The sequence below is a fragment of the Streptomyces sp. NRRL F-6492 genome, from assembly GCF_001280125.1.
Taxonomy (GTDB): domain Bacteria; phylum Actinomycetota; class Actinomycetes; order Streptomycetales; family Streptomycetaceae; genus Streptomyces.
In genome coordinates, this window is record NZ_LGEG01000284.1 from 1 (window position 1) to 41,579 (window position 41,579).

Consider the following 41,579-nt stretch of genomic DNA (forward strand, 5'->3'; position numbering starts at 1 on the left):
ATTTAGGTTTTGTTTTACTTTTACAACCGCGGGGGGGCCGACCCCCCACCCCCCCCCGCCCCCCCCCCCAAAAGGAACCGCCATGACCGCGTCCACCACCCTGCGCGAAGTGATCGGCCTCCCCCAGGAGCCGCCGCGCCTGAGCGAGTCGGTCCTGATCATGATCGACTTCCAGAACACCTACCGGACCGGCGTCATGCGGCTCGACGGGGCCGAGGAGGCCGTGGCCGCCGGCGCCCGGCTGCTCGCGGCCGCCCGCGCCGCCGGCACGCCGGTCGTCCACGTCGTCAACGACGGCGGCGAGGGCACCCCGTACGACATCCGGGCCGAGATCGGCTCGCCCAGCGACGAGGTCGCCCCGATCGAGGGCGAGAGGGTGGTCGTCAAGCGGTTCCCCGACGCTTTCCACGCCACGGAGCTCGAAGAGGTCCTGAAGGACCTCGGCGCCACCGGCGACCTGGTCCTCACCGGTTTCATGACTCACCTGTGCGTCCTGTTCACCGCCCAGGGCGCCTTCAACCGGGGCTACCGCCCGACCGTCGTCGCCGAGGCCACCGCCACCCGGCCCCTGGCGGCGCCGGACGGCACCGTCCTGTCGTCGGACGCGCTGGCGGCCGCGAGCCTGACGACGGTCTCCGACCTGTTCGGCACGGTGGTCCGCACGGTCGGCGAACTCGTGGACCCCGTGCCGGTCGCCTGATCCGCCCGGAACGTACGGCACCGGGAGTTCACCCGGGGTGCGCCCGGACATCCCCCGCCGATCGGCCGCGGGTCGCCCGCCTCGGCGGTAATGGCGTCCGGCCCGTGCGTGACGACCCCACCTCCGGGCGTTCCGCGCCGTACGACCCCTGGAGGACGTGTGCCCCCCGCCGCCGCGACCGTGCCCGACGAGGCCGAGGGCGAGGAAGAGGCGGACCCCGGGCCCCGGGCCGGGGCCCCGGCCGGGGGAGCGCGGGCCGCGGGCGCCGCCGCCCTGCTCACCGCCGTGCTGTTCTGCCTCGCCACCGCGCTCTCCCGCAGCCACCCCTTCGGCCCGGTCACCAGGAACGTCGTCGACCTGGGCCAGCAGTACCTGCCGTACCACGCCTACTGGCGCTCCCTCCTCCTCGGCGAGACGCACGGCGACGCCTTCCTCAACTGGAACTCCGGCTTCGGCTCCGGCTTCCTCGGCGACATCGGCACCTACCTGAGCAGCCCCGCCGGCCTGCTCGTCGTGTTCTTCCCGGCGGACCGGATCGAGCTCGCGCTGTACGTCGTCACCGCCGTCAAGATCACCGCCGCCGGGGCCGCCATGGCGCTGCTGCTCCTCCGGCTGCGCCCCGGGCCCCGGCCGGTCGCCGCCGTGCTCGGCACCGCGTACGCCCTCTCGGGCTGGACCCTCAACTTCGGCTCCACCGTCCCGATGTGGCTCGACGGCCTCGTCGCCCTCCCGCTGCTCTGCCTGGTCGGCGAATGGGCCCGCACCGGCCGCCGCCCCGTCCTCGGGCCGCTCGTCGTCGCCCTCGCCTGGACCGCCAACTTCTACACCGCGTACATGGCGACCCTCGGCGCGGCCGTCGTCCTCGCCGTCCGGCTGCTCACCGCCGAGGAGACCGCCACCGCCCGGCGGCGCCTCGCCGGGGCGCTGCGCGCCGCCCGGGGCGTCCTCATCGGCGTCGGACTCGCCGCACCGCTCGTCGCGGTCGTCTTCCTCGGCACGAAGACCGCCGACCCCACCCCGGAGGTCACCTTCGCGCCCGTGGCCTGGACGGAGGTCCTCGCCCGGTTCCTGCCCGCCACCGCGAGCACGTCCAGCCCCGCCCTCTTCGTCGGCACGCCCGCCCTCGCCCTCGCCCTGACGCTGCCCTTCAACCGGGCCGTCGCCCCGCGCGTCCGGGCCGCCCTGACGGCCGCCGTCGTCCTGGTGACGCTCTCCCTCCAGTGGGAGCCCACCCATCTGCTCTGGCACGCGGGGGCCTCGCCCAACGGCGTTCCGTACCGTCAGGCCTTCGTCCTGTGCGGCCTGCTGCTGATCGCGGCCTGGTTCTCGGTCGCCGGGGGAGTGCCCCGGCCGGCCGCGCTCCTCGGGGGCGGCGCCCTGCTCGGCGCCCTCGCGTGGACGGCCCGGGGGAGCGCCGACGTCGACCGGTGGACCTTCCCCGCCTTCGGCGCGGCCGCGCTCCTGGCACTCGTCGCCGCCCTCCTCGCCCTGACGGCCTCCCGGGCCGGTCGGGCCCTGCCCGTCCTCGCGGCCTCCGGGTCCGGCCGGGTCCTGTCCGCCCTCGCCGTGGTCCTGCTCGTCGCCGCCCAGGGGGGCGAGGCGGTCGTCACCGGGAAGCGGATCGAGGAGCGGCAGCGGAGCGAGGTCGCCTGGTCGCCCCGGACCGGCCCCTGGCACGAGGCCGTGGCCCGCGAGGCGGCCCGGGCGGACGCCTGGCCCCGCCACCGCACGGACCCCGGAGAGGTCCCCGGCGGCAACGACGCCCTGCTCGTCGGCGGACAGGGCGCCGAGTACTACAGCAGCCTCACCTCCGAGGCGACCTCCCGGACCCTCGTCTCCCTGGGCTTCGGCTCCTACGCCAAGGGCCGGCACCCGGTCACCCTCGACAACCCCGTGACCGACGCCCTGTTCTCCGTCGGCACCCGGATCCGCTCGCGACCGACGGAGCCGGTACGGCGGGACGCGCCGCCCCGCGCCGCGGTCACCGTCACCACCACCCCCGTACCGCCCCTGGTCACCGTCCGCCCGTCGCCGCGACCGGCCGGTCCCGCCGGGGACTCCGCCTTCGCCCGGCAGGAACGCCTCCTCGGCGCCTCCGTGTACGAGCGGCCCGCCCCCCGCCGCACCGGACGCGTCCTCACCGCCCGCTGCCCGGCCGGCTCCCAGGTCTGGTTCTGGGCGCCGGAGTACCGGGGCACGGCGGCCCTCGCGGGCGAGGAGCCCGTGCGCTTCGACGGCAGGCCACCGGCCGTCACCGCCCCCATGGGCGCCCTCGGCACCGCGCCGGACTCCGGCGAGGTGCGCGTCGACCTCGGCCCCGAGGGCGAGGTGCGCCTGCCCCGGGAACCGGTCGGCTGCCTGGCCCGCGCCCGCCTCGACGCCGCCGTGGACCGGCTCACCGCCACCGGCGCCACCCGGGTCAGCACCACCGGACACACCGTCACCGCCGAACTCCCGCCGGGCAGTACGGGCGTCGCCGTCCTCGCAGCGCCCCGGATCTCCGGCTGGAGGTGCGCCGCCGGGGACGCGGAACTCCGCCCCGCGCGCGCGTACGAGGGCCTGGTCGCCGTCCCCCTCGACGGGCGGGCGGACACCGTCCGCTGCTCCTTCCGGCCGCCGGGCCTCCGGCTCGGCGGCGCCGTCGGCGCGGCCGCGCTCCTCGCGCTCGTCGCGACGGGCGCCCTGCACCGCGGACGGACGCGCGGGTGACCGGCCGTCACCGGCTTTCCGGGGAGGACGGCGAAAGTTCACCCCGCGTGCACGCGGGGCTCGTTCGGCCGGAGCGGCGGGCCGTTACCGTACCCGCCGTAAACGGGGTTTGACAGTCCGATTCAGTGTGGGGAACCCGAGTGCCGAAACTGTCCGTCGTCGTACCGTTCCACAACGTCGGGGCCTACGCCCCCGACACCCTGCGCAGCCTCGCGAACAACGCCGATCCCGCATTCGAGTTCCTGCTGGTCGACGACTGCTCGACGGACGACACCCCGGAGATCCTCGACCGCTGGCGCGACCGCCTGCCGAACGCCACCGTCATCCGGCACGAGACGAACCGGGGCGTCGCCCAGGCGCGCAACACCGGGATCGACGCGGCACGCGGCGACTACCTCACCTTCCTCGACGGGGACGACTGGTACGCGCCCGGCCACCTGAGCGCCGCCGTCGCCGGGATCTCCGGCCTGGACTGCGACTTCGCCCGCACCGACCACGTCCTGTCGGAGGGCCGCAGGCGCCAGATCCGCTACGCCCCCGCCCAGCGGCGCGACACCGTGATGGACCCCAGGGACGGCATCTCGCCGGCCGCCATGGTGACGATGGTGGACTACCCCTTCGTCCCCTTCGGCATCTACAGCAGCCGCCTCTTCGCGCACGGCGCCTCCCGCTTCGAGACGACCCTGAGGACCGCCGAGGACCGCCTCTGGATCTGGCGGCTCCACCTCAAGGCCCGCACCTTCGCGGCGCTCTCCCTGCACGGGGTCTTCTACCGGCGGGGCGTCACCACCTCGCTCACCCAGATCACCGACCACCGGCAGCTGGACTTCATCCCCTCGTACGACCTCCTGCTCGCCGAGGTCTCCGAGGACGCCGAGGCGGACCGCTTCCTCCCGAAGGCGGTCCGCACGTACTGCGCGATGATCGCCTTCCACATGGGCAAGGCCGAGAAGTACGAACCCGCCGTCGCCGAGCGGCTGCGCGCCGACGTCGGCGACGCGCTGCGCCGCATGCCGCAGCGGGTCCTCGACGAGACCCTCGCCACCATGGACACCCGCCGCGGCACCCTCCTCCGGGGCCTGCGCGAGGCCGGAAGGACCGCCTGAACCATGACCCCCGAGACAGCCCCCCGCACGGCCCCCGCCTCCGTCCCGGTTCCCGACGCCCGTCCCGTCCAGATCTTCCAGGTGTCCACCCTCTACGGCGCCGCCACCCTGGCCGCCGCCCTCGACGCCGGGCGGTTCGGCCCCCGCGAGGACGCCCGCCGGCTCCTCCTCGTCTCGCACAACGCCGAGATCCCGGAGACCGCGCTGCGCCTGGAGACCATGACCGGCTACGGGCGGATCGCCGCCCGCTTCGACGGCACCCTCGACTGGAACGAGACGATCCACCCGTACCACCCCGCCGCCTGGGCCCCCCGCCCCGAGGAGGCCCCGCTCTGGCAGCGCGTGCTGCGCACCGCCTGGGACCTCGGCGACGCCCCGGTGGAACTGGTCGTCGAGTCCATCCAGGTCAACCCCGCGAAGGCGCTCGCCGGCACCTTCCCCGAGAGCTCCCTGCACGTCTACGCCGACGGCCTGATGAGCTACGGCCCCACCCGCAACGACCTCGCGCAGTCGATCGCCTGCCGCGTCCGCCGGGTCCTCCACCTCGACCTGGTGCCGGGCCTGCGGCCCCTCCTCCTCGCCGAGTACGGCGTCGAGCCCGAGCTCGTCCCCGACGACGCCTTCCGCGCCGTCCTCGCCGAGATCGCCGAGGAGGCCGCCGACGACCCGGCGATCGCGCGGGCGGCCGCCGCCGGACCCACGGCCCTCCTGCTCGGCCAGTACCTCGCCGCCCTCGGCCTCCTCACCGCCGAGGAGGAAGAGGAGCTGCACGTGCGGATGCTGCGCGGGGCGGTCGCCGCCGGGCACCGCTCCGTCGTCTTCAAGCCCCACCCGACCGCGCCCGTCCGCTACTCCCGGGCCCTCGACGAGGAGGCGGAACGCACCGGCGTGCGCCTGACGGTCCTCGACGGGCCGCTGCTCGCCGAGACCTTCTACGAGCGGTGCCGGCCCCGGCTCGTCGTCGGCTGCTTCTCCACGGCGATGCTCACCGCCGCCGTCTACTACGGCGTGCCCGTCGCGCGCGTGGGCACGGCAGAGGTGCTCGAACGGCTCACCCCCTTCGAGAACAGCAACCGCGTCCCGCTCACCGTCGTCGACCACCTCGTCGCGGACCTGGAGCGGGGCGAGGAGCCCGCCGTCCCCGGACCGGCCCCCGCCTCCCTCACGCCCCTGGTCCGGGCCGTCGGCTACTGCATGCGGCACGCCAGCCACCCGGAGCTCCGGGAGGAGGCGGCCCGCTTCCTGGCCGCCCACCACGACGCCCCCGGCACCGCCCACCACTTCGACGCCGAACGGTTGACCCTGCTCGGCCTGCCGGGCGGAGCGACGGCGCCCGCCCCGGGCGGCGGCGCGTCCCGGCTGCGCCGCGGCCTCGCGCGCAGCCGCCGGGGCTGAGCCGGGACGCACCGCCCGTGACCGCCGCCCCGGTCAGCGCCCGGCCGACCTGACCAGGGTGAAGACCGCGCCCTCCGGGTCCGCCACCACGGCGAGCCGCCCCGCCGTGCCGTCGCGCGGCGGGGACAGGACCCGTCCGCCGAGCTCCACGACGAGCAGGGCGGCCGCGTCCACGTCGGCCACCTCGAAGTACGTCATCCAGTGCGGGCCCCGGTCCCGCGGCAGCGCGTCGCCGACACCGTGCAGGGAGGCCACCGGGGTCCCGTCCACGAAGAGCGTCGCGTAGTCGTCCTCGGGCGAGTCCGCCGGACCCAGCTCGAAGCCGAAGACCGTCCGGTAGAACTTGCCGATCGACGTCTCGTACGTGAGCAGCTCGTTCCACACCGGGGTCCCCGGCGGTCCCGCCGTCGCCGTGCCGTGGTGCGCCTTCGCCTGCCAGACGCCGAAGACCGCGCCCGTCGGGTCGGAGCAGATCGCCAGGCGGCCCGCCTCGCCCGCGTCCAGCGGGCCCACCGCCACGGTCCCGCCGCAGCCCCGGATGGACTCGGCGGTCTCGCCGGCGTCCTCGGTGGCCAGGTAGGGGGTCCAGGCGATGCGCAGGTGCCGGTCGGTCGGCAGTCGGCCGATGCCCGCCACCTCCCTGCCGCCGAGCAGGGCGCGGACGTACGGGCCGAGCTGCTCGGGACCGGGTACGAACTCCCAGTCGAAGAGCGCGTTGTAGAACTCCTGCGTGGCGTCAAGCCCGTGCACCATCAGGCTCACCCAACAGGGTGTGCCGGGTGGGCGCCGAGTCGCCTCGGTCATCGTCACCCTCTCCTCGGACCATCGTCGTGGCCGTGCCCCCGTCCGATGGTGAAACCGGTGGTGGCGCGGTGCGCACGGGCCGTGTCGGGTGCCGGTGCGCTCCCGTGGGAAAGACGCCGGGTCCGTCCCGCGCGGCCGTGCGGCTGCGCGAGTATGGCATCCATGAAGCCCATCATCTCCGCAAGCGAACTGCCGAGCGAGTCGGCCGGGGTCCGGCCGCCGGCCCTCCTGGACGTCCGCTGGGCGCTCGGCGGCCCGCCCGGACGGCCCGCCTACGAGGCCGGCCACCTGCCCGGCGCGGTCTACGTCGACCTGGACACGGAACTCGCGGGACCGCCCGGCGGCGGCGGCCGCCACCCGCTGCCCGACCCGGAGGCCTTCGGCGCCGCGATGCGCCGCGCGGGCGTCTCGGCGGACCGGCCGGTCGTGGTCTACGACGGCGGCTCCGGCTGGGGCGCCGCCCGCGCCTGGTGGCTGCTGCGCTGGGCGGGCCACCCGGACGTGCGGGTCCTGGACGGGGGCCTCGCGGCCTGGACGGGCGAGCTGACGGAGAAGGTCCCCGTGCCCGAGCCGGGCGACTTCCGGCCGCGGCCGGGCGCCCTCGGCCTGCTCGACGCGGACGGGGCGGCGGCGCTGGCCCGCTCGGGGCTGCTCCTGGACGCGCGGGCGGCCGAGCGCTACCGCGGGGACGTGGAGCCGATCGACCGCGTCGGCGGCCACATCCCGGGCGCGGTCTCGGCCCCGACGACCGAGAACGTCGACGCCGGGGGCCTCTTCCTGGCCGCCGACGCCCTGCGGGACCGGTTCGCCGCCCTGGGCGCGGCCGAGGGGACCCCGGTCGCGGTCTACTGCGGCTCCGGCGTCTCCGGCGCCCACGAGGTCCTCGCCCTGGAGATCGCCGGCATCCCGGCGTCCCTCTACGCCGGCTCCTGGTCGGAGTGGTCCGCCGACCCGTCCCGCCCGGTGGCCACGGGCCCCGACCCGCTATAGCGCGTACGGGCGGGCAACGGACATGACGGGGCCCGCGCCGTGACCACGGCGCGGGCCCCTCTCCGTACACCTCGTGACACCTCGTGCGCCTCCGTGACGGAGGTCAGTCCTGCTTCTTCCTCCGCGTGCCGAAGACGATCTCGTCCCAGCTGGGCACCGCCGCACGCCGCCCCGGGCGGACGCCGTCCGCCTCGGCCTGGCGGTCCGTGGTGCCGGTGAGGCGGTCGCGGTGGCCCGAGACCGCGCGGGGCATGAGCACGTCGGCGTACGCGGCGCCCGCGCCCGCCGAGGCGGCCGGCGCCGGGGGCTCCTCGGCCTCCGGCTCCTCCGAGGGCTCGGAGTCCGGCTGCTCGGGCACGACCATGTCGCCGCGGAAGCTCGGCACCGCCTCCAGGAGGCTGGTCAGGGAGTCCCGCTCGTCCTCCGGCTCGGGCGGCGGCGCGGGGGCCCGCTCCAGCTGGCGGTCCAGGGCGCGGTCGAGCGGCCGGTCCCGGGGCAGCCGGGCGATGCGCGGCACGAACGGGAAGCTGGGCTCCGGCGCGGCGGCGATCGTGTCGTCCGTCTCGCCGATCAGGGCCCGCGCCTCGTCGTCCACGGCCTGGACGAGCCGCCGGGGCGGGTCGTACGTCCAGCTGGCCGTGTGGACCTCGCCCGCGACGCGGTAGACGAGCAGCACCTCCCAGGTGCCGTCGTCCCGCCGCCAGGAGTCCCACTGCACGGTGTCCTTCTCGGCGCCGCGCAGCAGCAGCCGCTCCTGCACCGCCTCGCCGAGCTGGGGGCCGCTGTTCTCCCCGGGCCTGCGGACCGGGGTCTTGCGGGCCCGCTCCGCCATGAAGGCGCGCTCCGCGAGCACGGGGCCCTCGAAGCGGCGCACGCGGTCGACGGGGATGCCGGCGAGCTGGGCGACCTCCTCCGCGGAGGCACCGGCTCGTATCCGCGCCTGGATGTCGCGGGGGCGGAGGTGGCTCTCCACCTCGATCTCGATCTGGCCGAGGCGCGCGCGGTCGTTGCGCACGGCGGCGCGGAGCCGCTCGTCGATCGGAAGCGTGTACTCCGTGCTGTCAGCAGCCTTCAGCACCAGTCGTGTGCCGTCGTTGGAGACGGCCACGACACGCAGTTCGGGCATGGGGACCTCCCGGGTGGTGCCTGCCGACGTCACGTGCGTCGCTGCTTCCGCTAGTCGAGTGTGGCCTGCCCGGGTGCAGCCTGCCACTACCTTGCCGAGTTGCCCGGCGTGTCGGGCATGGACCCTGGGGCGCCGTTATGGCACGGTTACCTCTTCACTACCCGGAGTGACTGGTGGTCACTCCTCGTGATCGGTCTCCGTGCGATGCCGCGGCGCCGCCGGTTCGAGCGCCGTCTCCGGCTCCCTTCCCGTGATCCCGGGCACCCGTGAGGGCGTCCGGACCCAGGGTTCGTCAATGTACTCCATTCGGGCCACCTGGGTGGACAGGCGCGCCGCCCAACTTCTCGGGCGGCACGGGAGTTGGGTCTCCGGGGCCTCCTCCCCGCGTGTCCCTCTTCACAGAAAGAGCGGAAACGGAACTATTCCCTTCCCCCATTTGTCCCTTCTGGGTGCAAGGCACTCGGATGAGTCAGCAGGGGTTGGAGATGCGCCACAGGCCGGAAACCGACACCGACGAGCCGAAGGAGGCGAAGACGGAGGAGCGCGAGAAGGACGAGGAGAGCGGCAGGAGAAGGATCGACCTGAGCGTCGCCCAGGTCTCGGGCAGCGCCCTGGCCGCGGTCATCGCCGCCAAGCTCGCCTCGACCCTGGGCGTGTACGGCACGATCATCGGCGCCGGCGTGATCAGTGTCATCGCCACCTGCGGCGGCCCCCTCTTCCAGTACGTCTTCCGGCGCACCGGCGAGCAGGTCCGCGACGCGACCGCCGCCGCCCGGCCCCGGGGCCGCCAGGTCCCGCTCGCGGCCGGTGCCGCGCCCGGCGCGGGGCCCGCGCGGGACGACGCCACCCTGCTGCTCGCCGCGGTCCCGCCGCCCCTCCCGGAACGGGAGGAGTTCGGCGAGGCGACCACCCACGGCACCCGGGTGCGGGGCTGGAAGCGCCCGGCGATCGCCGCCGCCCTGGTCTTCGGCGTCACCATGGGCGGCATCACCACCTACGAGCTGGTCGCCGGGGAGGACTTCAGCGGCCGGCAGGGGACCACCACCTTCGGCTCGGCCGTCCGCGGCGGCGGGCACGGCGGACAGGACGCGCCGGACCCGGGCGGGGAGACCACCCCGACGCCCTCCGGCTCGTCCGACGGCACCGGACGGCCCGGGGACGGCACCACCTCCGGGCCCGGACCCGCCCCGAGCTCCGGCGACCGGGACTCCGGGCGGCCGGACACCGGACAGGACGGAAGCGGGACCCCGTCGGCCGAGCCGACGCCCTCCGCGCCCACCGACGGCGGGACGACGCCCCCGCCGGAGCCGACCGGCCCCACCACGGGACCGACCGCCCCGACCCTGGAGCCGTCCACCGGCACGGGACCGACCGGGGTCCCGACCGCCCCGTCGTTCCCGGCGCCGACCGGACCCGACACCGGAACCGGCGCGGAACCCGGAGCCGAATAGACGGAGACGGCCGCCACGCACGCGTGGCGGCCGTCTCCGTCCTTCCCGACCGGGCCCTCAGTCGCCGAGGATCCGCCGCAGGTGGTCGTTGGCGAAGAGCCGGTCCGGGTCGAGCCGGTCGCGCAGCGCCGTGAACTCGGCGAAGCGCGGATAGACCTCCGAGAAGTAGGCGGCGTCGCGGGTGTGCAGCTTGCCCCAGTGGGGACGGCCCCCGTGCGCCGTCATGATGCGCTCCACCGCCGTGAAGTACGCCCGGTGGGGCGTTCCCCTGTAGAGGTGCACGGCGATGTAGGCGGTCTCCCGCCCCGAGGCCGTGGACAGCGCGATGTCGTCCGCCGGGGCCGTGCGCACCTCCACCGGGAAGCTCACCTTGAGCGGCGAGCGCTCGACCATCGCCTTGACCTCGCGCAGCGCGGCGACCGCCGCCTCGCGCGGCAGCGCGTACTCCATCTCCACGAAGCGCACCCGGCGCGGCGAGGTGAAGACCTTGTACGGGATGTCGGTGTACGTACGGGCCGACAGGGCCCGGCTGGAGACCCTGGCGAGCGCGGGGACGACCGGCGGCACCGCCCTGCCGAGCGAGCAGGCGAGCTGGAAGACCCCGTTGGAGAGGAGCTCGTCCTCCACCCAGCCGCTGATCCGCCCGGGGGGAGCGGCGGGGCCCGCGCTGCGGTTGTTGCGCTTGGTGTTGCAGTTGTCCGTGTGGGGGAACCAGTAGAACTCGAAGTGCTCGTTCTCCGCGTGCAGCGCGTCGAACTCCGAGGTGACCCGGTCGAAGGTCATCGGCTCCTCGCGCGCGGTGAGCAGGAAGACCGGCTCCACCGCGAAGGTGATCGCGGTGACCACGCCGAGGGCGCCGAGCCCGATCCGGGCGGCCGCGAAGACCTCCGGACTCTCCTTCTCCGAACAGGTCAGCAGCTGTCCGTCGGCCGTCACCAGTTCGAGGGCGCGGATCTGCGCGGCCACCGACGCCGAGTCGCGGCCCGTGCCGTGCGTACCGGTGGAGACGGCCCCGGCGACGGTCTGCTCCATGATGTCGCCCATGTTCGTGAGCGACAGGCCCTCCCGGGCCAGCGCCACGTTGAGCCGCTTCAGCGAGGTGCCCGACTCGACCGTCACGGTCATCGCCTCGCGGTCGATCCGCCGGATCCCGGTCAGCAGACCCGGCCGGATCAGCACCCCGTCGGTGGCCGCGATCGGGGTGAAGGAGTGGCCGGTGCCGACCGTCTTCACCCGCAGCCCGTCCTCGGCCGCCCGGCGCACCGCCTCGGCGAGCTCCTCGGCCGAGGCCGGGCTCACCTCACGGGCCGGGCGGGAGGTGACGTTCCCCGCCCAGTTGCGCCACGGACCGCTCGCCGTCCCGCCGCTCCCCGACCCCGCTGTCGTCGTCCCGCTCACGCTGCCCCTCCCGGTTCGGCGCCGGCCTGCGCAGCCGGCGGTGTCCGAGAAGACCCACCGCGACCGCGACCGCGCCCGAGACGACGGGCACCACGTACCCCGCTTCCGCTCCCGACGCGTCGACCACCCAGCCCGCGGCGGAGGAGCCGAGCGCCACGCCGATCGCGAGACCCGTACCCGTCCAGGTCATGCCCTCGGTCAGCTTGGTGCGCGGTACGTGCGCTTCGACGAGGGCCATCGTGGTCACCATCGTAGGTGCGATGGACAGGCCCGCGACGAAGAGCGCCACGGCCAGCAACGGCAGGTTCCCGGCCAGTAGGAGGGGGATCATACTCACGGCCATCGCGCAGACGCCCAGCAGCCACCTGCGGGACGGCTCGCCCTTGAGGTGGAGCAGGCCGAAGACGGCCCCGGCCAGACAGGAGCCCAGCGCGTAGACGGCCAGGACGAGGCTGGCGGCGGCCTTGTGGCCCCGCTCCTCGGCGAAGGCCACGGTCACCACGTCCACCGAGCCGAAGACGGCGCCGGTGGCGACGAAGGCGAGCACCAGGACCCGCAGGCCGGGGGAGCGGAGCAGGGAGGTCTCCCGCTCGCCGCCCTGCCGCGGGTGCGGCCGGGGCTCCGTGGAGCGCTGCGCGGTCAGCCAGAAGACGCCGATCGCGAGGAACACCCCGGCGAGCAGCGGACCGGCCTCGGGGAACCAGGTCGTCGACAGGCCGATGGAGATGATCGGGCCGAAGATGAAGCACACCTCGTCGACGATCGACTCCCAGGAGTACGCCGTGTGCAGGCTCCGTCCCTCGCCCCGGTAGATCTCCGCCCAGCGGGCCCGGATCATCGCCCCGACGCTCGGCACGCAGCCGATCACGGCGGTGAACGCGAAGAGCGTCCAGTCCGGGGCCTCCCGCTGCACGCAGAGCAGCAGCCCGGCGCCCGCGGCGAGCGACACCAGCGTCACCGGCCGGAGCACCCGGCGCTGCCCGTGCCGGTCGACCAGGCGCGAGACCAGGGGGCCGAGGACGGCGGCGGACATCGCGAGCGTCGCCGAGAGCGCGCCGGCGAGGCCGTACCTGCCGGTGACCTGCGAGATCATGGTGACGATGCCGATGCCCATCATGGACAGGGGCATCCGGCCGAAGAAGCCGGCGACGGAGAACGACGCGGCTCCGGGTGCCGCGAAGATCGCGCGGTAGGGACTGGGCAAGAGGGTCTCCGGAATCTCCGTGCTTCGGAGCGTGCTCCGCGCGACGACTCGGCACGTGCTCCTGCGCGATCGCCGGGCGCGTGTAGTTAACAGCTAAAGCCTACGGCGTTGAACTGAATGGGTCATCCCCCTTTTCGGACGACCGGGGCGAACACCCGCCCGACACCCCTTCCGGCGGACCGCGCCCCGCCACCCCCCTTTCCGACGGGCCGCGCCCCCGTCGCCACGGCCGGGTGGGAGGATCGGTGCCATGTCCGATCAGCACGATCCCGCCCCGTACGACGCCCTGCTGCTGCTCTCCTTCGGCGGTCCCGAGGGCCCGGACGACGTGGTCCCGTTCCTGGAGAACGTGACGCGCGGCCGCGGCATCCCGAAGGAACGGCTCAAGGAGGTGGGGCAGCACTACTTCCTCTTCGGCGGCGTCTCCCCGATCAACGACCAGAACCGCGCGCTCCTCGACGCGCTGCGGACGGACTTCGCGGAGGCCGGACTCGGCCTCCCGGTCTACTGGGGGAACCGGAACTGGGCGCCGTACCTCACCGACGCCCTCCGGGAGATGGTCACCGACGGCCGGCGCCACATCGCCGTCCTCGCCACCAGCGCGTACGCCTCCTACTCCGGCTGCCGCCAGTACCGCGAGAACCTCGCCGACGCGCTCGCGACCCTGGAGGCGGAGGGCCTCCCGCTGCCCCGCGTCGACAAGCTCCGGCACTACTTCAACCACCCCGGCTTCGTCGAGCCCATGGTCGAGGGCGTCCTCGCCTCCCTCGCCGAACTCGACCCCGCCGTGCGGGACGGCGCCCACCTCGCCTTCACCACCCACTCCATCCCCGACTCCTCCGCCGACACCTCGGGACCGGCCCGCGAGCACGGCGAGGGCGGGGCCTACGTGCGCCAGCACCTCGACGTGGCACGGACGATCGCCGACGCCGTCCGCGAGCGGACCGGCACCGACCACCCCTGGAAGCTCGTCTACCAGTCCCGCAGCGGCGCCCCGCACATCCCGTGGCTGGAGCCCGACATCTGCGACCACCTGGAGGAGCTGCACGGCGCCGGCGCGCCCGCGGCCGTCATGGTCCCGATCGGCTTCGTCTCCGACCACATGGAGGTCCTGTACGACCTCGACACCGAGGCCACGGCCAAGGCGGCCGAACTCGGCCTGCCCGTCCGGCGCTCGGCCACCGTCGGCTCCGACCCGCGCTTCGCCGCCGCAGTCCGCGACCTCGTCCTGGAGCGGGCCGCCGGGGAGCGCGGGATCCGGGTGGAGCGGTGCGCCCTGGGCGCGCTCGGGCCCTCCCACGACCTGTGCCCGATCGGCTGCTGCCCGGCCAGGACGGAGCGGCCCGCGGCGGCCGGCGCCGACAGCCCGTACGCGTGAGGCCCCCCGGCGCGCGGCGGAGCCGCACGCGCAGGTGAAGCCCGTGACCCGCCCGTACGCCCGTACACCCGTGCACCCGTACGCGCAAGGAGATCCCATGACCGAGGTTCCCGACCCCCTGCTCACCGAGCTGCACGAGATCGCCCTGGAGGCGGCGCGGCGGGCCGGAGCGCTGCTGCGCGACGGCCGGCCCGACGACCTGACCGTGGCGAAGACCAAGACGAGCCCCATCGACGTGGTCACCGAGATGGACATCGCCGCCGAGAAGCTCATCACCGGCTTCCTCGCCGAGCACCGCCCGCGGGACGGCCTCCTCGGCGAGGAGGGCGCCGCCAGCCCCGGCACGAGCGGCGTGCGCTGGGTCATCGACCCGCTCGACGGCACCGTGAACTACCTGTACGGCCTGCCCACCTGGGGCGTCTCGATCGCCGCCGAACGGGACGGCGAGACCGTCGTCGGCGTGGTCGAGGCGCCGCTGCGCGGCGAGACGTACCACGCGGTCCTCGGCCGCGGCGCGCACGCGGGGGACCGGCGGCTCGCCGTCCGCCCCTCGCCCCCGCTCGACCAGGCCCTGCTCGGCACCGGCTTCGCCTACGTCCAGACCCGCCGCGCCCACCAGGCCGACGTCGCCCGGCGGGTGATCCCGCGGGTCCGCGACATCCGGCGCGCCGGCTCGGCCGCCATCGACCTCTGCGACGTCGCCGCGGGCCGCCTCGACGCCTACTACGAGCGCGGCCTCAACCCCTGGGACCTCGCGGCGGGCGCGCTGATCGCCCGCGAGGCGGGCGCCCTGACCGGCGGCCGCCCCGGGGAGCCGGAGTCCGGAGAGCTGACCGTGGCGGCCTCCCCGGGCCTCTTCACGCCCCTCCAGGAGCTCCTGGAGGAGCTGGGGGCCTGGCACGACTGACCCGGTCCCGGCGGGCCGTGAGCGGACGGACGAGGGCCCCGGTGCCGGGACGGCGCCGGGGCCCCGCGCGGGTGTGCCGCTCCACCGGCGGGAGCGGCGGGGCGGGTCAGACGCCCGGCACGGCCACCTCCACGCCGTGCTCGGCGGCCAGGCGGTGCAGGTCCTCCAGCTCGGCCTGCTCCACCTCCGCCAGGTAGTCGTCTCCCGTCTCACGCGCCCGCGTGAGGTCCGTCTGCGTGGTCCTGATGCGGTGCAGCAGGCCGGCCGTGAAAGCGTCCATCGTGCGCCCCCTCGTCGTGGGTCCGGTGGCACGGGGGTGTGCCGAGGGTGGGTCGGATCACGCGCTGCGGTCTCTGGGGGACAGAGAGCGTCGGGTGGCGCGCCACATACAGGGCGTGATCGCGGGGTGTGCAGTCGTCCTCCCCAACCCCTTTCGCGGAGAAACCTCAACTGGCCCGCGAATCAGGTGAATTCTCGGTGCCCCCTCCGGAGGCCCCGCCCGGCCCCGGCCCCGCACCGCCGCCTTACAGCCGGTTTACGCGCGTACGGGGCAGGATGGACACCCACAGTCAGCTCAGGTACCGGCCGCTCCCGCCCCGGGTCGCGGTCAGAGGGAAGGATGTACGACGTGCGCGTACTCGTCGTCGAGGACGAGCAGCTGCTCGCCGATGCGGTGGCCACCGGACTGCGCCGGGAGGCCATGGCCGTCGACGTCGTGTACGACGGCGCGGCCGCCCTGGAGCGCGTGGGGGTCAACGACTACGACGTCGTCGTCCTCGACCGCGACCTCCCCCTCGTGCACGGCGACGACGTCTGCCGCAGGATCGTCGAGCTGGGCATGCCCACGCGCGTCCTGATGCTCACCGCCTCCGGCGACGTCAGCGACCGCGTGGAGGGCCTCGAACTGGGCGCGGACGACTACCTCCCCAAGCCCTTCGCCTTCACCGAGCTCACCGCGCGCGTGCGGGCCCTCGGCCGCCGCACGACCGTGCCCCTCCCGCCCGTCCTGGAGCGCGCCGGCATCAGGCTCGACCCGAACCGCCGCGAGGTCTTCCGGGACGGCCGCGAGGTCCAGCTCGCGCCGAAGGAGTTCGCCGTCCTGGAGGTCCTCATGCGCAGCGAGGGCGCCGTCGTCTCGGCCGAGCAGCTCCTGGAGAAGGCCTGGGACGAGAACACCGACCCGTTCACCAACGTGGTGCGCGTCACCGTCATGACCCTGCGCCGCAAGCTGGGGGAGCCCCCCGTCATCGTCACCGTGCCCGGCTCCGGCTACCGGATCTGAGTCGATGGCCACGACCCCCGTGCCCCACCCCCAGGCACCCCCCAAGCCGACCTGGGACCCCCGGGACCCCGTCCGCCCGCTCCTGCGCCCGACCATCCGCATACGGCTCACCCTGCTGTACGGCGGGATGTTCCTGATCGCGGGCATCCTGCTGCTCTCGATCATCTACCTCTTCACCGCGCAGGCCCTCAGCGACAGCGCGGCCCAGCTGCCCTTCAAGATCGTCAAGGGCGAGGTCCAGCCCACCACCTCGTGGTGCGACCTGCCCAACACGGGCACCGTCGAGCAGTTCAACGACGCGGTGTCCGTCTGCCTCCGGCACCAGAGCGACCTGGCCCTGGACGACCTGCTGCGCCGCTCGCTCTTCGCCCTGCTGGGCCTGAGCATCATCGCCTTCGCCTTCGGCTACGCCATGGCGGGACGGGTGCTCTCCCCGCTCGGCCGGATCACCCGCACCGCCCGCCAGGTGGCCGGTTCGGACCTGTCCCGGCGGATCGAGCTGGACGGCCCGGACGACGAGCTCAAGGAGCTCGCCGACACCTTCGACGAGATGCTGGAGCGCCTGGAGCGGGCCTTCACCGCCCAGCAGCGGTTCGTCGCGAACGCCTCGCACGAGCTGCGGACCCCGCTCGCGATCAACCGCACCCTCCTGGAGGTGCACCTCTCGGACCCCGGCGCGCCCGTGGAGCTCCAGCAGCTCGGCAAGACCCTGCTCGCCACCAACGAGCGCAGCGAGCAGCTCGTCGAGGGCCTGCTGCTGCTCGCCCGGAGCGACAACCAGATCATCGAGCGCAAACCCGTCGACCTCGCCGAGGTCGCCGAGCGGGGCGTCGACCAGGTGCACGCCGAGGCCGAGGCCAGGGGCGTCGAGATCCGCGGCGAGCGCGCGCCCGCCGTCGTCCAGGGCAACGGCGTCCTGCTCGAACGGATCGCGCTGAACCTGCTCCAGAACGCCGTGCGGTACAACGTGCCGGAGGGCGGCTGGGTGGAGGTCACCACCGAGGTCGAGAACGGCCAGGCGGTGCTGCTCGTCTCGAACACGGGACCCGTGGTCCCCGCGTACGAGATCGACAACCTCTTCGAGCCGTTCCGGCGGCTCCGGCAGGAGCGGACCGGCAGCGACAAGGGGGTCGGTCTCGGCCTGTCGATCGCCCGGTCCGTGGCCCGCGCCCACGGCGGCCGTATCATCGCGGAGCCCCGCGAGGGCGGTGGTCTCGTGATGCGCGTCACTCTGCCGATCTGACACACTGCACGAGCCGACCGGTTCCGTTCGCTTTGCGCGGAATTCCGTGGCCCCACTCCTGAGACGCTCATGTGTGATCGATCACAGGAGGGGGTGTGCGGGCATCCACTCTCCGTGACCGGGAAATCCCTCCGAAAACCAGGAAAAGTCCGGGTTTTCGGGACCCCGGATGACGGGAAGTACACGGGGTGGCGCCTGTGAAGGATGCCCGCGGGACCGTGTACGGTCCGGTTCGCCACCCGAAGCCGATCACTCGTGAGAGGGCGCGACGGGTGTCGATTGAGTAACAGACCTTGATGTGAGGCAAAATCTCCGCCTCAGGTCGGGCACAAGTCCGACCTCTCACGCGTTACGTGCGCTGGAGACACCGCAACCACCCAGAGGGGGAGAGCGACATGGCAACGGATTACGACACCCCACGCAAGACCGACGACGACGTCGACTCGGACAGCCTTGAAGAACTGAAGGCCCGCCGGAACGACAAGTCGACCTCGACCGTCGACGTCGACGAGTTCGAGGCCGCCGAAGGCCTGGAGCTTCCCGGCGCCGACCTCTCGAACGAGGAGCTGGCCGTCCGGGTCCTGCCCAAGCAGGCCGACGAGTTCACCTGCATGAGCTGCTTCCTCGTGCACCACCGGAGCCAGCTGGCCCGGGAGAAGAACGGTCAGCCCATCTGCCGCGACTGCGACTGAGAACGCTCGACCGTGGCAGGCGACACACCGTCCCGGAAGCGGCGTCTGCGGCTCCCCGGGAGCTCGCGGACGGACAAGGGCGTACCAGGCCCGGCAGAGGGCGCCCAGGAGGCCCCCGACGCCGAGCCCACCGCCTCCCTGCCCTCCCTCGGCACACGTGACGACGAGCGGGGCCTACCGGCCTCGCTCGAAGCGGCCGCCGGACCGGAGGCACCCCTCCCCGCGGAGCGGGGCACGGGGCAGGACGACGGGTCGCCCGTCGAAGCACGACGGGCCGGGCGCCTCGACGCCGTCAAACGGCTCGCCGAGCCCGCACGGGGCCGGCTCGACAGGATGAGGATCGACTCCGACCGGATCGACGCCGTCCGGCGCGGCGTCGCCCAGGGCGTCAAACGCGGCGGAGACGGCGCCAGGGCCGGCATCGGCTACCTCGCCGACCGGCTGATCGACCTCGCCCCGCGGATCCCCGTCCGCGACCTGGCGACCCTGCGCAGACAGTTCCCCGGGCTCGGCCCCGAGGAGATCGCCGACAAACTCGTCGCCGGCGCGGCGAACGCGTCCTCGACCGTGGGCGCGGGCATCGGCGCCGCCGCCATGCTCCCCATGCCCCCGGCCATGCCGGCCGAGCTGGCGGCCGAGATCACCGGCGTCGCCGCCGTGGAACTCAAGCTCATCGCCGAACTGCACGAGGTGTACGGGCTGCGTCCCCCCGGCCGGCTCACCCAGCGCTCGGCGGCCTACCTGACCTCCTGGGCCGAGGAGCGGGGCGTCGACCCCACCAAGCCCACCACCGTCAACGCGGCGCTCGGCGGACAGCTCAAGCGCGAACTGCGCCAGCAGATCATGAAGCGCATGGTGCGCAACCTGCCGAACCTCATGCCGTTCATGGTCGGAGCCGCCGTCGGCGCGGTCATGAACCGCCGCGACACCAAGAAGCTCGCCTCGCGCATCCGCGAGGACCTGCGCGGCCGCCAGGTCCCCTGGGACGCCCTCCCGGAGCTGCCCCCGCTGGAGCGGCCCGAGAACCCGCCGGAACTGGGCTTCTAGCCGCGCCCGCCGGACCGGGGCCGTCGCGGCCCCGGTCGCCCGCCGTCAGTCCCCGGCGCCGTTCCGCACGGCGTCGAGGGCCGCCTCCAGCGCCTCCGGCTCGCGGCTGGACAGGTACACGTACGGCGTCGGGTCCGCCGGGTCCGTCACCACGATCCGCACCGCCCGCGGCACGTAGCTGCGCATCAGCATGAAGGCGCGCGGATCCGCCTTGTACGTGCGCCAGGCGCGCGCCTCCTCCGCGTCGAGCACCTCGACCGCCCCCAGGGCGGAGACCGGGATCCGCGCGTCGCCCGCCACCAGCGAACCGGCCACCACCCGGATCCGGGCGGAGCCGTACGAGGAGACCGCGGCGCCGGCGAGCACCGCCGCCACGATCAGGCCGCCCAGCATCGGGACCGTCCCGAACGGGAACATGATCAGACCGCCGGACAGGCCGAGCAGACCCGCGATCGCCCACCAGGAGCCGGGCGCCGTCAGCCGCTCGTCGAAGCGCGCCGCCGCCGGGGACGCGGAGGACTCGGGGGAAGGGGCCGGGGACGGTACGGAAGGCTGCATGCGTCCAAGCTTGGCACGGCGCGACCCGCGTCCGTCCGCGCGGGTAAGGTCTGCGCCTGTGACTGCAACATCTGCCGCCCTCACCCCGCCCGCCGACGCCATAGCGCCGGTGCGCCACCCCGACGCACCGGCCCCCGGCGAGCTGCTCGGCTCGCACTACGGGCACTGTTTCGGGTGCGGCGGCGGGCAGCCCCACGGCCTCCACCTGGAGGCGCGGGCGGGCGAGGGCGTGACCGTCACCGCCGAGTTCACGGTGACCTCCGACCACCAGGGCGCCCCCGGCCTCGCGCACGGCGGCGTCCTCGCCACCGCGCTCGACGAGACCCTCGGCTCCCTCAACTGGCTGCTGCGGGTCATCGCCGTGACCGGACGCCTGGAGACCGACTTCCTCCGGCCCGTGCCGGTCGGCACCGTCCTCCACCTGGAGGCCGCCGTCACCGCCGTGCACGGCCGCAAGCTCTACTCGACCGCCGTCGGCCGGATCGGCGGGCCCGAGGGCCCCGTCGCCGTCCGCGCCGACGCCCTCTTCATCGAGGTCAAGGTCGACCACTTCATCGACAACGGGCGCCCGGAGGAGATCCGGGCGGCCATGTCCGACCCCGACCAGGTCAGGCGCGCCCGCGCCTTCGAGGTGAACCCCTGATGCGCAACCCCGTCGACGTACTGATCCGGCGCGTGGACCCCGAGGTCCCCATCCCGGCCTACGGACACCCCGGCGACGCCGGCGCCGACCTCGTGACCACGGAGGCCGCCGTACTGGCCCCCGGCGAGCGCGCCGTCCTGCCCACCGGCGTCTCCCTGGCCCTGCCCGACGGGTACGCCGCCTTCGTGCATCCGCGCTCCGGCCTCGCGGCCCGCTGCGGAGTGGCGCTCGTGAATGCCCCGGGGACGGTGGATGCCGGGTACCGTGGAGAGATCAAGGTGATCGTGGTCAATCTCGACCCGCGCGAGAGCGTGCGGTTCGAGCGATTCGACCGGATTGCCCAACTCGTCGTCCAGCAGGTCGAGAAGGTCCGCTTCCACGAGGTGGCGGAACTTCCCGGTTCGGCGCGGGCCGAGGGGGGCTTCGGGTCCACCGGCGGTCACGCCGCCGTGGACGGCACAACGGGTGGGAATCGATACGCTTCGGCCGTATCCGACCGGGAAGGACAGTGACGTGTTCGGACGTCGCAAGAAGAGTGGTGCCGCCGAGGACGCGGCGGGCGAGGCCGAGCAGGTCGTCGACGCGGTGGAGGACGAGGACGCGGCCCAGCCGCGTCGGGTGAACCTTCCGCCCGCGCCCCGGCCCGACGGGCCCTGGGACATCTCCGAGGTCACCAAGCCCGACGAGGGCCGCGTGGACCTCGGCGGGGTCTTCGTGCCCGGCGTCGAGGGAATGGAGCTGCGGGTCGAGGTGGCGGGCGACGCGATCGTCGCGGCCACCGTCGTGCTGCGCGACAGCGCCGTACAGCTCCAGGCCTTCGCCGCCCCCAAGAACGAGGGCATCTGGGGCGAGGTCCGTGACGAGATCGCCACGGGCATCGTCGAGCAGGGCGGTGTCATCGACGAGGTCGAGGGGCCGCTGGGCTGGGAGCTGCGCGCGCAGGTCCCCGTGCAGCTGCCGGACGGCAACCGCGGCGTGCAGCTCGTGCGCTTCGTGGGCGTCGACGGGCCCCGCTGGTTCCTGCGCGGAGTGATCTCCGGCCAGGGCGCGGTCCAGCCCGAGGCGGCCGGGCTCCTGGAGCAGATCGTCCGCGACACCGTGGTCGTCCGCGGTGACGGCCCGATGGCCCCGCGCGACCCGATCGTCCTCAAGCTGCCCAACGACGCGCAGATGGTGCCGGACGGCGTGCAGCAGGAGGAGCAGGAGAACTCCCGCTTCTCCGGCGGCATGGGCCAGCTCCAGCGCGGTCCCGAGATCTCCGAGATCCGCTGACCGACGGGCTCCGGAAGCCCGTGCACGAGGCCGGTGGGCCGTTTCCCGTACCTCTCGTACGGGAAACGGCCCACCGGCCTTTCCCGTCTTCTCCCTCGGCGGTCCTCGCAGCGGCCCTCCCGGTTTTCCACGGGCGGGGGCGCCCCGGCGTTCTCCACAGGCGGGAGCCCCGGCCCTGGTCCCCGGGACCCGCGGCGGACCATACTGGCGAGCGCACACGTTCGAAGAGGGGGAGCACAGGGTGAGCGAGAGCAGCACGGGGTCCGCCACGGCCGTCGTCGAGGACCCGGCGGGCGGACCCATGGTCCGCGTCGAGGACCTGCGCCGCTCGTACGGCACGGGCGGGGCCGCGGTCCACGCCCTGCGCGGCGTCTCCTTCGACATCCCGCGCGGCGAGCTCGTCGCCCTCAAGGGCCGCTCCGGCTCCGGCAAGACGACGCTGCTCAACCTCGTGGGCGGCCTCGACACCGCCGACGGCGGCCGGATCGTCATCGACGGCACCGACCTCTCCACGCTCGGCGAGAACGGGCTCCTGGAGCTGCGCCGCGACCGGATCGGCTTCATCTTCCAGTCCTTCGGCCTCCTCCCCATCCTCTCCGCCGCGGAGAACGTGGGCGTGCCCCTGCGCCTGCGCAGGGCGGACCCGAAGGAGCGCGAGGAGCGGGTGGCCCTGCTGCTCGGCCTGGTGGGCCTCGCCGACCACGCGGCCCAGCGGCCCGGCGAGCTCTCCGGCGGCCAGCAGCAGCGCGTCGCCATCGCCCGCGCCCTCGCCAACAAGCCGGCCCTGCTCATAGCCGACGAGCCGACCGGCCAGCTGGACGCGGAGACCGGGCTCGCCGTCATGCAGCTGCTGCGCGCCGTGGTCCGCGGCGAGGGCTGCACGGCCCTGGTCGCCACCCACGACCCCCAGCTCCTGGGCCTGGCGGACCGGGTCCTGGAGCTGCGCGACGGCGAGATCCTGGAGGCCTGAGGAAGCCCGGACCGGGCCGGCATCAGGATCACGTCAATACCGCCCGCGACCGTTCCGCGCGTGCGGGACACCCGATCGGCTGGACGTATGGTCGATCCATGGGACGCGGCAAGCTACGCATCTACCTCGGCGCTGCGCCGGGCGTCGGCAAGACCCACGCGATGCTCTCCGAGGGCCACCGCCGGGTGGAGCGCGGCACGGACTGCGTGGTGGCCTTCGTGGAGCACCACGGCCGGCCGCGCACGGAGACGGTGCTGCACGGCCTGGAGCAGGTCCCGCGCCGCACCCTGGAGCACCGGGGGGCCGTCCTCACCGAGATGGACGTCGACGCGGTCCTGGCCCGCCGCCCCGCGGTCGCCCTCGTCGACGAGCTCGCCCACACGAACGCGCCCGGCTCCCGCAACCCCAAACGGTGGCAGGACGTCGCCGAACTGCTCGCGGCCGGCATCGACGTCGTCTCGACCGTCAACATCCAGCACCTGGAGTCGCTCGGGGACGTCGTCGGGGCGTGCGGCAGCGGGAGACCGTCCCCGACGAGGTCGTGCGCCGGGCGGACCAGATCGAACTGGTCGACATGAGCCCGGAGGCGCTGCGGCGCCGGATGGCCCACGGCAACGTCTACACCTCCGACAAGGTCGACGCGGCCCTCTCCAACTACTTCCGTCCCGGCAACCTCACCGCCCTGCGGGAACTGGCGCTGCTCTGGACCGCCGACCGGGTCGACGAGTACCTCCGCAAGTACCGGGGCGAGCACAACATCCGCTCCACCTGGCAGGCCCGGGAGCGCATCGTCGTCGGCCTGACCGGCGGACCCGAGGGCCGCACCCTCATACGCCGGGCCACCCGGCTCGCCGAGAAGGGCGCGGGGGGCGAGGTCCTCGCCGTCTACATCGCCCGCAGCGACGGGCTCACCGCGGCCTCCCCGAAGGAGCTGGCCGTCCAGCGCACCCTGGTCGAGGACCTCGGCGGCACGTTCCACCACGTCATCGGCGACGACGTCCCCACCGCGCTCCTGGAGTTCGCCCGCGGCGTCAACGCCACCCAGATCGTCCTCGGCTCCAGCCGCCGCAGGACCTGGCAGTACATCCTCGGCCCCGGCGTCGGCCAGACCGTCGCCCGCGACTCCGGACCCGACCTGGACGTCCACATCGTCACCCACGGCGAGGTCGCCAAGGGGCGCGGCCTGCCGGTCGCGCGCGGCGCCCGCCTCGGCCGCTCCCGGATCCTCGCCGCCTGGACGATCGGCGTCGCGGGACCCGCCGGCCTCGCCCTGCTCCTCACCCACGTCGACGCCGACCTCGGGCTCGCCAACGACATGCTGCTCTTCCTCGCCCTGACGGTGGCCGCCGCGCTGCTCGGCGGGTTCCTGCCGGCGCTCGCCTCGGCCGCCGCCGGCTCGCTCCTCCTCAACTGGTTCTTCACCCCGCCCGTCCACCGGCTCACCATCGCCGACCCCAAGAACATCGTCGCCCTCGTCGTCTTCCTCGGCGTCGCGATGTCGGTCGCCTCGGTGGTCGACCTGGCCGCCCGCCGCACCCACCAGGCCGCCCGGCTGCGCGCCGAGTCCGAGGTGCTCTCGTACCTCGCGGGCAGCGTGCTGCGCGGCGAGACCAGCCTGGACGCCCTCCTCGAACGGGTCCGCGAGACCTTCTCCATGGAGTCGGTCGCCCTCCTGGAGCGCGAGGACGAGGTCGAGCCGTGGACGCCCGTCGCGAGCGTCGGCCCCCACCCGGCGACCCGGCCGGAGGAGGCGGACGCCGACATGCCGGTGGGGGACCGCCTGGCGCTCGCCCTGTCCGGCCGGGTGCTGCCCGCCGAGGACCGGCGGGTGCTCGGCGCCTTCGCCGCCCAGGCCGCCGTCGTCCTCGACCGGCAGCGGCTCGTCGGCGAGGCGGAGGAGGCCCGGAAGCTGGCCGAGGGCAACAAGATCCGCACCTCCCTGCTCGCCGCCGTCAGCCACGACCTGCGGACCCCGCTCGCGAGCATCAAGGCCTCCGTCTCCTCCCTCCGCTCCGACGACGTCGAATGGTCCGAGCAGGACCGCGCCGAGCTCCTGGAGGGCATCGAGGCCGGGGCCGACCGCCTCGACCACCTCGTCGGCAACCTCCTCGACATGTCCCGCCTGCGCACCGGCACCGTCACCCCCCTCATGCGGGTCGTCGACCTCGACGAGGTCGTCCCCATGGCCCTCGGGGGAGTGCCGGACGGCAGCGCCGAGCTCGACATCCCCGAGACGCTGCCCATGGTCGAGGTCGACAAGGGCCTCCTGGAGCGGGCCGTCGCCAACATCGTGGAGAACGCCGTGAAGTACAGCCCCGGGGGCGTGCCCGTCGCCGTCGCCGCCAGCGCCCTGGGGGACCGGGTCGAACTGCGGGTCGTGGACCGCGGCCCCGGCGTCCCCGACGAGGCCAAGGACGGCATCTTCGAGCCCTTCCAGCGCTTCGGCGACGCCCCGCGCGGCGCCGGAGTCGGCCTCGGACTCGCGGTGGCCCGCGGCTTCGTCGAGGCGATGGGCGGGACCCTCGGCGCCGAGGACACCCCGGGCGGCGGCCTCACCATGGTGCTCACCCTGCCGGCCGCGCGGTGCGGGCCCCCGGCGCCGACCGCCGACCTGTCCGCCCACGCGGTGACCTGAGCCGCGGGCCCGACCCCTTTCCGTAGTCCCCCGCCCCCTCCCCGTAGTTCCCCGCCCCCTCCCCGTAGTCCCCTCCGCCCGCACGGCGGCCGAAAAGGAAGGCATTGCCCCATGACCCGGGTCCTCGTGGTCGACGACGAGCCGCAGATCGTCCGCGCCCTGGTGATCAACCTCAAGGCGCGGAAGTACGAGGTCGACTCCGCGCCCGACGGCGCCACCGCCCTCCGGCTCGCCGCCGACCGCCACCCCGACGTCGTCGTCCTCGACCTCGGCCTGCCCGACATGGACGGCGTCGAGGTCATCAAGGGCCTGCGCGGCTGGACGCGGGTGCCGATCCTGGTCCTCTCGGCCCGGCAGACCTCCGACGAGAAGGTCGAGGCCCTCGACGCCGGCGCCGACGACTACGTCACCAAGCCCTTCGGCATGGACGAGCTGCTCGCCCGGCTGCGCGCCGCCGTGCGCCGCAACGAGCCGGTCGGCGTCCCCGAGGGCGGGGCCGCCCTCGTCGAGGCGGAGGCCTTCACCGTCGACCTGGCCGCGAAGAAGGTCCACCGCGACGGCCGGGACGTCCGGCTCACCCCCACCGAGTGGCACCTCCTCGAAGTCCTCGTCCGCAACGCCGGCCGCCTGGTCGGCCAGAAGCAGCTCCTCCAGGAGGTCTGGGGACCCTCGTACGGCACGGAGACCAACTACCTCCGGGTGTACATGGCGCAGCTTCGCCGCAAGCTGGAGCGCGACCCGTCCCACCCGCGCCACTTCGTCACCGAACCGGGCATGGGGTACCGCTTCGAACGCTGAACGGAGGGAGTGATCCGGGCCCGCCTCCCGTGACGGCGGCGGCCGGTACGCTTTCTGTATGAGTGCTGCACCGCATACAGAGAAGCCGGCCGGCAGATTCCGCCGGATGCTCGACCGGCTCTCCTCCTCTCCCGAGGACCTGGAGTCGGAGGAGCTCCAGGAGGACGCCGAGGCGTCGGGGTGCACGCGTATCTCCGACTGCTCCGACCGCCAGATAGTCAAGGTGACTGGTACCTTGCGCACGGTCACGCTGCGCCCCCGGGCGGGGGTGCCCGCGCTCGAGGCCGAGATCTTCGACGGCACGGCACCGCTCGACGTCGTCTGGCTCGGCCGCCGCTCCATCGTGGGCATCGAGCCGGGCCGCAAGCTGATCGCCTCCGGCCGGATCTCCATGAGCCACGGTCGGCGGGTCCTCTTCAACCCCAAATACGAGCTCCGACCGCTCGGACAGGAGTAGCCGGTGACGTCCCTCGACAAGCCGACCAGCACGGACCAGGACGCCCAGGACGCCCGCGCCTCGAGGGAGGTCACCGAGGCCGCGCTGTTCGAGGCGTTCGGCGGCCTGCGGGGCATGGTCGAGACGGTCCTGCCCGGCCTGCTGTTCGTCACGATCTTCACGATCAACAAGGACCTGAAGACCTCGGCGATCGCCGCGCTCGGGGTCTCGCTGGCCCTCGTCGCCGTCCGGCTGATCCGCCGCGACACCGTCAAGCACGCCTTCAGCGGCGTCTTCGGCGTCGCCTTCGGCGTGGTCTTCGCGATGATGACCGGCAACGCCAAGGACTTCTACCTGCCGGGCATGCTGTACACGCTCGGCCTCGCCCTGGCGTACATCGTCACCGCCATCGCCGGAGTGCCCCTGATCGGCCTGATCCTCGGCCCGGTCTTCAAGGAGAACCTCTCCTGGCGCACCCGCAACCCGGGCCGCAAGAAGGCGTACACGAAGGCGAGCTGGGCCTGGGGCCTGATCCTGCTCGGCAAGTGCGCGGTCCTCTTCCCGCTGTACTGGTGGGCCGACCCGACCCGGTTCGGCTGGGTCTCGGTCGCCCTGAAGATCCCGCCGTTCCTGCTCGCGGTCTACCTCACCTGGGTGTTCCTCGCGAAGGCCCCGCCGCCGATCGACGTCTTCGCCGAGATGGAGGCCGAGGAGCGCGCCGAGAAGGCCCGCAAGGAGGCGGCGGCCACCGAGGGACGACCGGAGGCCTGAGACCCGCCCGTACGGGAGGGGCCCGGACGACCCGCCTGCACGGGCAGGACCCGGGCCGGAGGGGCTCCGGAAGCTCGCCGCCCGACTGGGACCCGCCCGTACGACGGAGGGCGCCGGTCGACCCGCCCGTACGACGGAGGGCCCGGACCTGATCATCAGGTCCGGGCCCTCCGTCGTACGAAGGCCTGCCGTCAGGGCGTCTCGCGGCGCACCTGGAGCAGGTCCTCCAGCTGTTCCTCGCGGGCCTGCGCGGCCACGAACAGCAGCTCGTCACCGGCCTCCAGGGTCTCCTCGGGGCTCGGCGTGAGCACCCGCGAACCACGGATGATCGTCACCAGCGAGGTGTCCTGCGGCCAGTCCACGTCCCCGACCGAGGTGCCGGCGACGGCCGACTCCGGCGGGAGCGTCAGCTCGACCAGGTTCGCGTCGCCGTGGCTGAAGCGCAGCAGCCGGACCAGGTCGCCGACGCTCACCGCCTCCTCCACCAGGGCCGACATCAGACGCGGCGTCGAGACGGCCACGTCCACGCCCCAGGCCTCGTTGAACAGCCACTCGTTCTTCGGGTTGTTCACCCGGGCGACCACCCGCGGCACGCCGTACTCCGTCTTGGCGAGCAGCGAGACGACCAGGTTCACCTTGTCGTCGCCGGTCGCCGCGATCACCACGTTGCAGCGCTGGAGCGCCGCCTCGTCGAGCGAGGTGATCTCACAGGCGTCGGCGAGCAGCCACTCCGCCTGCGGCACCCGCTCCACCGAGATGGCGGTCGGCGCCTTGTCGACGAGCAGCACCTCGTGCCCGTTCTCCAGGAGCTCGCCCGCGATGGAACGGCCCACCGCACCCGCGCCCGCAATGGCGACACGCATCAGTGACCACCCTCCTCGGGACCCTCGGCGAAGGCCTCCTCGACCTTCGCGATCTCGTCCGTACGCATCATCACGTGCACCAGGTCGCCCTCCTGGAGCACCGTCTGCGACGAGGGGATGACGGCCTCGCCGAGCCGGGTCAGGAACGCGACGCGCACCCCCGTCTCGTCCTGGAGCCGGCTGATCTTGTGGCCGATCCAGGCCGGCGAGGTGTGCACCTCGGCGAGCTGCACCCCGCCGCTCGGATCCGTCCACAGCGGCTCGGCGCCCGAGGGCAGCAGCCGCCGCAGCATCTGGTCGGCGGTCCAGCGGACCGTCGCGACCGTCGGGATGCCCAGACGCTGGTAGACCTCGGCACGGCGCGGGTCGTAGATCCGCGCCGCCACGTTCTCGATGCCGAACATCTCGCGCGCGACCCGCGCCGCGATGATGTTCGAGTTGTCGCCGCTGCTCACCGCGGCGAAGGCCCCGGCGTCCTCGATCCCGGCCTCGCGCAGCGTGTCCTGGTCGAACCCCACGCCCGTGACGCGACGACCGCCGAAACCCGACCCCAGACGACGGAAGGCCGTCGGGTCCTGGTCCACGACCGCGACCGTGTGCCCCTGCTGTTCGAGGGTCTGCGCGAGAGCGGCTCCCACTCGCCCGCAGCCCATGATGACGATGTGCACGTCCCCTTACCCCGCACTCCTGATCGCCTTGCTGACCTGCGAAAACAACCTGCTCACAACTTTCCTCGCCCGATCCGCCCGGGCCGCGGCGGGCGACGCCCTGCCGGGTCGCCCGCTCCGAGCTTAAGCGGCAACCCCGAAGGGGACCGCATCCGAGGTGGTCGGCGGAAAGATTCCGTATGGATCCGTGAGGACAAGGGGGTCGTGGTGAACTTGGCTCTTTTCGAACGCTTACGATCCTCTCCGTGTCCAAACTGACCGACGTGCCCAAACGGATCCTGATCGGGCGGGCCCTACGCAGCGACAAGCTCGGCGAGACCCTCCTCTCGAAGCGGATCGCCCTCCCCGTCTTCGCCTCCGACCCGCTCTCCTCGGTGGCGTACGCGCCGGGTGAGGTCCTCCTCGTCCTCTCCGTAGCCGGTCTGTCGGCCTACCACTTCAGCCCCTGGATCGCGCTCGCGGTCGTCGTCCTGATGTTCACGGTCGTCGCCTCCTACCGGCAGAACGTGCACGCCTACCCGAGCGGCGGCGGCGACTACGAGGTCGCCAACACCAACCTCGGGCCGAAGGCCGGACTCACCGTGGCGAGCGCCCTGCTCGTCGACTACGTCCTGACCGTCGCCGTCTCGATCTCCTCGGGCATCGAGAACCTCGGCTCGGCCGTCCCCTTCGTCGTCGAGCACAAGGTCGCCTCCGCGGTCGCCGTCATCCTGCTGCTGACCCTGATGAACCTGCGCGGAGTGAAGGAGTCAGGCACGCTCTTCGCCGTCCCGACGTACGTCTTCGTCGCCGGCGTCTTCCTGATGATCGCCTGGGGCGCGTACCGGGGCATCGTCCTCGGCGACACGATGAAGGCACCCACCGCCGACTTCGAGATCAAGCCCGAGCACCAGGGCCTGGCCGGCTTCGCCCTCGTCTTCCTGCTGCTGCGCGCCTTCTCCTCCGGCTGCGCCGCCCTCACCGGCGTCGAGGCGATCTCCAACGGCGTCCCCGCCTTCCGCAAGCCGAAGTCGAAGAACGCCGCCACCACGCTCGCCCTCATGGGCGGCCTGGCCGTCACCATGTTCTGCGGCATCATCTTCCTGGCCATGGCCACCGACGTCCGGATGGCCGAGAACCCCGCCCGGGACCTGATCGTCAACGGCGCCCCCGTCGGCGCGGACTACGTCCAGCACCCGGTCATCTCGCAGGTCGCGGCCGCCGTCTTCGGCGACGGGACGTTCCTCTTCGTCGTCCTCGCCGCCGCCACCGCGCTCGTCCTCTTCCTGGCCGCGAACACCGCGTACAACGGCTTCCCGCTCCTCGGCTCGATCCTCGCCCAGGACCGCTACCTGCCGCGCCAGCTGCACACCCGCGGCGACCGCCTCACCTTCTCCAACGGCATCGTGCTCCTCGCCGGCGCCGCCGCCCTCCTCGTCTGGGCCTACGGAGCCGACTCGACGAAGCTGATCCAGCTGTACATCGTCGGTGTCTTCGTCTCCTTCACCCTCAGCCAGACCGGCATGGTCCGGCACTGGAACCGGCACCTGAGGACCGAGCGGGACCCCGCCAAGCGCCGCCACATGATCCGCTCCCGCGCGATCAACACCTTCGGCGCCTTCTTCACCGGCCTCGTCCTCGTCGTCGTCCTCGCCACCAAGTTCACCCACGGCGCCTGGGTCGCCCTGCTCGGCATGGTGATCTTCTACGGAACGATGACCGCGATCCGCAAGCACTACGACTCGGTGGCCGCGGAGATCGCGGCCGCCGAGGAGCGGCCCGACGAGTACGTGCGCCCCTCCCGGGTCCGCTCCATCGTCCTCGTCTCCAAGCTCCACAAGCCCACCCTCCGCGCCCTGGCCTACGCCAAGCTCATGCACGCGAGCGAGCTGGAGGCGCTGACCGTCAACGTCGACCCGGCCGAGACGAGGGCGCTCAAGGCGGAGTGGGAGCGGCGCGGGATCAACGTCCCGCTCAAGATCCTCGACTCGCCGTACCGCGAGATCACCCGCCCGGTGATCGAGTACGTGAAGAGCCTGCGCCGCGAGAGCCCGCGCGACGCCGTCTCCGTCTACATCCCCGAGTACGTCGTCGGCCACTGGTACGAGCACCTGCTGCACAACCAGAGCGCCCTGCGCCTCAAGGGCCGCCTCCTCTTCACCCCGGGCGTCATGGTGACCTCCGTGCCGTACCAGCTCCGCTCCTCCGAGGTCGCGAAGAAGCGGGCCAGGAAGCGCCAGGAGTGGAACGCGCCGGGCGCGGTCCGCCGCGGACCGGTCGAGAAGGGCCACAAGGAACCGGCCGGAAAGAACAACTGAGAAAGACCGATTAGACTGGTGGGCTGCCGTCCGAACGGCAGCCCACACCCCTTCCCCTTGGAGCTCCCCGCCATGCAGAACACCCCTGTCTCGTCGCTGGTCGGGGAGGAGTACGAGGTCGAGGTCGGCCCGGTCGCCCACGGAGGCCACTGCATCGCCCGTACGGAGGCCGGCCGGGTCCTGTTCGTCCGCCACGCCCTGCCGGGGGAGCGGATCGTCGCCCGCGTCACCGAGGGCGAGGAGACCTCCCGCTTCCTGCGCGCCGACGCGGTCGAGATCCTCGACCCGTCCAAGGACCGGGTCGAGGCCCCCTGCCCCTTCGCCGGCCCCGGCAAGTGCGGCGGCTGCGACTGGCAGCACGCCAAGCCCGGCGCCCAGCGCCGCCTCAAGGGCGAGGTCGTCGCGGAGCAGCTCCAGCGGCTCGCCGGGCTCACCCCGGAGGAGGCCGGCTGGGACGGCACGGTCATGCCGGCCGAGGGCGACAAGCTCCCCGCCGGCGAGGTCCCGCAGTGGCGCACCCGCGTCCAGTACGCGATCGACCCCGAGGGCCGCGCGGGCCTGCGCAAGCACCGCTCGCACGACGTCGAGGTCATCGACCACTGCATGATCGCCGCGCAGGGCGTCTCGGAGCTCGGCGTCGAGAAGCGCACCTGGGAGGGCATGGCCTCGGTCGAGGCGATCGCCGCCTCGGGCTCGAACGACCGCCAGGTCATCCTGACTCCGCGCCCCGGCGCCCGCCTCCCCCTCGTCGAGCTCGACAAGCCGGTCTCGGTCATGCGCGTCGACGAGAAGGACGGCGGGGTCCACCGCGTCCACGGCCGCGCCTTCGTCCGCGAGCGCGCCGACGAGCGCACCCACCGCGTGGGCAGCGGCGGCTTCTGGCAGATCCACCCGAAGGCCGCCGACACCCTGATGAAGGCCGTCATGCAGGGCCTCCTCCCGCGCAAGGGCGACACCGCCCTCGACCTCTACTGCGGCGTCGGCCTCTTCGCGGGCGCCCTCGCCGACCGCGTCGGCGACCAGGGCGCGGTCCTCGGCATCGAGTCCGGCAAGCGCGCGGTGGAGGACGCCCGCCACAACCTGGCCGGCTTCCCGCGCGTCCGCATCGAACAGGGCAAGGTCGAATCGGTCCTCCCGCGCACCGGCATCACCGACGTCGACCTCATCGTCCTGGACCCCCCGCGCGCCGGCGCCGGCAAGCAGACCGTCCACCACCTCACCGGCCTCGGCGCCCGCCGCATCGCCTACGTCGCCTGCGACCCGGCGGCCCTGGCCCGAGACCTGGGCTACTTCCGGGAGCGGGGGTACCGGGTGCGGACGTTGAGGGCGTTCGATCTGTTTCCGATGACGCACCACGTGGAGTGCGTGGCGATTCTGGAGCCGGTCAAGTAAGGCGTCCGGGCTGTGGTTTCGCGGGTGCTCGGTCTCTTTCTCTCGTACGTGCCCGTGTGGCGCGGCATCCTCGTCCGCTGGTGGCTGCTGCCGCCCGCGGTGTTCCTGCTGTTCGGTATCGCGCGGCTGGTCCACGTCGAGTACGCCTGTCCGGTTTCCTGAGGCGTATCGCGTACGGCTTCCTGGTGGGTGCGGGGTCCTTCTTCGTGGCGGGAAAGCCGCCAGGGCCCGGCGGCGTGGTGCCGGCGGGCCCTGGGGAGGGGGAGGGGAGGGGGTATCAGTCCGCCACGGCGATGCGGGTCTGGTGGTGCTTGGGGGTCTCCGCCTCGTCGATCAGGGCGACGGCCAGGTCGGCGTAGGAGAGGTGGCTGGTGCCGTCCTCCTTGGTGAGGAGCTGGTCGCCGCCGACGCGGTAGGTGCCGGTGCGCGGGGTCTGGTCGAGGACCATCGGCGGGGTGACGACCAGCCAGTCGAGGTCGGTGGTGGCCGAGCGGAAGACCTCCAGGCCGGCGGCGTGGCCCTTGCAGAACTCCAGGAACGCCTCCGGGAAGTCCGGGGTGTCCATGACGCGCTGGCCCGGCGCGACCTCCAGGGTGGAGACCAGGCCGACGATCAGGGCGCGCTTCACGCCGGCCTCGGGGAGGCTCTCCAGGAGGGCGTGGGCGGCGCCGACGAAGAACGGCTCGGGGGCCGCCGTCTGGTCGTAGACCGCGTGGATCGCCACGTCGTGGCCGGCGGCCACCGAGGTGACGCTGCGGACGTTGGTGATGTCGCCCGCCACGACCTGGACCCGTTCCGCGGCGAGATCGTCGTACTTGGCCGGGTCACGGACCACGGCGGTGACCTCGTGACCGCGGGACACGGCCTCCTTCACGATCTCACGGCCCGCCTTGCCGCCCGCGCCGAACACCACGATCTTGCTCATGGGGAATACCTTCCTTCGCCGTAAGGGCACGGGGAATCGGCCCCGGGGCCCGGAAAACGACGTTAGTCAGGGCCGGTTGTCCGGAGCAACGGGTGGGGACCCCAGACATTCCTAGGGGGGTGCCGGCGCGTCACGCGCCGTCCTCGGAAGGTCCGTCCGGGAAATCGATGTCGTCGGTGTGCGGAACCAGGCCGTGCTCACGGATGAGATATCCGGCCTGCAGCCGGGTCCGGGCCCCGATCTCCTGCATGAGTTCGGAGATCCTGCGCTGGCAGGTGCGGGGGGAGATGCCGAGCTGACGGGCGATCGACTTGTCGTCGTGACCGCTCGCCAACATGCGGAGCAGCGTCTGGTTCAGCGAATCCGATATCGAACGGATCTCATCGCGGTCGAACCGGGGATTGAACGGCTCGGCGGTCACCCACGCCCATTCGAAGGCCTGCGCGATGAAGTGCGTGATATCGGGATTCTGTACGAGAGCGGCGCCCTGCGGGTTGTCCGGCAGCGAAATGACCGCCGTGCGGGAGTCGTAGATGATCGCACGCATGAAACCGCTGCCCGTGGTGCGGACTTCGGCTCCTTTGTGGGAGATGCGGTCCACGTACGCGCGGGTGGGCTGGTCGAAGCGGGCCGTGTGCTGGTAGAGGGTCCGCATCCGCACGCCGCGCTCAAGGACGTAGCTGTCGCGCCGCGCCGCCTCCTCCAGGATGCCGGCGTCCCGCGCCCCGCCGGGCTGGGAGGTGATGACCTCGTGCTGGCATTCCTCCGCCAGGCGGCTCAGGATGCCGCGCACCGCGTTCAGGTCGTCGATGCGCTCGATCGACGCGTCGCGCTGCGCCTCGGGCGTGTTGCTCCGGAACAGCGGCATGAGGCTGTGCATCTGCTGCCGGATCTGCTCCAACGCGTACTGCCGGGCCCGCAGCTCCTCGTCGTAGGGGGCGAGGAGCTGGAGCGAGGCGGACATGGGGTTCACCGCGACGTACTCGTCCCTCGACCCCTGCGCCGGCAGCAGCAGGCGCAGGTGCGTCAGGTCCCTCACCGTTTCCTCCACCTGTTCGGGGGGAATGTCCAGATCCCGGGCGCAGGTGGGGACGTCGATGCACACGCGGTGGACGGCGTACGTGTAGACCCGATGGGCGACAGCGCCGGCCTGCGGGATACCAGAGGTGTCTGGTATGTCGCTGTACGTCACGGATTGCATCCCCCTCAACTTTCGGTCAGTCAGCAACTGGATCCTACGGTCTCGCGAAGGGGACCGATTTTTTTGTGATGATTGAGCGGAGGCGGTTCCCGCTGGTCAAGCGGGTCGCCCACGTAGCATCGTGTTCATCTGTCAGTTACATGGGGGGTATCTGATGAGTCATTTCAGTCATGCCGTGCGCGCCGCTTCCACCTTTCTCCTGGTGTGCGCCGCACTCGTAGGAATCTCCTTCTCGCACCAGATCCACGACGACATCCGCGCAGTCTCCGTACCGGTGGCCACCGGTGACGACAAAGACGATCAGGGCTGGGGATGATCCCCTGTCCGGCACGTGGACGTGACGGTGACTTCTTAGGCCGGGAACGCCCGGTATCGCGACACTGGGGGGAGGCCTGATGGCCTCTATGCAATCCACATTCGGGTGGAAAGTACTTCGCGACATACTGGCCGACGCGACTGCGGAATACGGCAGGACCGCACTGGTGACAGGGCCCGTCGCGGCCGGAAAGACCACACTGCTCGACGAGTTCGCCGCATACGCCGCCACACGGGACGTCCGGGTACTCCGGGCGGACTGCTCACCGTTCGGTGACACCGGACCGCTCGCCGTCGGCCGACAACTGCTCGGCGAGCGCACCCCGGACACCGATCGGGGCATCACGGCGACGGTCGCGGAAATCCTGCGCATGGCGCGGGACGCGACCGTACTCGTCCGCGTCGACGACCTCCGCTACGCGGACCCCGCGTCCGCACGGCTGATCACCCGGCTGTCGTCCGACATCGCCGACCGCCGGGTGCTCGTCGTCGCCGCCGACCGCACCAACTCGCCCTACGGATCCCACTGGCTGGCCGACGAACTCGCCGGCCGGTCCACCTTCCGCAAGATCTCCCTCACCTCGCTCACCGCCGAGCAGGTGCGGGACCTCGCCGCGGACTTCGGCGTCCGGCTCACCCCGGACGCCGCCTCCCGCACGCTCCGGCTCTCCAACGGCAACCTGCTCATCACCACGGCCCTGCTGCGCGACTTCGCCGGCGGCAGGACCGTCGTGGGCGCCGCCTACGCACAAGCGGTCCTGGAGTGCCTGCACCGGCTCGACCCCGAAGTGCGCGAGATCGCCGAGGCGATCGCCGTGGCCGGCGACAGCCGTTCACCCCGGCTGATCGCCGAACTCGCCGCCACCGAGACCACCGCCGTGGAGGAAGCCACGCGCGACCTCGTCGCCGCCGGCCTCCTCGCCGACGGCGGATTCCGCCACCCCGTCGCACGGGCGGCGGTCCTCGGCTACATCCCGCGCAAACGACGGGCCCACCTCGGCCGGCAGACCGCCGTCGCCCTCAACGCCGACGGCGTGTCGGCCGAGGACGCGGCCCAGTGGCTGGAGTCCTTCGAGAACGGGTTCGTCTCCGCACACCTGCCCGAGCGCCACTCGGGCGAGGAGTTCAGGGTCTCCGGCCACCGGCCGGAGACCCTGTGGGAGGCCCGCGACATCGTCGGCACCATCGACCGGGGCATCCACGACCTCACCTCGCGCGAGAACCGGCGCGTCACCGACCTGGAGGCCGGCAAGCTCCTGGTCGCCGCCGAATTCCCCGGCCTCCTCCGGCAGGCCGTCGGCAACCGCGCCCCCCGCACGAGGATCGACACCACCTCCGTACCCGACGCCCGCTACGCCGCGGCCTGGTCGCTCGCCGGCACCCTGACCGGCCGCACCGACCCGCGGCAGACCACCGGCCTCGCCGAGCAGGCCCTCGAACGCAGCATCTTCACCGACGAGACGGCTCCCGCCGTCCTCGCCGCGCTGTGGGCACAGATCCACAGCGGCGCACCCGAACAGGCCCGCGCCTGGTGCGACCGCTTCCTCACCGACGCACAGGGCGACGACATCACACCGTGGCGGGCCCAGCTCACCGCCTTGCGAGCCGAGAGCGCCCTCGCCCTCGGCGACCCCACGGCGGCCGTCACCGACGCCGGCCAAGCCCTGAGACAACTGCCCGCCCGCCGCTGGGGCGTACGCATCGGCGGCCCGCTCGCCACCCTCGTACTCGCCCACACCCTCCTCGGCACACCGGACGAAACGGCCGTCCTGCTGCGCCGCCGCGTACCCGCGTCCATGTACGAGACCCGCTACGGACTCGGCTACCTCTACGCCCGCGGCCACCACCACCTGGCCCAGGGCGACCACCTGCCGGCCCTGGCCGACTTCCTCCGCTGCGGACGCGTCCTCGCCGACTGGGACCTCGACCGCGGCTGGCGGATGCCCTGGCAGCTGTCGGCCGCCGCGACGTACATGGCCATGGGCGACTACAGCCAGTCCGTGGAGTACATCGTCCAGTCGCTGGACCGGCCCTGGCAGGCCACCTTCGACGACGGGCCCGGCGAAACCCGCTTCGACCTGCGCGAAGCCATCTTCGAACACCTGCGGGAAGCCACCGGCACCCCGACGCTGCCCACGGTCGTCGCCGGACTGCGCAGCGGCGACCTGATCCAGAACCGCGACCACGCCGACGTGCCGCGGTACAAGATCTACGACCGCAACGCCGTCTGCCTCCAGCAGCTCAGCCCCTCCGAGCGGCGCGTCGCCGTCCTCGCCGCGCAGGGCATCTCCAACCAGAAGATCGCCCGCGAACTGTCGGTGACCGTCAGCACCGTCGAACAGCACCTCACCCGCACCTACCGCAAGCTCCAGCTCGCCGACCGCCAGGAGCTCCGCTCCCGGCTCGGCTGATCCACGACGCCGCCGGGCACACCGCCCGGCGGCACAGGAAACAACAGCAGAGGCACACGATGGATTTCGGACTCAAGGACAAAGTCGTCGTCGTCACCGGCGCCAGCGGGGGCATCGGCCGGGCGACCGCCACGGCCTTCGCCGCGGAGGGCGCCCGGGTCGTCGCCACGTACCACAGCAACCCCGCCGGGGCGAAGGAGACGGTACGCCGGGCCGAACTCGGCGACGGCACCGGCGAGGTCGTCGCCGAACGGCTCGACCAGGGGGACCCCGCCTCCATCACCCGCCTGCTGAACGCCGTGGGGGAGCGCTGGGGCGCCGTCGACGTCCTCGTCAACAACGCCGTCGCGCTGCCCGACTTCCCCCGCCCCGGCGAACTCTTCGAGACCGAGCCGCCGGAGCGCTTCGCCGCGTCCCTCCAGGCCAACCTCCTCGGCCCCTACCTCCTCAGCCGCGCCGTCGTCGGCCCCATGCGCGCCTCCGGCTGGGGCCGCATCGTGCACGTCTCCTCCACCTTCGCGGAGGACGGCTACCCCGGCCGCGCCGCCTACGCCAGCGCCAAGGCGGGCCTCCACGGACTGACCCGCGTGATGTCCCGCGAACTCGGCCGCGCCGGCATCCTCACCAACGTCGTCCTGCCCGGCTTCACCCCCGGCGACAAGCAGATGTCACCGGCCCTGCTCAACTACACCGCCGACGCCGCGGCCACCAAGCGGAACACCGACCCCGAGGACGTCGCCCGCACCATCGTCTTCCTCTGCTCCCGGGCCAACACCAACATCACCGGAGAGCTGGTCCGCGTCGACGGCCACTTCCTCACCCCGGCGCCCTGAGCGGCCCCCTCACACCGGATCGGAGACACCCATGACCGAGACCGCCGCCGCGCCCGGGACCCCGGCCGCGCCGCCCGAGTCCGCACTGCCCGAACTCCCCATGACCCGCACCTGCCCGTACCACCCGCCCAAGGAGTACGAGGACCTCCGCGCCCGCGGATCCGTGACCCGGGTCCGCCAGTTCGACGGCCGCCCGGTCTGGGCGGTCACCGGCCACGCCGAGACCCGCGAACTCATGTCCCACCCGGCCATGTCGGTCAACCGCTTCCACCCCAACTTCCCCATGCCGATCCCGGCGCTCACCCAGCTCCAGACCCCCCGCTCGGCCGCCATCGGCGCCCTCATCCGCACCGACCCGCCCGAGCACACCAAGCAGCGCCGCGACATCCTGCCCAGCTTCACCCTCAAGAAGATCGCCGGCATCAAGCCCGAGATCGAGAAGACCGCCGCCCGGCTCGCCGACGACATGGTCGCCGCCGGCGACTCCGCCGACCTGCTCGACGTCTACGTCAAGCCGCTCGTCGCCATGGTCCTCTCCCAGCTCCTCGGCATCCCCTACGAGGACCGCGACCGCTTCGAGGACCTCACCTACCGCCGCTTCGACCCCGAGCAGGTCGTCGACGCCATGGCCGACCTCACCGACTACCTCGACCGGCTCCTCGTCGCCAAGGAGACCGAGCCCGGCGAGGGCCTCCTCGACGACCTCGTGACCCAGGTCAAGGCCGGCACCCTCGACCGCGAGGAACTGGTCCGCTACGCCCTCGTCCTGGTCATCGCCGGCCAGGAGACCACCGCCAACACCATCGCCCTCGGCGTCCTCACCCTCCTCGAACACCCCGAGCAACTCGCCGAACTCCGGGCCGACAGCGGCCTCTGGCGCAACGCCGTCGAGGAACTCCTCCGCTTCCTCTCCCTCACCGGCGGCCTCTCCCGCGTCTCCACCGCCGACATCGAGATCGGTGGCGTCACCATCCGCGAGGGCGACGGGATCATCTTCCTCAACCCCGCCGCCAACCGCGACGAGGCGCAGTTCGAGCGCCCCAACGAGCTCGACGTCCACCGCAACGTCCGCAACCACCTCAGCTTCGGCTTCGGCATCCACCAGTGCATCGGCCAGAACCTGGCCCGCGTCGAACTCGACGTCGCCCTGCGCACCCTCTTCGACCGCGTCCCGGACCTGCGGCTCGACCGGCCCGTGGACGAGATCGAAGTCAAGCAGGGACTGGTGTTCGGCCTCGCCGAACTGCCGGTCGCCTGGTGACGGGGAGGCCGGCCGTGCCGCTCCGCATCACCGCGGACACCTCCGTCTGCATCGGCGCCGGACAGTGCGTCATGACCGCACCCGACCTCTTCGACCAGGACGACATCGGCACCGTCGTCGTCCTGCGCGACCGGGCCGTCCCCGCCGAGGCCGAGTCGGTCCACGAGGCCGCCTACCTGTGCCCCTCCCGGGCCATCACCTACACCGAGACGAGCGAGAAGTGACGACGAACACCGCGACCGGCAGCGCGAGCGGCAGCGCGAGCGATGAAGCCGGAGCCAAGCGGGACTCCCGCTGGTGGGGCCTGGTGGTCATCTCCCTCGCCCAGCTGATGGTGTGGCTCGACGCCACCATCGTCGCCGTGGCCCTGCCCTCCGCGCAGGAGGCCGTCGGCCTCACCGACGTGTCCCGCCAGTGGACCGTCACCGCCTACGCCCTCACCTTCGGCGGCCTGCTGCTGCTCGGCGGACGCATCGGCGACATCATCGGCGTCAAGCGCTCCCTGATGATCGGTGTCGTCGGCTTCGCCCTCGCCTCCGCGCTCGGCGGCATCGCGACCACCCCCGCGATGCTCATCGGATCCCGCGCGGCCCAGGGCGTCTTCGCCGCCCTCATCGCGCCCTCGACGCTCTCCCTGATCAGCAGCACCTTCACCGACGCCGCCGAACGCGCCAAGGCGTTCGGCATCTTCACCGCCATCTCGATGTCCGGCGGCGCCACCGGCCTCATCCTCGGCGGCGCCCTCACCGACTACCTCGACTGGCGCTGGTGCTTCTACATCAACATCCTCTTCGCCGCCGCGATCGTCGTCGGCGGCTACCTCGCGCTGCCCACCCCGAAGCGCAACCCCGAGACCAGGCTCGACGTCCCCGGCGCGGTCCTCGCCACCGGCGGAATGCTCGCCCTCATCTACGGCCTGGGCGAAGGCGGTACGAAGGGCTGGAGCTCGCCCGTCATCGTCGGCTCGCTGATCGCGGCGGTGGCCCTGCTCGGCGCGTTCGTCGTCGTCCAGGCCAAGTCCGCGCGCCCCCTGCTGCCGCTGCGGGTCATCACCAACCGCAACAGCGGGGGCGCTTTCCTCGCCATGGCGATTTCCGCGTTCTGTATGCTCGGCATGTTCCTCGGCATGACGTACCAGCTCCAGACCGTCATGGAGTACTCGCCCCTGAAGGCCGGTCTGGCCTTCCTCGCGTACATCGTCACCGCCGCCGTCTACTCCACGAAGGTCGCCAGCAAGCTGCTGCTGCGCCTGCGGCCCAACGTGATGATCGTGGCCGGACTGGTGATCTCGGCGCTCGGACTCCTCGTGCTGACCCGCCTCACCCCCGAGAGCGACTACCTGACCGGTGTGTTCCCCGCGCTGTTCCTCTTCGGGATCGGCGTCGGCAACCTGGCCGTGCCGGTCTTCCAGACGGCCATGTCCGCGACCGAGGCCCGCGACGCCGGAATCGTCTCCGCGGTCGTCAACACCTCGCAGCAGGTGGGCGGTTCGATCGGAACGGCCCTGCTCAACACCATCTCGACGAGCGCCGCGGCCACCTACCTCGGCTCCCGCGCCGTCACTGCCACGACGACGCAGGAGGCCTCGGTGCACGGCCTGGCCGTGGCCTGCGGGTTCGCCGCGGGCGTGGCCCTGGTCGGAGCGGTCCTCGCCGGCACGCTGATCAACGTGCGGCCGCAGCGGCCTGCGGCGCCCGCCGCCGCGAAGACGGACCAGGAGTAGCGGGCCGATGCGCACGTCGCAGAAGGCCGAGACGTCCGGGGAGACGGGGGAGTTCGCGGATCCCGCGAAGGAAGTGCGCCGGCTCGATCGGGTGATCATCCGTTTCGCGGGTGATTCGGGTGACGGGATGCAGTTGACGGGTGACCGGTTCACCTCGGAGACGGCGTCGTTCGGC

General features: G+C 72.9%; 38 protein-coding genes and 1 pseudogene. 29 read left to right on the forward strand and 10 right to left on the reverse strand.

Annotated elements, in window-relative coordinates:
• Positions 1-82: 82 nt before the first annotated feature.
• From ADL08_RS34310 to ADL08_RS34325, 4 genes are all read left to right on the forward strand, one after another.
• Complete coding sequence (locus ADL08_RS34310) at positions 83-700, forward strand: isochorismatase family protein (RefSeq protein WP_053650119.1); 618 nt, start codon at positions 83-85, stop codon at positions 698-700.
• A gap of 159 nt (positions 701-859) precedes the next feature.
• Entirely contained in the window at positions 860-3,409 is a 2,550-nt protein-coding gene (locus tag ADL08_RS34315) for a YfhO family protein (RefSeq protein ID WP_107092022.1), read from the forward strand.
• 140 nt (positions 3,410-3,549) lie between these two features.
• Positions 3,550-4,515 (forward strand): glycosyltransferase family 2 protein, encoded by a 966-nt coding sequence (locus ADL08_RS34320; RefSeq protein WP_053650121.1) that lies wholly within the window; start codon positions 3,550-3,552, stop codon positions 4,513-4,515.
• A gap of 3 nt (positions 4,516-4,518) precedes the next feature.
• Entirely contained in the window at positions 4,519-5,910 is a 1,392-nt protein-coding gene (locus ADL08_RS34325) for a polysialyltransferase family glycosyltransferase (protein ID WP_107092023.1), read from the forward strand.
• A 33-nt stretch (positions 5,911-5,943) separates the two neighbouring features.
• On the opposite strand, the gene ADL08_RS34330 is transcribed toward ADL08_RS34325, so the two are convergent.
• Positions 5,944-6,714 (reverse strand): VOC family protein, encoded by a 771-nt coding sequence (locus tag ADL08_RS34330; protein WP_053650123.1) that lies wholly within the window; start codon positions 6,712-6,714, stop codon positions 5,944-5,946.
• Positions 6,715-6,876: 162 nt separating this feature from the next.
• Here ADL08_RS34330 and ADL08_RS34335 point away from each other — a divergent pair, with 162 nt between their 5' ends.
• On the forward strand, positions 6,877-7,704 hold the full coding sequence (locus tag ADL08_RS34335) for a sulfurtransferase (RefSeq protein WP_053650125.1): 828 nt from the start codon (positions 6,877-6,879) through the stop codon (positions 7,702-7,704).
• Positions 7,705-7,807: 103 nt separating this feature from the next.
• On the opposite strand, the gene sepH is transcribed toward ADL08_RS34335, so the two are convergent.
• Positions 7,808-8,863 (reverse strand): septation protein SepH, encoded by a 1,056-nt coding sequence (gene sepH, locus ADL08_RS34340; RefSeq protein WP_078968193.1) that lies wholly within the window; start codon positions 8,861-8,863, stop codon positions 7,808-7,810.
• A gap of 452 nt (positions 8,864-9,315) precedes the next feature.
• Between sepH and ADL08_RS34345 the strand changes: the two genes are divergently transcribed.
• A complete protein-coding gene (locus ADL08_RS34345; RefSeq protein WP_078968195.1) occupies positions 9,316-10,281 on the forward strand; it encodes a hypothetical protein in 966 nt (321 codons plus the stop codon).
• Between the two features lie 57 nt (positions 10,282-10,338).
• On the opposite strand, the gene ADL08_RS34350 is transcribed toward ADL08_RS34345, so the two are convergent.
• On the reverse strand, positions 10,339-11,679 hold the full coding sequence (locus ADL08_RS34350) for a D-arabinono-1,4-lactone oxidase (RefSeq protein ID WP_053650130.1): 1,341 nt from the start codon (positions 11,677-11,679) through the stop codon (positions 10,339-10,341).
• Positions 11,582-12,883, reverse strand: a complete 1,302-nt coding sequence (locus ADL08_RS34355; protein ID WP_053650133.1) for an MFS transporter — start codon at positions 12,881-12,883, stop codon at positions 11,582-11,584. The genes ADL08_RS34350 and ADL08_RS34355 overlap by 98 nt, the downstream gene beginning before the upstream one ends.
• Positions 12,884-13,133: 250 nt before the next feature.
• On the opposite strand from ADL08_RS34355, the gene ADL08_RS34360 reads away from it, so the two are divergent.
• Positions 13,134-14,261 carry a ferrochelatase gene (locus tag ADL08_RS34360; protein ID WP_053650135.1) on the forward strand — a complete coding sequence of 376 codons (1,128 nt, stop codon included), beginning with the start codon at positions 13,134-13,136 and terminating at the stop codon, positions 14,259-14,261.
• A gap of 97 nt (positions 14,262-14,358) precedes the next feature.
• Positions 14,359-15,168, forward strand: coding sequence for an inositol monophosphatase family protein (locus ADL08_RS34365; protein ID WP_053650137.1), 810 nt, complete (start codon positions 14,359-14,361; stop codon positions 15,166-15,168).
• A gap of 106 nt (positions 15,169-15,274) precedes the next feature.
• Here ADL08_RS34365 and ADL08_RS37800 read toward each other — a convergent pair whose 3' ends face one another.
• On the reverse strand, positions 15,275-15,448 hold the full coding sequence (locus ADL08_RS37800; protein WP_167346881.1) for a hypothetical protein: 174 nt from the start codon (positions 15,446-15,448) through the stop codon (positions 15,275-15,277).
• A 348-nt stretch (positions 15,449-15,796) separates the two neighbouring features.
• On the opposite strand from ADL08_RS37800, the gene ADL08_RS34370 reads away from it, so the two are divergent.
• The 4 genes from ADL08_RS34370 (at position 15,797) to ADL08_RS34385 (ending at position 19,432) form a co-directional block, all read left to right on the forward strand.
• Positions 15,797-16,450, forward strand: coding sequence for a response regulator transcription factor (locus ADL08_RS34370; protein ID WP_053650177.1), 654 nt, complete (start codon positions 15,797-15,799; stop codon positions 16,448-16,450).
• Positions 16,451-16,454: 4 nt separating this feature from the next.
• The gene (locus ADL08_RS34375) at positions 16,455-17,693 is read left to right on the forward strand and encodes a sensor histidine kinase (RefSeq protein ID WP_053650139.1); all 1,239 of its coding nucleotides are present in this window, start codon (positions 16,455-16,457) and stop codon (positions 17,691-17,693) included.
• A 395-nt stretch (positions 17,694-18,088) separates the two neighbouring features.
• The gene (locus tag ADL08_RS34380; RefSeq protein WP_003955561.1) at positions 18,089-18,385 is read left to right on the forward strand and encodes a DUF4193 domain-containing protein; all 297 of its coding nucleotides are present in this window, start codon (positions 18,089-18,091) and stop codon (positions 18,383-18,385) included.
• A gap of 12 nt (positions 18,386-18,397) precedes the next feature.
• A complete protein-coding gene (locus tag ADL08_RS34385; protein ID WP_053650141.1) occupies positions 18,398-19,432 on the forward strand; it encodes a hypothetical protein in 1,035 nt (344 codons plus the stop codon).
• A gap of 45 nt (positions 19,433-19,477) precedes the next feature.
• On the opposite strand, the gene ADL08_RS34390 is transcribed toward ADL08_RS34385, so the two are convergent.
• Entirely contained in the window at positions 19,478-19,990 is a 513-nt protein-coding gene (locus tag ADL08_RS34390) for a DUF3093 domain-containing protein (protein WP_053650142.1), read from the reverse strand.
• Between the two features lie 58 nt (positions 19,991-20,048).
• On the opposite strand from ADL08_RS34390, the gene ADL08_RS34395 reads away from it, so the two are divergent.
• From ADL08_RS34395 to ADL08_RS34430, 8 genes and pseudogenes are all read left to right on the forward strand, one after another.
• Positions 20,049-20,633, forward strand: coding sequence for a PaaI family thioesterase (locus ADL08_RS34395; RefSeq protein WP_053650144.1), 585 nt, complete (start codon positions 20,049-20,051; stop codon positions 20,631-20,633).
• The gene (dut, locus tag ADL08_RS34400; protein ID WP_053650146.1) at positions 20,633-21,145 is read left to right on the forward strand and encodes a dUTP diphosphatase; all 513 of its coding nucleotides are present in this window, start codon (positions 20,633-20,635) and stop codon (positions 21,143-21,145) included. Before ADL08_RS34395 ends, dut begins: the two co-directional genes overlap by 1 nt.
• Position 21,146: 1 nt before the next feature.
• Positions 21,147-21,905 carry a DUF3710 domain-containing protein gene (locus ADL08_RS34405; protein ID WP_053650148.1) on the forward strand — a complete coding sequence of 253 codons (759 nt, stop codon included), beginning with the start codon at positions 21,147-21,149 and terminating at the stop codon, positions 21,903-21,905.
• Between the two features lie 241 nt (positions 21,906-22,146).
• Positions 22,147-22,875, forward strand: a complete 729-nt coding sequence (locus ADL08_RS34410; RefSeq protein ID WP_053650150.1) for an ABC transporter ATP-binding protein — start codon at positions 22,147-22,149, stop codon at positions 22,873-22,875.
• 98 nt (positions 22,876-22,973) lie between these two features.
• A pseudogene (locus tag ADL08_RS34415) lies at positions 22,974-25,510 on the forward strand (DUF4118 domain-containing protein).
• A 111-nt stretch (positions 25,511-25,621) separates the two neighbouring features.
• Positions 25,622-26,308 carry a response regulator gene (locus ADL08_RS34420; RefSeq protein ID WP_053650152.1) on the forward strand — a complete coding sequence of 229 codons (687 nt, stop codon included), beginning with the start codon at positions 25,622-25,624 and terminating at the stop codon, positions 26,306-26,308.
• A 58-nt stretch (positions 26,309-26,366) separates the two neighbouring features.
• On the forward strand, positions 26,367-26,765 hold the full coding sequence (locus tag ADL08_RS34425) for an OB-fold nucleic acid binding domain-containing protein (RefSeq protein ID WP_078968194.1): 399 nt from the start codon (positions 26,367-26,369) through the stop codon (positions 26,763-26,765).
• A gap of 3 nt (positions 26,766-26,768) precedes the next feature.
• Positions 26,769-27,515, forward strand: coding sequence for a DUF3159 domain-containing protein (locus tag ADL08_RS34430; protein WP_053650157.1), 747 nt, complete (start codon positions 26,769-26,771; stop codon positions 27,513-27,515).
• A 191-nt stretch (positions 27,516-27,706) separates the two neighbouring features.
• Here ADL08_RS34430 and ADL08_RS34435 read toward each other — a convergent pair whose 3' ends face one another.
• Positions 27,707-28,378, reverse strand: a complete 672-nt coding sequence (locus ADL08_RS34435; protein ID WP_030211251.1) for a potassium channel family protein — start codon at positions 28,376-28,378, stop codon at positions 27,707-27,709.
• On the reverse strand, positions 28,378-29,046 hold the full coding sequence (locus ADL08_RS34440) for a potassium channel family protein (RefSeq protein ID WP_030211255.1): 669 nt from the start codon (positions 29,044-29,046) through the stop codon (positions 28,378-28,380). Before ADL08_RS34440 ends, ADL08_RS34435 begins: the two co-directional genes overlap by 1 nt.
• Positions 29,047-29,291: 245 nt before the next feature.
• Here ADL08_RS34440 and ADL08_RS34445 point away from each other — a divergent pair, with 245 nt between their 5' ends.
• From ADL08_RS34445 to ADL08_RS37455, 3 genes are all read left to right on the forward strand, one after another.
• Positions 29,292-31,343: an APC family permease gene (locus ADL08_RS34445; protein ID WP_053650159.1), complete on the forward strand. Its 2,052-nt coding sequence runs from the start codon at positions 29,292-29,294 to the stop codon at positions 31,341-31,343.
• A 72-nt stretch (positions 31,344-31,415) separates the two neighbouring features.
• Positions 31,416-32,735: a class I SAM-dependent RNA methyltransferase gene (locus ADL08_RS34450; protein ID WP_053650161.1), complete on the forward strand. Its 1,320-nt coding sequence runs from the start codon at positions 31,416-31,418 to the stop codon at positions 32,733-32,735.
• A 24-nt stretch (positions 32,736-32,759) separates the two neighbouring features.
• Positions 32,760-32,897: a hypothetical protein gene (locus ADL08_RS37455; protein ID WP_159043074.1), complete on the forward strand. Its 138-nt coding sequence runs from the start codon at positions 32,760-32,762 to the stop codon at positions 32,895-32,897.
• A 115-nt stretch (positions 32,898-33,012) separates the two neighbouring features.
• Here ADL08_RS37455 and ADL08_RS34455 read toward each other — a convergent pair whose 3' ends face one another.
• On the reverse strand, positions 33,013-33,660 hold the full coding sequence (locus ADL08_RS34455) for an NAD(P)-dependent oxidoreductase (protein WP_199837156.1): 648 nt from the start codon (positions 33,658-33,660) through the stop codon (positions 33,013-33,015).
• 130 nt (positions 33,661-33,790) lie between these two features.
• Positions 33,791-34,852 (reverse strand): helix-turn-helix transcriptional regulator, encoded by a 1,062-nt coding sequence (locus tag ADL08_RS34460; protein WP_159043075.1) that lies wholly within the window; start codon positions 34,850-34,852, stop codon positions 33,791-33,793.
• A gap of 163 nt (positions 34,853-35,015) precedes the next feature.
• On the opposite strand from ADL08_RS34460, the gene ADL08_RS37460 reads away from it, so the two are divergent.
• The 6 genes from ADL08_RS37460 (at position 35,016) to ADL08_RS34485 (ending at position 41,404) form a co-directional block, all read left to right on the forward strand.
• Complete coding sequence (locus ADL08_RS37460) at positions 35,016-35,177, forward strand: hypothetical protein (RefSeq protein ID WP_159043076.1); 162 nt, start codon at positions 35,016-35,018, stop codon at positions 35,175-35,177.
• Positions 35,178-35,265: 88 nt separating this feature from the next.
• Positions 35,266-37,587 carry a LuxR C-terminal-related transcriptional regulator gene (locus tag ADL08_RS34465; protein ID WP_324610437.1) on the forward strand — a complete coding sequence of 774 codons (2,322 nt, stop codon included), beginning with the start codon at positions 35,266-35,268 and terminating at the stop codon, positions 37,585-37,587.
• Positions 37,588-37,646: 59 nt separating this feature from the next.
• Positions 37,647-38,420: an SDR family NAD(P)-dependent oxidoreductase gene (locus tag ADL08_RS34470; protein WP_053650166.1), complete on the forward strand. Its 774-nt coding sequence runs from the start codon at positions 37,647-37,649 to the stop codon at positions 38,418-38,420.
• Positions 38,421-38,451: 31 nt separating this feature from the next.
• Positions 38,452-39,681 (forward strand): cytochrome P450, encoded by a 1,230-nt coding sequence (locus ADL08_RS34475; RefSeq protein WP_053650168.1) that lies wholly within the window; start codon positions 38,452-38,454, stop codon positions 39,679-39,681.
• Positions 39,682-39,695: 14 nt separating this feature from the next.
• Positions 39,696-39,905: a ferredoxin gene (locus ADL08_RS34480; protein WP_053650170.1), complete on the forward strand. Its 210-nt coding sequence runs from the start codon at positions 39,696-39,698 to the stop codon at positions 39,903-39,905.
• Positions 39,902-41,404: an MFS transporter gene (locus ADL08_RS34485; protein WP_053650172.1), complete on the forward strand. Its 1,503-nt coding sequence runs from the start codon at positions 39,902-39,904 to the stop codon at positions 41,402-41,404. The genes ADL08_RS34480 and ADL08_RS34485 overlap by 4 nt, the downstream gene beginning before the upstream one ends.
• Positions 41,405-41,579 lie beyond the last annotated feature (175 nt).

What these genes read in the sequence shown, in the direction of transcription:
- ADL08_RS34310 (WP_053650119.1), top strand. Translation starts at nt 83, where the DNA reads ATGACCGCGTCCACCACCCTGCGCGAAGTGATCGGCCTCCCCCAGGAG.
- ADL08_RS34325 (WP_107092023.1), top strand. Translation starts at nt 4,519, where the DNA reads ATGACCCCCGAGACAGCCCCCCGCACGGCCCCCGCCTCCGTCCCGGTT.
- ADL08_RS34330 (WP_053650123.1), bottom strand. Translation starts at nt 6,714, where the DNA reads ATGACCGAGGCGACTCGGCGCCCACCCGGCACACCCTGTTGGGTGAGC.
- ADL08_RS34335 (WP_053650125.1), top strand. Translation starts at nt 6,877, where the DNA reads ATGAAGCCCATCATCTCCGCAAGCGAACTGCCGAGCGAGTCGGCCGGG.
- ADL08_RS34345 (WP_078968195.1), top strand. Translation starts at nt 9,316, where the DNA reads ATGCGCCACAGGCCGGAAACCGACACCGACGAGCCGAAGGAGGCGAAG.
- ADL08_RS34360 (WP_053650135.1), top strand. Translation starts at nt 13,134, where the DNA reads ATGTCCGATCAGCACGATCCCGCCCCGTACGACGCCCTGCTGCTGCTC.
- ADL08_RS34365 (WP_053650137.1), top strand. Translation starts at nt 14,359, where the DNA reads ATGACCGAGGTTCCCGACCCCCTGCTCACCGAGCTGCACGAGATCGCC.
- ADL08_RS37800 (WP_167346881.1), bottom strand. Translation starts at nt 15,448, where the DNA reads ATGGACGCTTTCACGGCCGGCCTGCTGCACCGCATCAGGACCACGCAG.
- ADL08_RS34375 (WP_053650139.1), top strand. Translation starts at nt 16,455, where the DNA reads ATGGCCACGACCCCCGTGCCCCACCCCCAGGCACCCCCCAAGCCGACC.
- ADL08_RS34380 (WP_003955561.1), top strand. Translation starts at nt 18,089, where the DNA reads ATGGCAACGGATTACGACACCCCACGCAAGACCGACGACGACGTCGAC.
- ADL08_RS34390 (WP_053650142.1), bottom strand. Translation starts at nt 19,990, where the DNA reads ATGCAGCCTTCCGTACCGTCCCCGGCCCCTTCCCCCGAGTCCTCCGCG.
- dut (WP_053650146.1), top strand. Translation starts at nt 20,633, where the DNA reads ATGCGCAACCCCGTCGACGTACTGATCCGGCGCGTGGACCCCGAGGTC.
- ADL08_RS34420 (WP_053650152.1), top strand. Translation starts at nt 25,622, where the DNA reads ATGACCCGGGTCCTCGTGGTCGACGACGAGCCGCAGATCGTCCGCGCC.
- ADL08_RS34425 (WP_078968194.1), top strand. Translation starts at nt 26,367, where the DNA reads ATGAGTGCTGCACCGCATACAGAGAAGCCGGCCGGCAGATTCCGCCGG.
- ADL08_RS34435 (WP_030211251.1), bottom strand. Translation starts at nt 28,378, where the DNA reads ATGCGTGTCGCCATTGCGGGCGCGGGTGCGGTGGGCCGTTCCATCGCG.
- ADL08_RS34450 (WP_053650161.1), top strand. Translation starts at nt 31,416, where the DNA reads ATGCAGAACACCCCTGTCTCGTCGCTGGTCGGGGAGGAGTACGAGGTC.
- ADL08_RS34455 (WP_199837156.1), bottom strand. Translation starts at nt 33,660, where the DNA reads ATGAGCAAGATCGTGGTGTTCGGCGCGGGCGGCAAGGCGGGCCGTGAG.
- ADL08_RS37460 (WP_159043076.1), top strand. Translation starts at nt 35,016, where the DNA reads ATGAGTCATTTCAGTCATGCCGTGCGCGCCGCTTCCACCTTTCTCCTG.
- ADL08_RS34465 (WP_324610437.1), top strand. Translation starts at nt 35,266, where the DNA reads ATGCAATCCACATTCGGGTGGAAAGTACTTCGCGACATACTGGCCGAC.
- ADL08_RS34470 (WP_053650166.1), top strand. Translation starts at nt 37,647, where the DNA reads ATGGATTTCGGACTCAAGGACAAAGTCGTCGTCGTCACCGGCGCCAGC.
- ADL08_RS34475 (WP_053650168.1), top strand. Translation starts at nt 38,452, where the DNA reads ATGACCGAGACCGCCGCCGCGCCCGGGACCCCGGCCGCGCCGCCCGAG.